The sequence below is a fragment of the Paracraurococcus lichenis genome, from assembly GCF_030657435.1.
GTDB classification, from domain to species: Bacteria; Pseudomonadota; Alphaproteobacteria; order Acetobacterales; family Acetobacteraceae; genus Paracraurococcus; species Paracraurococcus lichenis.
This window is the reverse complement of sequence record NZ_JAUTWS010000010.1, coordinates 53,886-109,309: the sequence shown is the minus strand read 5'-3', so window position 1 is coordinate 109,309 and position 55,424 is coordinate 53,886. Positions and strand designations below refer to the sequence as shown.

Annotated in this window: 51 protein-coding genes (2 of these 51 cut by a window edge); 28 read left to right on the top strand and 23 right to left on the bottom strand. The window is 74.2% G+C overall.

What is annotated here, in order from left to right; all coding sequences use genetic code 11:
* From Q7A36_RS12660 to Q7A36_RS12650, 3 genes are all read right to left on the bottom strand, one after another.
* On the bottom strand, positions 1-698 hold the 5' portion of the coding sequence (locus Q7A36_RS12660; protein WP_305104061.1) for an SDR family oxidoreductase. The gene continues 325 nt to the left of window position 1, outside the view; only the first 698 of its 1,023 coding nucleotides appear in the window; its start codon is at positions 696-698; its stop codon lies beyond the left edge, outside the window.
* Positions 699-779: 81 nt separating this feature from the next.
* Positions 780-1,880 (bottom strand): murein transglycosylase A, encoded by a 1,101-nt coding sequence (gene mltA, locus Q7A36_RS12655; RefSeq protein WP_305104060.1) that lies wholly within the window; start codon positions 1,878-1,880, stop codon positions 780-782.
* 14 nt (positions 1,881-1,894) lie between these two features.
* On the bottom strand, positions 1,895-2,575 hold the full coding sequence (locus Q7A36_RS12650; RefSeq protein WP_305104059.1) for a Tim44/TimA family putative adaptor protein: 681 nt from the start codon (positions 2,573-2,575) through the stop codon (positions 1,895-1,897).
* Between the two features lie 131 nt (positions 2,576-2,706).
* Between Q7A36_RS12650 and Q7A36_RS12645 the strand changes: the two genes are divergently transcribed.
* The 13 genes from Q7A36_RS12645 to Q7A36_RS12585 all read left to right on the top strand — a co-directional run bounded on the left by Q7A36_RS12645 (position 2,707) and on the right by Q7A36_RS12585 (position 14,580).
* Positions 2,707-3,282: a histidine phosphatase family protein gene (locus Q7A36_RS12645; protein WP_305104058.1), complete on the top strand. Its 576-nt coding sequence runs from the start codon at positions 2,707-2,709 to the stop codon at positions 3,280-3,282.
* A gap of 257 nt (positions 3,283-3,539) precedes the next feature.
* Positions 3,540-4,013: a protein-export chaperone SecB gene (gene secB, locus Q7A36_RS12640; RefSeq protein WP_305104057.1), complete on the top strand. Its 474-nt coding sequence runs from the start codon at positions 3,540-3,542 to the stop codon at positions 4,011-4,013.
* 135 nt (positions 4,014-4,148) lie between these two features.
* On the top strand, positions 4,149-5,303 hold the full coding sequence (locus Q7A36_RS12635; protein WP_305104056.1) for a DegT/DnrJ/EryC1/StrS family aminotransferase: 1,155 nt from the start codon (positions 4,149-4,151) through the stop codon (positions 5,301-5,303).
* Positions 5,303-6,547 (top strand): glycosyltransferase family 4 protein, encoded by a 1,245-nt coding sequence (locus Q7A36_RS12630; RefSeq protein ID WP_305104055.1) that lies wholly within the window; start codon positions 5,303-5,305, stop codon positions 6,545-6,547. The genes Q7A36_RS12635 and Q7A36_RS12630 overlap by 1 nt, the downstream gene beginning before the upstream one ends.
* A gap of 169 nt (positions 6,548-6,716) precedes the next feature.
* Positions 6,717-7,799, top strand: a complete 1,083-nt coding sequence (locus Q7A36_RS12625) for a UDP-N-acetyl glucosamine 2-epimerase (RefSeq protein WP_305104054.1) — start codon at positions 6,717-6,719, stop codon at positions 7,797-7,799.
* Between the two features lie 86 nt (positions 7,800-7,885).
* A complete protein-coding gene (locus Q7A36_RS12620) occupies positions 7,886-9,022 on the top strand; it encodes a glycosyltransferase (RefSeq protein WP_305104053.1) in 1,137 nt (378 codons plus the stop codon).
* Between the two features lie 7 nt (positions 9,023-9,029).
* Positions 9,030-11,003 carry a polysaccharide biosynthesis protein gene (locus Q7A36_RS12615; protein ID WP_305104052.1) on the top strand — a complete coding sequence of 658 codons (1,974 nt, stop codon included), beginning with the start codon at positions 9,030-9,032 and terminating at the stop codon, positions 11,001-11,003.
* A gap of 202 nt (positions 11,004-11,205) precedes the next feature.
* On the top strand, positions 11,206-11,502 hold the full coding sequence (locus tag Q7A36_RS12610) for a peptidoglycan-binding domain-containing protein (RefSeq protein ID WP_305104051.1): 297 nt from the start codon (positions 11,206-11,208) through the stop codon (positions 11,500-11,502).
* Positions 11,499-11,915 (top strand): hypothetical protein, encoded by a 417-nt coding sequence (locus tag Q7A36_RS12605; protein WP_305104050.1) that lies wholly within the window; start codon positions 11,499-11,501, stop codon positions 11,913-11,915. The genes Q7A36_RS12610 and Q7A36_RS12605 overlap by 4 nt, the downstream gene beginning before the upstream one ends.
* Positions 11,912-12,241 (top strand): hypothetical protein, encoded by a 330-nt coding sequence (locus tag Q7A36_RS12600; protein ID WP_305104049.1) that lies wholly within the window; start codon positions 11,912-11,914, stop codon positions 12,239-12,241. The genes Q7A36_RS12605 and Q7A36_RS12600 overlap by 4 nt, the downstream gene beginning before the upstream one ends.
* Positions 12,242-12,399: 158 nt before the next feature.
* Positions 12,400-12,744 carry a hypothetical protein gene (locus Q7A36_RS12595; RefSeq protein ID WP_305104048.1) on the top strand — a complete coding sequence of 115 codons (345 nt, stop codon included), beginning with the start codon at positions 12,400-12,402 and terminating at the stop codon, positions 12,742-12,744.
* A gap of 321 nt (positions 12,745-13,065) precedes the next feature.
* Entirely contained in the window at positions 13,066-13,479 is a 414-nt protein-coding gene (locus tag Q7A36_RS12590) for a hypothetical protein (protein WP_305104047.1), read from the top strand.
* 87 nt (positions 13,480-13,566) lie between these two features.
* Entirely contained in the window at positions 13,567-14,580 is a 1,014-nt protein-coding gene (locus Q7A36_RS12585; protein WP_305104046.1) for a TauD/TfdA dioxygenase family protein, read from the top strand.
* 3 nt (positions 14,581-14,583) lie between these two features.
* On the opposite strand, the gene Q7A36_RS12580 is transcribed toward Q7A36_RS12585, so the two are convergent.
* The 3 genes from Q7A36_RS12580 to Q7A36_RS12570 are packed head-to-tail and all read right to left on the bottom strand — an operon-like array spanning position 14,584 to position 16,723.
* Positions 14,584-14,976: a hypothetical protein gene (locus Q7A36_RS12580; protein ID WP_305104045.1), complete on the bottom strand. Its 393-nt coding sequence runs from the start codon at positions 14,974-14,976 to the stop codon at positions 14,584-14,586.
* Positions 14,977-14,981: 5 nt separating this feature from the next.
* Positions 14,982-15,482 carry a YdcF family protein gene (locus Q7A36_RS12575; RefSeq protein ID WP_305104044.1) on the bottom strand — a complete coding sequence of 167 codons (501 nt, stop codon included), beginning with the start codon at positions 15,480-15,482 and terminating at the stop codon, positions 14,982-14,984.
* Positions 15,479-16,723 (bottom strand): methyltransferase, encoded by a 1,245-nt coding sequence (locus tag Q7A36_RS12570; protein ID WP_305104043.1) that lies wholly within the window; start codon positions 16,721-16,723, stop codon positions 15,479-15,481. Before Q7A36_RS12570 ends, Q7A36_RS12575 begins: the two co-directional genes overlap by 4 nt.
* Before the next feature lie 84 nt (positions 16,724-16,807).
* Here Q7A36_RS12570 and Q7A36_RS12565 point away from each other — a divergent pair, with 84 nt between their 5' ends.
* Together Q7A36_RS12565 and rlmN are read left to right on the top strand one after the other, a co-directional pair.
* Positions 16,808-17,311: an invasion associated locus B family protein gene (locus Q7A36_RS12565; protein WP_305104042.1), complete on the top strand. Its 504-nt coding sequence runs from the start codon at positions 16,808-16,810 to the stop codon at positions 17,309-17,311.
* The gene (rlmN, locus tag Q7A36_RS12560) at positions 17,308-18,495 is read left to right on the top strand and encodes a 23S rRNA (adenine(2503)-C(2))-methyltransferase RlmN (protein ID WP_305104041.1); all 1,188 of its coding nucleotides are present in this window, start codon (positions 17,308-17,310) and stop codon (positions 18,493-18,495) included. The genes Q7A36_RS12565 and rlmN overlap by 4 nt, the downstream gene beginning before the upstream one ends.
* Positions 18,496-18,526: 31 nt before the next feature.
* Here the strand turns inward: rlmN and Q7A36_RS12555 are convergent, their stop codons facing one another.
* From Q7A36_RS12555 to Q7A36_RS12540, 4 genes are all read right to left on the bottom strand, one after another.
* Positions 18,527-19,879: a tetratricopeptide repeat protein gene (locus Q7A36_RS12555; RefSeq protein WP_305104040.1), complete on the bottom strand. Its 1,353-nt coding sequence runs from the start codon at positions 19,877-19,879 to the stop codon at positions 18,527-18,529.
* A 12-nt stretch (positions 19,880-19,891) separates the two neighbouring features.
* Positions 19,892-21,160 carry a hydantoinase/carbamoylase family amidase gene (locus Q7A36_RS12550; RefSeq protein WP_305104039.1) on the bottom strand — a complete coding sequence of 423 codons (1,269 nt, stop codon included), beginning with the start codon at positions 21,158-21,160 and terminating at the stop codon, positions 19,892-19,894.
* A gap of 124 nt (positions 21,161-21,284) precedes the next feature.
* Positions 21,285-22,256, bottom strand: coding sequence for a tripartite tricarboxylate transporter substrate-binding protein (locus Q7A36_RS12545; protein WP_305104038.1), 972 nt, complete (start codon positions 22,254-22,256; stop codon positions 21,285-21,287).
* Positions 22,257-22,512: 256 nt separating this feature from the next.
* Positions 22,513-23,643 carry a CaiB/BaiF CoA transferase family protein gene (locus Q7A36_RS12540; protein WP_305104037.1) on the bottom strand — a complete coding sequence of 377 codons (1,131 nt, stop codon included), beginning with the start codon at positions 23,641-23,643 and terminating at the stop codon, positions 22,513-22,515.
* A gap of 80 nt (positions 23,644-23,723) precedes the next feature.
* On the opposite strand from Q7A36_RS12540, the gene Q7A36_RS12535 reads away from it, so the two are divergent.
* The 3 genes from Q7A36_RS12535 to Q7A36_RS12525 all read left to right on the top strand — a co-directional run bounded on the left by Q7A36_RS12535 (position 23,724) and on the right by Q7A36_RS12525 (position 27,355).
* On the top strand, positions 23,724-24,692 hold the full coding sequence (locus Q7A36_RS12535; RefSeq protein WP_305104036.1) for a tripartite tricarboxylate transporter substrate binding protein: 969 nt from the start codon (positions 23,724-23,726) through the stop codon (positions 24,690-24,692).
* A 26-nt stretch (positions 24,693-24,718) separates the two neighbouring features.
* Entirely contained in the window at positions 24,719-25,726 is a 1,008-nt protein-coding gene (locus Q7A36_RS12530) for an NADPH:quinone oxidoreductase family protein (protein ID WP_305104035.1), read from the top strand.
* 162 nt (positions 25,727-25,888) lie between these two features.
* Positions 25,889-27,355 carry an MDR family MFS transporter gene (locus Q7A36_RS12525; protein WP_305104034.1) on the top strand — a complete coding sequence of 489 codons (1,467 nt, stop codon included), beginning with the start codon at positions 25,889-25,891 and terminating at the stop codon, positions 27,353-27,355.
* Here the strand turns inward: Q7A36_RS12525 and Q7A36_RS12520 are convergent.
* Genes Q7A36_RS12520 through Q7A36_RS12500 form a run of 5 tightly spaced genes read right to left on the bottom strand, consistent with a single transcriptional unit; the run spans position 27,321 to position 32,657 of the window.
* Complete coding sequence (locus Q7A36_RS12520; protein WP_305104033.1) at positions 27,321-27,767, bottom strand: type II toxin-antitoxin system VapC family toxin; 447 nt, start codon at positions 27,765-27,767, stop codon at positions 27,321-27,323. The genes Q7A36_RS12525 and Q7A36_RS12520 overlap by 35 nt on opposite strands.
* Complete coding sequence (locus Q7A36_RS12515; RefSeq protein WP_305104032.1) at positions 27,764-28,027, bottom strand: FitA-like ribbon-helix-helix domain-containing protein; 264 nt, start codon at positions 28,025-28,027, stop codon at positions 27,764-27,766. Before Q7A36_RS12515 ends, Q7A36_RS12520 begins: the two co-directional genes overlap by 4 nt.
* Positions 28,028-28,064: 37 nt before the next feature.
* Complete coding sequence (locus Q7A36_RS12510; RefSeq protein WP_305104031.1) at positions 28,065-28,397, bottom strand: DHCW motif cupin fold protein; 333 nt, start codon at positions 28,395-28,397, stop codon at positions 28,065-28,067.
* Entirely contained in the window at positions 28,394-31,501 is a 3,108-nt protein-coding gene (locus Q7A36_RS12505; protein WP_305104030.1) for an efflux RND transporter permease subunit, read from the bottom strand. The genes Q7A36_RS12510 and Q7A36_RS12505 overlap by 4 nt, the downstream gene beginning before the upstream one ends.
* A 25-nt stretch (positions 31,502-31,526) precedes the next feature.
* A complete protein-coding gene (locus tag Q7A36_RS12500; protein WP_305104029.1) occupies positions 31,527-32,657 on the bottom strand; it encodes an efflux RND transporter periplasmic adaptor subunit in 1,131 nt (376 codons plus the stop codon).
* A 259-nt stretch (positions 32,658-32,916) separates the two neighbouring features.
* Between Q7A36_RS12500 and Q7A36_RS12495 the strand changes: the two genes are divergently transcribed.
* From Q7A36_RS12495 to Q7A36_RS12485, 3 genes are all read left to right on the top strand, one after another.
* Positions 32,917-38,022 carry an MG2 domain-containing protein gene (locus Q7A36_RS12495; protein WP_305104028.1) on the top strand — a complete coding sequence of 1,702 codons (5,106 nt, stop codon included), beginning with the start codon at positions 32,917-32,919 and terminating at the stop codon, positions 38,020-38,022.
* 139 nt (positions 38,023-38,161) lie between these two features.
* Positions 38,162-40,186: a penicillin-binding protein 1C gene (gene pbpC / locus Q7A36_RS12490; protein WP_305104027.1), complete on the top strand. Its 2,025-nt coding sequence runs from the start codon at positions 38,162-38,164 to the stop codon at positions 40,184-40,186.
* Between the two features lie 74 nt (positions 40,187-40,260).
* Positions 40,261-40,749, top strand: a complete 489-nt coding sequence (locus tag Q7A36_RS12485; protein ID WP_305104026.1) for a YaiI/YqxD family protein — start codon at positions 40,261-40,263, stop codon at positions 40,747-40,749.
* Between the two features lie 24 nt (positions 40,750-40,773).
* Here the strand turns inward: Q7A36_RS12485 and Q7A36_RS12480 are convergent, their stop codons facing one another.
* From Q7A36_RS12480 to secA, 4 genes are all read right to left on the bottom strand, one after another.
* Positions 40,774-41,145 carry a hypothetical protein gene (locus Q7A36_RS12480; protein WP_305104025.1) on the bottom strand — a complete coding sequence of 124 codons (372 nt, stop codon included), beginning with the start codon at positions 41,143-41,145 and terminating at the stop codon, positions 40,774-40,776.
* Positions 41,142-41,873, bottom strand: a complete 732-nt coding sequence (locus tag Q7A36_RS12475) for an RluA family pseudouridine synthase (protein WP_305104024.1) — start codon at positions 41,871-41,873, stop codon at positions 41,142-41,144. Before Q7A36_RS12475 ends, Q7A36_RS12480 begins: the two co-directional genes overlap by 4 nt.
* 26 nt (positions 41,874-41,899) lie before the next feature.
* Positions 41,900-42,460 (bottom strand): hypothetical protein, encoded by a 561-nt coding sequence (locus Q7A36_RS12470; RefSeq protein WP_305104023.1) that lies wholly within the window; start codon positions 42,458-42,460, stop codon positions 41,900-41,902.
* Between the two features lie 87 nt (positions 42,461-42,547).
* Positions 42,548-45,280, bottom strand: coding sequence for a preprotein translocase subunit SecA (secA, locus tag Q7A36_RS12465; protein ID WP_305104022.1), 2,733 nt, complete (start codon positions 45,278-45,280; stop codon positions 42,548-42,550).
* Between the two features lie 259 nt (positions 45,281-45,539).
* Here secA and Q7A36_RS12460 point away from each other — a divergent pair, with 259 nt between their 5' ends.
* The 6 genes from Q7A36_RS12460 to Q7A36_RS12435 all read left to right on the top strand — a co-directional run bounded on the left by Q7A36_RS12460 (position 45,540) and on the right by Q7A36_RS12435 (position 50,408).
* On the top strand, positions 45,540-46,526 hold the full coding sequence (locus tag Q7A36_RS12460; RefSeq protein WP_305104021.1) for a peptidylprolyl isomerase: 987 nt from the start codon (positions 45,540-45,542) through the stop codon (positions 46,524-46,526).
* A gap of 76 nt (positions 46,527-46,602) precedes the next feature.
* Positions 46,603-47,841: a bifunctional glutamate N-acetyltransferase/amino-acid acetyltransferase ArgJ gene (argJ, locus tag Q7A36_RS12455; protein ID WP_305104020.1), complete on the top strand. Its 1,239-nt coding sequence runs from the start codon at positions 46,603-46,605 to the stop codon at positions 47,839-47,841.
* A 73-nt stretch (positions 47,842-47,914) separates the two neighbouring features.
* On the top strand, positions 47,915-48,922 hold the full coding sequence (locus tag Q7A36_RS12450; RefSeq protein ID WP_305104019.1) for a bifunctional GNAT family N-acetyltransferase/(deoxy)nucleoside triphosphate pyrophosphohydrolase: 1,008 nt from the start codon (positions 47,915-47,917) through the stop codon (positions 48,920-48,922).
* 45 nt (positions 48,923-48,967) lie between these two features.
* The gene (locus Q7A36_RS12445; RefSeq protein ID WP_305104018.1) at positions 48,968-49,210 is read left to right on the top strand and encodes a FitA-like ribbon-helix-helix domain-containing protein; all 243 of its coding nucleotides are present in this window, start codon (positions 48,968-48,970) and stop codon (positions 49,208-49,210) included.
* A complete protein-coding gene (locus Q7A36_RS12440; protein ID WP_305104017.1) occupies positions 49,210-49,629 on the top strand; it encodes a type II toxin-antitoxin system VapC family toxin in 420 nt (139 codons plus the stop codon). Before Q7A36_RS12445 ends, Q7A36_RS12440 begins: the two co-directional genes overlap by 1 nt.
* The gene (locus Q7A36_RS12435) at positions 49,626-50,408 is read left to right on the top strand and encodes a competence/damage-inducible protein A (protein WP_305104016.1); all 783 of its coding nucleotides are present in this window, start codon (positions 49,626-49,628) and stop codon (positions 50,406-50,408) included. Before Q7A36_RS12440 ends, Q7A36_RS12435 begins: the two co-directional genes overlap by 4 nt.
* On the opposite strand, the gene Q7A36_RS12430 is transcribed toward Q7A36_RS12435, so the two are convergent.
* Together Q7A36_RS12430 and argE are read right to left on the bottom strand one after the other, a co-directional pair.
* Positions 50,393-51,406, bottom strand: a complete 1,014-nt coding sequence (locus tag Q7A36_RS12430; RefSeq protein WP_305104015.1) for a M14 family metallopeptidase — start codon at positions 51,404-51,406, stop codon at positions 50,393-50,395. The two genes, Q7A36_RS12435 and Q7A36_RS12430, sit on opposite strands and share 16 nt — an antisense overlap.
* The gene (argE, locus tag Q7A36_RS12425; RefSeq protein ID WP_305104014.1) at positions 51,406-52,563 is read right to left on the bottom strand and encodes an acetylornithine deacetylase; all 1,158 of its coding nucleotides are present in this window, start codon (positions 52,561-52,563) and stop codon (positions 51,406-51,408) included. The genes Q7A36_RS12430 and argE overlap by 1 nt, the downstream gene beginning before the upstream one ends.
* Positions 52,564-52,629: 66 nt before the next feature.
* Here argE and Q7A36_RS12420 point away from each other — a divergent pair, with 66 nt between their 5' ends.
* The gene (locus Q7A36_RS12420; RefSeq protein WP_305104013.1) at positions 52,630-54,216 is read left to right on the top strand and encodes a M81 family metallopeptidase; all 1,587 of its coding nucleotides are present in this window, start codon (positions 52,630-52,632) and stop codon (positions 54,214-54,216) included.
* On the opposite strand, the gene Q7A36_RS12415 is transcribed toward Q7A36_RS12420, so the two are convergent.
* Both Q7A36_RS12415 and Q7A36_RS12410 read right to left on the bottom strand, forming a co-directional pair.
* Positions 54,180-54,998 carry an MBL fold metallo-hydrolase gene (locus Q7A36_RS12415; RefSeq protein WP_305104012.1) on the bottom strand — a complete coding sequence of 273 codons (819 nt, stop codon included), beginning with the start codon at positions 54,996-54,998 and terminating at the stop codon, positions 54,180-54,182. The genes Q7A36_RS12420 and Q7A36_RS12415 overlap by 37 nt on opposite strands.
* Positions 54,999-55,001: 3 nt before the next feature.
* A protein-coding gene (locus tag Q7A36_RS12410; RefSeq protein ID WP_305104011.1) for a DsbA family protein crosses the window boundary here: on the bottom strand, positions 55,002-55,424 show its 3' portion. It continues 342 nt past the right edge of the window; only the last 423 of its 765 coding nucleotides appear in the window; its start codon lies beyond the right edge, outside the window; it ends in the stop codon at positions 55,002-55,004.

Sequence of the window (55,424 nt, the reverse complement as noted above, 5' to 3'; positions counted from 1 at the left end):
TCGGAGGTCGTGCCGATGATCGCCGAACCCGGCGGCAGGTGCGGCAGCGCCGCCTTGATGATCCAGAAGGGCGCGTAGATGTTGGTCTTCATCGTCGCGTCGAAATCCTCGTCCGAGACATCGAGGATCGAGGCGCGGGTCTGCTGCCGCGCGGCGTTGCTGACCAGGATGTCGAGCCCGCCGAGCTCGCGCACCGTCCGCTCCACCAGGCTGCGGCAGAAGCCGGGGTCGCGCAGGTCGCCGGGGATGGCCACGGCCTTCCGGCCGGCCTCCTGGATCAGCGCGACCACCTCGCGCGCATCCGGCTCCTCCGTCGGGAAGTAGTTGATGGCGACGTCGGCGCCTTCCCGCGCGAAGGCGATGGCGGCGGCGCGGCCCATGCCGGAATCGCCGCCGGTGACCAGCGCGCGGCGGCCGGCGAGGCGGTTGGAGCCGCGATAGCTGTGCTCGCCATGGTCGGGCTTCGGGTCCATCTGGCCGGCGAGGCCGGGCCAGGGCTGCTCCTGCCGCTTGAAGGGCGGCTTCGGGTACTTGCTGTCGGGGTTCTGCAGCACCGCCGCCCCCTGCCGGGTGGCCGCCGGCGCGGCGCCCGCTGCGGTGCCCTGGGCCAGGGCCGGCCCGGTGGCCGCGGCCGCGACGGCGAGGCCGGTGCCGCCGACGACCTGGCGGCGGGAAGACGTCTTGTCGGTCTGGGTCATGCGCGAAGAACCGGCCGCGGCGACGGGGGTTGCCTGCGGCGCGCGCCCGGCAGGGGGCGGTCCGGCGCATGGCGCGGGGGCTCAGGGCGCGGGCAGCGGCAGCAGCACCGTCATCTCCACCGGCTCGCGCATCGGCCCGGCGCGCTCGGCCGCCGCCTCGCCCCAGCCCCAGAACAGGTCGCCCCGTGCCGGGCCGCGGATCGCGCCGCCGGTGTCCTGCGCATGCACCAGCTGCCGGATCGGGCGGCCGTCCAGCGGGTCGCGCGTTACGATCCAGACCGGCGCACCGAGCGGCACCTGCGCCGGATCGACGGCCAGCGACCGTCCCGGCGCCAGCGGCACGCCGAGCGTCCCGGGCGGCCCCTCGTCCGGCCGCAGCGCCTCGTCGCGGCGGAAGAAGACATAGCTCGGGTTCTCCCGCAGCAGCGCCGCGGCCCGGTCCGGCGGCGCGGCGGCCAGCCAGGCGCGGATCGCCTGCATCGACATGGCCTCGCGCGGGATCTCGCCGCGCTCGATCAGCACCCGGCCGATGGCGCGATAGGGATGCCCGTTCTTGCCGGCATAGAGCAGCCGCAGCAGCCCGCCATCCGGCAGGACCACCCGGCCGGAGCCCTGGATCTGCAGGAAGAAGGCCTCGACCGGATCGACATAGGCGAGGGTCGGGGCGAGCCCGTCCAGCGCCCCGGCCTCGATGGCGGCGCGGTCGGGCAGCCGCGCGCCCTCGGGCGGGGGCGGCGGCGAGCCGCGCAGCGGCACCGGATGCGCCGCATCGGGCGCGAGCCGGCCGGACAGCACGGGTTCGTAGTAGCCGGTCAGCAGCCCGGTCCCGAGGGGGACCGGCGCGAAGCGGCGCTCGAGGAAGGCCCGTTCGGCCCCCGGCGGCAGCGCCGCCGCCTCGGCGCAGGTGAGCGCCCAATCGGCGGCCCGCCCGGCGCGTCCGGCCAGGGTGCCGGCCCCGCCCAGCGGCGCCGCCGGATCGCGCGCCGCCAGCGCCCGGCAGGTGCCGAGGAAGGGGGCGAGGGCGGCGGCAGCATCCTCCTCCGCCCAGCCCGGCAAATCGGCGACGCTGCCGGGCGCGGGCGCTGCGACTTCCTGCGCCGCGGCGGGGACGGCCAGCAGCAGGGCCGAGACATGCCACCAGACATGGCAAAGGCGCCGCCATGCCGGACGGCGCCTCCGCATCCTCGCCACCCCGCTCAGGCGTGGGTGGTGTCGGTCAGCCGCCAGGTCGGGTCGGCGGCGGTGACGTCGCGCTGGAAGGTCCAGATATCCGTCAGCTCGGTGATCGCGTCGCTGCCGGTCACCACCTCGCCGTCGCGGCCGGTGGTCATGTTCACCTGGTCGGTCACGAAGCGGACCACGACCTCGGCGGTATTGCCGCGCAGGTCTGCCCGCTCGATCGCCAGTTCCTGCACGGCGCGGATCTCGGTCCGCTGCTGCTCGCCGGCCTGCTCGCGGGCGGTGATCGCCTGCTCGAAGCCGGCATAGGGGGCATCGGCCAGCAGGGCGCGCAGCGTCTGCCGGTCGCCGGCGGCGAAGGCACCGACGATCATGCGGAAGGCGCCCTCGGCGCCGTCGAGGAAGCGCTCCGGGTCGAAGCTGCGGTCCGCCGCGGCGATCCGGCCGAGCGCCTGGCCCGGCGGCGTGCGCGGGTCGGGCAGCACGCGGCGGGTGCCGTTGCGGGCGGGGGCGGGGCGCACTTCCTCGGCCGCGCCGTCGATGGTGCGGCCGCGCGGGTCGAAGCCGGCCGCGCGCGGCTCCGGCGCCGGCGGGCGCTCGAAGCCGGTGCGGCGGCCGAGCACGCTCCGCAGGCGCAGGACCAGGAAGGCCGCGACCATGGCAAACAGGATCAGATCGACCGGAAAACCGCCCGTCATTATGAACTCCTTTTCACCTATCTAAGGTCGCGGCGGGCCCGCCGCAATGCCGGGCGGGGCCTCCGGCCCGGGCTTGCCGCCCTCTTCCGCCCCCGCTAACGCGCTTCCGCCCCGGAGGGAACCGCGCCGCGATGATCCTGCTGCGACACGGCCAGAGCGAGTTCAACCTGCATTTCACCGCGACCAAGAAGGACCCCGGCATCCCCGACCCGCCGCTGACCGAGCTCGGCCGGCAGCAGGCCGAGGCGGCGGCCGAGGCCCTGGCCGGGGAGGGGCTGCGGCGCATCATCGCCTCCCCCTATACCCGGGCGCTGCAGACCGCGGCGCCGGTCGCCCGCCGCCTCGGCATCCCCGTCCATGTGATACCGACGGTGCGGGAGCGCTACGCCTTCTCCTGCGACATCGGCTCGCCACGCACCCAGCTTGCCCTGGCCTGGCCGGAGCTCGACCTCGCCCACCTCGAAGAGGTGTGGTGGCCGGTGATCGAGGAGCCGGACCACCAGGTGGAGGCCCGGGCCGCGCTGTTCCGTGCCGAGATGGCCGCGCTGCCGGACTGGCGCGACACGCTGGTGGTCTCGCATTGGGGGTTCATCCTGGCGATGACCGGTGAGCGGGTGATGAACGGCGAGTGGCGGCGCTGCGACCCGACGGGGCCGGCGCCGCGGGAGATCGTCTGGCGGCTCTACCAGGCGCCGGCCAAGCCCTGAGGCGCGCCGATGACCGAAGGGCCGGACGGCCTGGAGGTCTGAATCGGCTCGCCCAACATATTGGGCATGCCGATGACCGGAGCGGCGCGAGGCGCGAAAGCCTGAACCGGCCCGCCCAGGGTCCAAGGCCGCGCCTGGCTTTCCCTGCCGCGGCGGCGGCGCCCCCGGCCCCGGCGATGCGGGCGCCCGGGGCCCGACCCGTTCCCCGCGCCGCTGTCGCGTGCTAGCCCCGCCGCACTTTCCAGCGGAACACGCCCATGTCCGACAGCTCCTCCCTCCCGCAGGCCCCGCAGGGTCCGCTCGTGCTGAACATGCAGTACACCAAGGACCTCTCCTTCGAGGTCCCGGGCGCCCCCGAGATCTTCGCCACCCTGCGGGAGCAGCCGCGCGTCGACCTGCAGCTCGACGTCCAGGCCCGGCCGATCCAGGAGGGCCAGAACGTCTACGAGGTCTCGCTGCAGATCCGCGCCGATGCCAAGGCGCAGGAGCAGACCTGCTTCATCGCCGAGCTGGTCTATTGCGGCATTTTCACCGTCAGCGTGGACGCCGAGGTGCTGGAGCCGGTGCTGCTGGTCGAGTGCCCGCGCCTGCTCTTCCCCTTCGCGCGCAACATCCTGGCCGATGTCACCCGCGACGGCGGCTTCCCGCCCGTCATGCTGACGCCGATCGACTTCGTCGCCCTCTGGCAGTCCCGCCGGGGCGAGCAGCAGGGCCAGGTCGGCACCGCCTGACCGGCCCGAGGCGGAAGGGGGCGCCGCGCCCCTTTCAACCGATTAGCGTTGTCAGTTTGTATATCGTATCGAAAAATGGTTGCAGTCTCCGGCCGATCCGCCATTTGCTAGGGCGGAACAAGCCGGAGTCCTGCCATGCCGCTCGGCAAGGCCGCGCCGCGACCGGGTCCGGTCCTGCCCTTCCCGCGCCCGCCCCGCCCGGAGCCGGCGGCGGATGAGGCCGGCGAGCGCATCCTCCTCTCCCCGCCGGAACTGACCGGGCAGGAACTCGCGGCGCTGGAGGCGACCTTGGCGAGCGGCTGGGTCGCCCCGGCCGGCCCGGTGCCGGCGGCCTTCGAGCAGGCCGTCGCCGCGGCGACCGGCTTCCCGCATGTCCTCGCCACCGCCTCCGGCACCGCCGCCCTGCATCTCGGCTACCGCCTGCTCGGCGTGATGCCGGGGGACGAGGTCTGGACCAGCACCCTGACCTTCGTCGCGACCATCGCCCCGGCGGTGCAGATGGGCGCCGTGCCGCGCTTCCTCGACGTCGCGCCGGAGAGCTGGACCCTCGACCCCGACCTGCTCGAGCGCGAACTGACGCGGGCCGCCCGCCGCGGCCGGCTGCCGCGCGCGGTGGTGCCGGTCGACCTCTTCGGCCAGTGCTGCGACCTGCCCGCCATCCTCGCGCGCTGCGAGCGCTGGGGGGTGCCGGTGCTCTGCGACAGCGCCGCCGCGCTCGGCTCCACCCAGCACGGGCGGCATGCCGGGCGGGGCGCGCTGGCCTCGGAGGACCCCGCGCTCATCGCCGCGGCGCGGCACCTGGCGAGCCAGGCGAAGGAGCCGGCGGCGCATTACCAGCACGAGACGACGGGCTTCACCTATGCGCTCTCCTCCGTGCTGGCAGCGGTCGGGCTCGCCCAGCTTCCGGCCCTGCCCGGCCGCGTCGCCGCGCGCCGCGCGGTCTTCGAGCGCTACCGGGCCGGCCTCGGCGACCTCTGCGGCCTCTCCCTGATGCCCGAGGCGCGCTGGGGCCGCAGCAATCGCTGGCTCAGCGTCGCGCTGTTCGAGGCGCGGGCGGGCGCACCGGACCGCGACGCGGTGCGCCGGGCGCTGGAAGCGGCGGGGATCGAGAGCCGGCCGGTCTGGAAGCCGCTGCACCTGCAGCCGGCCTTCCGCCACGCGCCGCGGGCCGGCGGCGCGGTCGCCGCACGGCTGTTCGAGGCCGGGCTCTGCCTGCCCTCCGGCAACGGGCTGACGGCGGCGCAGCAGGACCGGGTGGTGGCGGCGGTCCGCGCCGCGGCGGGGCGCTGATGCGCATCCTCTACCTGCACCAGCATTTCTCGACGCCGGAGGGCTCGACCGGCACCCGCAGCTTCGCCATGGCGCGGGCGCTGGCGGCGCGCGGCCATGCCGTGACCATGGCCTGCGGCCGCTATGCCGGATCGGTCACCGGCCTCACGGACCCCTTCCGGGCCGGCCGGCGGGAGGGCGAGGTGGCCGGCTTCCGCGTGGTGGAGTTCGCCATCCCCTGCGGCAATGCCATGGGGCTGGCGGCCCGCGGCCTGGCCTTCCTCCGCTTCGCGGTGCGGGCCACGGCGCTGGCGCTCGGCGAGCCCTGGGACGTGATCCTCGCCAGCTCCACCCCGCCGACGGTGGCGCTGCCGGCGCTGGCGGCGCGGCGGCTGCGCGGCATCCCCTTCGTCTTCGAGATCCGCGACCCCTGGCCGGAGCTGCCGCGGGCCATGGGCCTGGGATCGCCGCCGCTCTGGGCGGGGATGGGCGCGCTGGCGGATGCCGCCTGCAGCGGCGCGGCGGCGGTGATCGCGCTGTCGGAGGGCATGGCGGAAACCGCCCGGGCGCGCGGCGCGGCCGCGGTCGCCGTGCTGCCGAATGGCTGCGACCTCGACCTCTTCGGCCCCGGGGTGCGGTCCTGGCGGCCGGAGGGGCTGCCAGTGCCGACGCTGCTGGCGACCTATGCCGGCGCGCATGGGCCGGCCAATGGCCTGGGCGAGCTGCTCCGCGCCGCCTCCCGCCTGCAGGCGGAGGAGGCGCCGGTGACGCTGCTGCTGGTGGGGGATGGGGCGGAGAAGCCGGCGATCATGGCGCAGGCCGCGGCGCTCGGGCTGCGGAACCTGGTCTCCCTGGACCCGCTGCCGAAGCCGCTGCTCGCGGGGCTGCTGGCCGGCAGCGATGTCGGCCTGCAGTGCCTGGCGCCGGTGCCCGAATTCGCCGAGCTGACCTCGCCTAACAAGCTGATGGACTATCTCGCCGCCGGCCTGCCGGTGGTGGCGAATCTGGGCGGCGCGGCGGCGCGGCTGCTGGCGGGCGAGGGTGGGGCGCCCTGCGGCATCGCCACGCCGCCCGGCGATGCCGAGGCGCTGGCGGCGGCGCTGGCGACACTGGCGGCCGATCCGGCGCGGCGGGCCGCGATGGGGCGGGCGGCGCGGGCGCAGGCGGAGCAGTGCTGGGACCGTCGGCTGCTGGCGGCGCGCTTCTGCGAGGTGGTGGAGGCCGCGGGGATGCGCCCGGCGGCGCAGCGCCTGGCAGTGGCATGAGGGCGACGCGCGGCCGGCCGATCCGCCGGCCCGGTGCGGCCGCAAGCCTCTTGCCGGGAAGGCCGGGCCTGCCGCGATCAGGGGAAGGGGGGGCGGGGTGGGGTGCCGGTGCCGGCCGCTGGGGGGCGGCGGGCATGGGCACCCCGCCAGGGCATCGTCGTCTCTCCGGATGAGCGCGGGCGAACTGCACCTGGTCGCGGCGGCGCGGCCCAACCTGCCGAAGCTGTCCGCGCTCTGGCACGCGCTGCCGGGGGCGGGCCTGCCGCTGCGTCCCGTGCTGCTGCACACAGGCCAGCATGCGGATCCCGCCATGTTCGGCGACCACCTGGCGCCGCTCGGCCTGCCGGCGCCGGACATTGCCCTCGGCATCCAGGGGCGAAGCCATGCCGAGACCACCGGCCGCAGCATGATGGCGCTGGAGGCGGCCTGGCGCGCCCGCCGGCCGGCCTGGGTGGTGGTGGCGGGCGACGTGGACGGCGCGCTCGCCGCGGCGCTGGCGGCGCGCAAGCTCGGCCTGCCCGTCGCGCATCTCGAGGCCGGGCTGCGCGGCGAGGAAACTGACATGCCGGAGGAGATCAACCGGCGCGCCATCGACGCGGTCTCCACCCTGCTCTGGGCGCCGGAGGCAGGCAGCGCCGCCCGGCTGCTGGCCGAGGGCCATTCGCCCGGCGCGGTGCGGGCGGTGGGCAATGCGATGGTGGACACGCTGCTGCGGAGCCTGCCGGCGGCGCGCGCCCGGCCATTGCCGGAGGGGTTGGAGCCCGGCGGCTATGGCGTGGTGACGCTGCACCGGGCGGCCAATGTGGACGATGCGGGTGCCTTCGGCGCGCTGCTGGCGGGGCTGGCCGGCGCGGCGGCGCGGCTGCCGCTGGCCTGGCCGGTGCATCCGCGGGCGCTGGCGCGCCTCGCGGCGTATGGTCTGGCGCTGCCGCCGGGGGTGCGGGCCTTGCCGCCGCTGCCCTATCTCGACTTCCTCGGCCTGCTGGCGCGGGCGCGACTGGTCGCCACCGACAGCGGCGGGGTGACGGAGGAGGCGGCGGTGCTCGACCTGCCCTGCCTCGTGCTCCGCCGCGGGACCGAGCGGCCGGTCACGCTGACGCATGGCACGAGTCGGCTGGTGACGCCCGGAGGTTTGGGTGACGTGGTGGCGGCGGTCCTGGCCGGCGACTGGCCGCGGTCCCGCCCGATCCCGCTCTGGGACGGCCATGCCGGGGCGCGGATGGCGGCGCATCTGGCCGAGATGCTGGGGTGATGCGGGCTCAGGCTTCGAGGGGGGTCTCGAAGGGGGGCTTCGCCCCCTTCGCGGGGTCCGGGGCAGCGCCCCGGGATGCCCCGCTGGTGTTGCTCCTGTCGGCCGCCCACCCTCCCGACGACATCCGCGTCGTCCGCAAGGAGGGCGCCGCCCTGGCCGCCGCCGGCTGGCGTGTGCGGCACCTGGCCCCGGGCGGGGCAGCGCCGGCGCCGGTCGCGGGTGTCGCCCTCGAGACCTTCCCCCGCCCGCGCGGCTGGCGCGGCAGGCTGCGTGCCCTGCCGGCCCTCACCCGCCGGGCGGCGGCGAGCGGCGCCGCGGTGATCCATGCCAGCGAGCCGGATGCCTGGCTCGCCGCGCTGCTCGCCGGGCGGCGCTGCGGCGCCCGCGTGGTGATCGACGTGCACGAGCATTACCCGAGCCGGCTCGACGCCAGGCTGCCGGCGCCGCTGCGGTCGCTGGCGCGGGCCGGGCTGCGGCTGCTCTGCCGCCTCGCCGGGCGGGCGGCGGATGCGGTCGTCGTGGCGAAGGACGGGCTCGCGGCGGATTTCGGCGGGCCGGCCCGCACCGTCGCGGTGCGCAACTACGCCGCGCCGGCCGCGGTGGCGCCGCGCCGGCACGGCCCCGGCCCGCTGCGGCTGGTCCATGCCGGCGCGATGGGCCGGGCGCGCGGCTGGCCGCAGTTGCTGCAGGCGCTGACCATGCTGCCGGCGGAGGACCGGCTGCGCCTCATCGGCCGCTTCACCGACGGGTCGGAGCCCGATTTCCTCGCCCGCGCCGGCGCCCTTGGCCTCGCCGGTCGGATCGAGTGCCTCCCCTGGCTGCCGCACCCCGAGGCCATGGCGCGGCTGGCGGAGGGCGACATCGCCCTGGTGCTGTTCCAGCCGGGGGAGGAGAACCACCGCCTCGCCCTGCCGCACAAGCTGTTCGACGCCATGCAGGCCGGGCTGCCGGTGATCGCGCCGGCCTTCGCCGAGGAGGTGGCGGCGGTGGTGCGGGAGGCCGGCTGCGGCGAGCTGGTGGACAGCGCCGACCCGCTGGCGATCGCCGAGGCGGTGCAGCGGCTGCGGGACCCCGCCCGCCGCGCTGCCCTGGGGGAGGCCGGCCGGTCCGCCGCGGCGGACCGCTTCGGCTGGGCGGGGGAGGCGGCGCGGCTGGTCGCGCTGTACCGGCGGCTGGCGCCGCTGCCGGCCGCCGGTGGCGCCGGCGGCGATACCGGCCTATAGCCGCCGCATGGCTCGCCGCGCGCCGCACCGAATCCTGCTGAACCTCCTGCTGGACTCGCTCATCGCCTGCCTGGCCTTGCCGGCGGCGCTGCTGCTGGACGCACCGGGGACCTGGCCCTCCGAGGCCTGGTGGGTGGCCGCGGTGCCCGGGGCGATGCTGGCCCTGCTGGCCGCCGGCCTGCCGGTGCGGCTGCCGCAGCAATACTGGCGCTATGCCGGCCTGCCGGACCTGCTCGGGATCGTCGCCGCGGCGGTCGGGTCGGCGCTGCTCTTCTGGGCCGGGCTGCACCTGCTGGATGCCTGGATCCCGCCCAATCCGGCCTTCCCGGCCATCCATGCCCTGACGCTCGGCCTGCTGCTGGGGGCACCACGCATCGCGGGGCGCCTGCACCATGCCCGCCGCTCGCCCGAGACCACGCTGGCGCCGCAACCGGTGCTGCTGGTCGGCGCCGGCGACGGGGCGGACATCTTCATCCGGGCGCTGGCGGCCGAGCGGCAGCCGGCCTTCCGGGTGGTCGGCATCCTCTCCATGCGCTCCCGCCAGGCCGGCCGACGCATCCAGGGGCACCCGATCCTCGGCACGGCGGACGAGATCGCCGCGGTGCTCGACACCATGGCCGGCGAGAGCCGGCTGCCCGCGCTGATCGTGCTGACCACCCACCATGTGCAGGGCCTGGCGCTGGAGCGGCTGCTGGATGCGGCCGACCGGCACGGCATCCCGGTGCGGCGCTCGCCCTCCGTCACCTCGCTCGACCCCGCGGCGCGGCGGATCGCTGCCATGGAGGAGAAGGCGGGCCAAGGGGGAGGCAACCGGCTGAAGCTCGACCCCGTCGCCATCGAGGACCTGCTGGACCGGCCGCAGGTGCCGCTGGACCGGGAGGGCATGGCGCGGCTGATCCAGGGCCGGCGCGTGCTGGTGACCGGCGCGGGCGGGACCATCGGCGGGGAGCTGGCGCGGCAGGTGGCGGCGCTCGGGCCCGCGGCGCTGACGCTGCTCGACCATGGCGAGTTCGCGCTCTACGAGATCGACCTCGAGTTGCGGGAGCGGCATCCGGACGTGCCGCGCCGCGCCGTGCTGGCCGATATCCGCGACGAGATGCGGATGCGCCGGCTGCTCGAGGAGCTGCGGCCGGAGCTGGTCTTCCACGCCGCGGCGCTGAAGCACGTGCCGATGGTCGAGAACAACCCGCTGGAAGGGCTGCTGACCAATGCGCTCGGCACCCGCGTGGTGGCCGATGCGGCGGCCGCGGTCGGCTGCCTGGCGATGGTGTTCATCAGCACCGACAAGGCCGTCAATCCGACGAGCGTGATGGGGGCAAGCAAGCGCCTGGCCGAGATGTACTGCCAGGCGCTGGACGTGCAGGCGCGCGTCGCGGGGCGGGGGATGCGCTGCGTCACCGTGCGCTTCGGCAATGTGCTGGGCTCGACGGGCAGCGTGGTGCCGCTGTTCCGCCGGCAGCTCGAGCGCGGCGGGCCGCTGACCGTGACCCACCCTGACATGCGCCGCTACTTCATGACGGTGCGCGAGGCGGTGGGGCTGGTGCTGCAGGCCAGCGTGATCGGCGCCGAGGATTCCTCCGCCCCTGGGCACGCCCAGCCTCCGGAGCTGGCCGAGGGTGGGATCTTCGTCCTCGACATGGGCAAGCCGGTGAAGATCGTCGACCTGGCGCGGCGGATGATCCGCCTCGCCGGCCTCCGGCCGGAGGAGGATGTGGAGATCCGCTTCACCGGCCTGCGCCCCGGCGAGAAGCTCTACGAGGAGCTGTTCCACGGCCAGGAGCCGCCGCGGCCGACGGAGTTCAAGGGGCTGCTGGTGGCGACGCCGCGCACCGCCGACCCGGCGTTGGTCGGGCGGGCGATCGACGAGATCGCGGCGGCGGCGCGCGGCGGCAATCCGCGCGCGGCGTTGGCGCAACTCGGCCGGCTGGTGCCGGAGTTCGACCACAATGCCGAGGGCGAGGCGGCGACTGCCGCGCGGTAGGGCGGGGCGCCGCGGGCCGCGACGAAGCGACGCAACCTGGATCTCCCCGCCCGAAGGTCCCCGGCCCTGCGTCACGACCCGGGCCTGACGACAAGGGGGCACGGTCCTGCCGTCGACGGACCGGGGACGGTACGGCACTGGAAGGAAAACGTTGCTATTTCGTTTGATTTGGGGTGATTTTCCTAAATCGCTGCGAAGGAGCATGTCCGTATCCGTCCCACCTGCCGAGCCGCCGCCCCGCATTGCCGAGAAGGTCGGCAATGGCTGTCTCAACAATCCGCAGGACGTGCTCTGGGCGAAGCTCGCCCTCGCCTGCCTCGGCCGCTACCCGGCCAGCGCGATGGCGCATGGATACATCGACCGCGCGCTCGACACGGCAATTCGGAACTATCAGCGCGACCGCGGACTGCGCTGCAACGGCATGATCCGGCCAGGTGGGGAGACGGAGCGAAACCTGCGCACCGACCTGCTCCATGTTGCTGAGGTTGTGGCGCCGTGAGCGACCTGGCCGATGGCACCGGCACGGCCACGATCGGGGATCGGTTGCTGATCGGCGCGGGCAACCTGTTCTTCGACCTGGTGGGGACGGAGTTTCGTTGGCTTGGATGGGACACCGCGGATCAGAACCTGGACCGGTACCGCAGCGTACAGGGCGGCACCGCGCAATTCCCCGACGACGTTGCGGAGCGGCATCCTGCCTTCGCGGCAGCGGAACAGGCGAATCGTCTGCGCTTCGAGAGCCTGACCTTCCCGGGAAGAACATCGGCCCCTCGCGTCAATAGCCAGCTTCGGAACTGGGCGATGGCGACACAACCGTGTTCGACGATAGGTGGGAGAAATCGATCAATTCCCTGGAAGAAGTTGGGAGATACATTTGGGGCAGCAATCCCGACGAGGGCGCGCCCATCGTGAGTGGGCCATCCACCTACTTCGCCTTCGGCCAGACCGGCACCCGCTCCCGCGGCAGCTTCACCGCTGCACGAAATGGCGACGACGTCACCATCACCGGCACCGTGACGCATGGACTCTACAGTCCCAACAACAGGTCGGACGAGGAGAGCTTCGACTTCAATCCCGGCCAGCCCGGAAGCTTTTGGGGTGGCGTCCTGGAGAGCGCCGGGCAAGCGAAGCCATTCGGCATGCGCTATTCCCGCGACCAGGACGTCACTGCCACATTGCATCGTGCGCCGGACGGCACCCTCACTCTCCGGAGCGCCACCTGGGGACCGATCCGGTGAGGCTATTCACACGCTCGCTGCTCATTGCCTTGACTTTGGCGCTGGGTACGCTGGCTCTGGCATGGATCGCCTTGTGGATTTGCTTTGGGCTTCCAATAGCGCCCTATCATCCTTCCTGCCCCGCGGGAGCCATTGCCGCACCGCTGCGACACAACGCTGTGGATGTGATCGAGGGCATCATGGTGCAGCAGAAGATCATCCACCGGCGGCGCGATGACAGCATCTATGTGCCGTTGATGGGTGCAGACGCGGACTTCGTTGGCAACTTCGAGTGGCGGGTCGCGCATGCCATCGCGCAAGGCTACCGACGCGACGGGCTTGACTTCCCGCCGCCGCCGGCGGTGCTGCGCCTGATTGCCCGGTGGGAGGCGGAGCATGGCCCTCTCCGCCGCACCGCCAAGGGCGAACCGGTCGATCTCTTCAGCCTGCCCGAGTGCGCCCTCAAGCGCGCCGCGCTGACCACGGCGGACGACCTGGCGGGCGACGAGGCGCAGCTTCGCTGATGCCGGGCGCGGCCCCTCCGGGCCGCCGATCGCGCGCACAACGGCGCCGCCGCGGCAGCAGGCGTTCCGGACGCAGGGCAGGGCCGAACCATCCGGCGGCATGGCAAGCTGCGCGCCGGCGCCGGTCCGCCCCGCACCCCGGCCACCTTGTCCGGCCTGCCGCCCCGGCCCCTCCGCATGGCGCCGCACGCCGACGGCAACGGACAGGCCGTGACGGCCGCTTCTGTCGCAACGGGTTGACCGCGCAGGGGTGATGGTCCGCATCACGGTTGATGCCGCCCTGCGCCCGAACCGCGGCCGCGCGCGCCGGTTGGGGCGGGCATGTCCCAGATCCCGTTGCAGCGCAGACAGGCCCGCGCCGTCGCGGTCCCCGTCCGTCATGCGGCCTCCGCCGGCCTCGTCGCCGCGGCGGCCGCCTTCCCCTCGCTCGCCGTCATCCCCGTGGTGCCGGAGGGCGAGCCCTTCCTCCTCGTCGCGGCCATCGGCCTCGCGCTCTGGCTCTTCGGCCGCGCGGCGGCGATGAGCGCGAGCGTGCTCGCCATCGGCCTCGGCGCCTGGCTGCTGCCGGCCGAGGGCGCCGGCGCGCAGGCCATGCTGCCGCTGCTGCCCCTGCCCATGGTCGCGCTCGGCATGGCCGGCGCGGGCCGGTCCTTCGCCGACATCTTCCGCCTGATGGAGCGGGCGGATGCGCGGCGGTCGGCCGAGGCCCGCGCGGCGGCGCCGCCCGAGGGCTGACCCGCAGGGCCGCCGGCGTTTGACCGCGGCGCGCGCCGCTGGATAGGCTTCCCGGCCGGTGATGGCGCCGGCCGGGAGACGATTCGGATGAGTGGCGGCTTCGACCTCGTCAGGCCCCTGCCCGGGGCGGGCTTCGGCGGCATCCTCCGCCTGCAGGACGCGGCGGGCGCGGCGGCGATGGTGGCGGCGGCCGAGCGCGCACCGGAGGACCTGCCCCGCGCGCTCGCCGCCTGCGGCGGGGTGCTGCTGCTGCCGGGCATGCAGGCGATGGCGGAGCGGCCGGAGCTGCTGCTGCGCCTCAGCCGGCTCTTCGGCCCGGAGGTGGAGAACTACCGCGAGACCGGGATGGCGCCGAACATGGTGCATCCGGAGGTGCCGGAGATTTTCGTCGTCTCCAACATCCCGCCGGTGCTGCGCGCCCCGCCGCCGCTGCCCGAGCCGCCGCTGACCGCGGAGGGCAGGCTGCCGGTGCAGTACCCGCACCGCCGCGGCTGGCACACCGACCAGAGCTACCGCCGCCCGCCGCCCGACGTCTCGCTCTTCCTCGGGGTGGAGCCGGTGCCGCAGGGCCAGGGCCAGACGCTCTTCGCCGACGCGACCGCGGCCTATGCGGCGCTGCCCGAGGCGACGAAGCGCCGCATCGAGGGGCTGGAGGGGCTGCATGTCGGCTCGAGCGCGAAGCGCCGCCGGCAGGACGTGCTGGCCGGCGAGACGCCGCGGCCCCTGCGGCCGCATGAGCGGCCGCAGCGCCAGCCGGTGGTGCGGCTGCACCCGGTGACCGGCCGGCCTGCGCTCTACCTCTGCGAATACGGCCAGATGGACTGGCTGGAGGGGCCCTTCCTCGGGCTCGAGCCCGGCCCGACCGGCGAGGGCGCGGCGCTGCTCGACGAGCTGATGGCGCATGTCACCCGGCCCGAGTTCGTCTATGTCCACGAATGGACCCCGGGCGACCTGGTGATCTGGGACAACCGCTGCACCCTCCACGCCGCCACCTGGTTCGACGCGGAGAGGCTGCGCCGGGTGATGTGGCGCACGACGGTCAGCGGCAATCCCGGCCCCGCCTATGCCGGCGAGGCCAGGAGCTGGCTGGCCGTCGCCTGAGGCTCAGGCCTCGATCCCGTAATCGGCGAGCTCCGGGCGCATCGCCTCGATGACGAAGTCCACGAAGGTGGCCGGCAGGTCGAGCCAGAACTCGCGGTCGGAATAGGCGCCGACCGCGGCCTCCAGCCCTCGGTCGCGTGCCCAGGCGGCCAGCGCCTCCAGCGCCTCCCGCGGCGTGTCGCTGAGGAAGGAGACCTGCGAGCGCGGCTTGTCCTCGTCCCGATGCGCCGTGTCGCTGCGGCTGAACTGCAGGTCCACGTTGCTTCCGGGCTGGCGCAGCCAGATCGCGCGCTCCGTCCGCCGCAGCTCGACGAAGCCGAGCTGGGTACGGAGCATCTCCACCACCGTCTCGAAATGCCGGGCATCCAGCCGGTTGGCGACGTGGTTGAAGCGCATGCGGCCTATCCCTCTCCCCGGGCCCGGTGCCAGGCCATGAGCAGGGCATCGTAGGGGATCGCCGGTACTTCCCGCAGCCGCCAATACCAGCGGCGCAGCGGGCTCTCGGCATCCGACCACCCGATCGGCACCGGCCGCGCCGCGAGGCCCGCGATCCGCAGCAGCAGCACGCAGCGCGGCAGGTGGAAGCGGCTGGTCGCCGCCCAGACCGGCCCGGCATGGCCGCGCGCCCGCAGCAGCCGGGCGCAGGCGCGGACGGAGGAGAGCGTGTCGGTCCCGGTCGGCTCCTCCTCGATCGCCCCCGGCGCCACGCCGAACGAGTGCAGGAGCGCGGCCATGACGCTGCTCTCGGCCTCGCCGTGGCGGCCCTTGGCCCCGGTCGGGATGTAGTGGGCATCCGGCCGCGTGCTGCCGAAGCGCGCCGCGGCGGCCACCCGACGGTGCAGCGCGGGGCTCGGCGAGCCGTCCGGCCGCACCGCCGCGCCGAAGATGAGGATGGGGGTCAAGCCGGCGCGGCGATCAGCAGGCGGTTCATGGCCTCCATCGCCCGCCGCAACGCCGGCAGGTCGCGGGCGAATTGCTCGCGCGAGACGCCGCCCGCCGCCAGCTCGTCCGCGATGGCGCCGAGGCTGCGGCGCCCGTCCACCCGCTGCAGGATCGCCTGGGCGAGGCGCGGCAGCGGCAGGTTCACCCGGAGCCCGTCGAAGGTGACCGGCAGCGTGCCGTCCTTCGGCAGGCCCTTGGCCAGCGTCGGCCCGTCCATCTCCCGCAGCACCGGCACGGAAGCCAGGTCGTCCCAGGGCGGTTCCATCGCGGGCGCATCGGCGCGCAGGCAATAGACGATGTGGATGCCCATGTTGCCCGTGACCGCCTCCGCCAGCGCCGCCCGCTGCACCGGGTCCAGCAACGCGGTGCGCGCGCGGAGTTTCGGGTCGGGGAGGTAGGCATCCGGGTCGTAGCGCACCGGCTCCACCCAGCAGGCGATGCGCAGGCCCGCGGCGCGGACCAGCGCGTCCAGCGCCGGGACGGTGAAGGCCTGGTCGCGCGGGTTCAGCAGCAGGTCATAGAGGCCCGCATCGCCGCCCGAGAGGTGGTCGGTCAGCCAGGGATTGCGTCGCAGCCAGGCGGTCTCGGGCGCCTGCCTCCAGAGCCGCCGCGCGGCGTCCACCCGGGCGGCGGGCGGCTCATCGGTCGGGGCGAGCAGCCGCAGCGCGTCCTGCAGCATGTAGACCCCGGTCCGCCCATGCGGCGCATAGACCATCAGCCCGAGGCCGCCGCCCGGCGCCAGCACCGAGACCAGCGCCTTGAGGCCTTCCAGCGGGTCGGGCAGGTGGTGCAGGACGCCGCAGCAATCGATGTAGTCGAAGGGGCCGAGGCCCGAGCCCGGCAGCTCGAGGATCGAGCCTTCCTCGAACTGGATGTTCTCCAGGCCCCGCGTCCTGGCCCTCGCCTCGGCGATCCGCCGGGCGGCGCCGCTGCGGTCCAGCCAGGTGACGCTGCCGGGCCGCCCGGCCCAGGCCATCTGCTGCGCCAGCATGATGGTCCCGTCCCCGGTCCCGCCGCCGGCCAGCAGGGCGTTCAGCGGCCGGCCCGCCGGCCGGCGGCTGGCGAAGACCCAGTGGTCCACCTCGCGCAGGTGGCTCGGGCTGCCGACGATCAGCCGCTTTGCCTCCTCCCGCGGGTCGCGGGCGGGGTAGGGATAGGCCTCGTACTGGGCGGCGAGCTGGCGGTCGGCGGCGTCGGTCATGGCTGGGGTGCATAGGGCGCGCCCGGTCGGGCGACCAGACCGGTTGCTGGCGGCCTGCCGCGCCCGTATCTAGCGGCCATGCGCATGCGAATCCGTTCCTTGCTGATGCTGGCCCTGCTGCTCGGCCCGGCGGCCGCATCAGCCCAGCCACGGCCGCAGAAGATCGGCGACTTCCAGTCCTGGACCGCGGCCAGCTTCACCGAAGGCGGCCAGAAGACCTGCTACGCCTTCACCCGGCCGAGCAAGGCGGAGGGCAATCGCCAGGGCGTGATGCTCACGGTGACGCACCGGCACACTGCCCGCGACACCGTGACGATCTCCGCCGGCTACACCTTTCCGCGCAATGCCGAGGCGAATGTCACCGTCAGCGCCAACGACCTGAACTTCTACACCGTCGGCGCGACCGCGGCGGCGCGCGACGGGGCGACGGCGGTGCGCTACTTCCGCACGGGCAAGGAGGCTGTCATGCGCGCCCCGGGCGCCAACGGCAAGGGGACGGTGACCGACACCTTCCCGCTGGCCGGCTTCGGCGCGGCCTATGACGCCATCAGCAAGGAATGCCCGGCGGCGGGCGGAGGCAAGCATTGAACGCCATCCCGCCCCTCGCCGCGGCCGAGCTGACGGTCGCCGAGCGCGACCGCATCCTCGCCAAGACCGCGCTCTTCAACCCGCCGCCGATCACCACGGCGGACGGGCGGCGGGAGCTGGTCGGGCTCTCGCGCGAGGAGCTGGCCGAGGAGATGGCGGCGATGGGCGAGAAGCCCTTCCGCGCCAAGCAGCTCTGGCACTGGATCTACCACCAGGGCGAGACCGATTTTTCCAGGTTCACCAGCATCGCCGGGCCGCTGCGGGCGAAGCTGGCGGAGCGCTTCGTCGTCTCGCGGCCCGAGGCGGCGACGGTGCAGACCAGCCGCGACGAGACGCGGAAATTCCTCTTCCGCTTCCGCGACGGGCAGCAGGTCGAGACGGTCTACATCCCCGACACGGCGGAGGATCGCGGCGCCGTCTGCATCTCGACCCAGGTGGGCTGCACCCTGTCCTGCCGCTTCTGCCACACCGGCACGCAGAAGCTGGTGCGCAACCTCGGCGCCGCCGAGATCGTCGGGCAGTTCATGGCAGCGCGCGACAGCTACGGCGAGTGGCCGAGCCCGAAGGACGACAAGCCGCGGCTGCTGTCCACCATCGTCGTGATGGGGATGGGCGAGCCGCTCTACAACTACGAGAACACCGCCAAGGCGCTGAAGATCATCATGGACCATGAGGGCATCGGGCTCTCGCGGCGCCGGATCACGCTCAGCACTTCGGGCGTCGTGCCGATGATGGACCGCTGCGGCGAGGAGCTCGGCGTCAACCTCGCGGTCTCCCTGCATGCGGTGACGGACGCGCTGCGCGACGAGATCGTGCCGCTGAACCGCAAGTATCCGATTGCCGAGCTGATGGCGGCCTGCCGGCGCTACCCCGGCGCCTCCAACGCGCGGCGCATCACCTTCGAATACGTCATGCTGCGCGGGGTCAACGACTCCGAGGCCGAGGCGCGCGAGCTGGTGCGGCTGCTGCACGGGCTGCCGGCGAAGGTGAACCTGATCCCCTTCAATCCCTGGCCGGGCAGTCCCTACCAGACCTCGACCTACGAGCAGACGGCGAAATTCGCCGCCATCCTCAACGAGGCCGGCTATTCCAGCCCGATCCGCCGGCCGCGCGGGCGGGACATCCTCGCGGCCTGCGGGCAGTTGAAGACGGAAAGCGAGCGGGCGAGGAAGGCAACCGCCTGACCCCGGGCCGGCCAGTGCCGGGTCGGCCCGGTCAGTGCGCCACCGCCCGCGCCGCCTCGGCATAGCCGACGCGCCGCTCCGGCGGCACCGCGTGCCGGCCCGCGACGCGTTCCAGCAGCATCCGCGCATCCGCGGCCAGCCCCGCCCGCATGGCGCTGTGCAGGAACAACTGCTCCAGCACGTCCTGCTGCGCGTGGCTGCCGCCGAGCCGGTACATCCCCTGCAGCGCCGGCCGCATGACGGCGACCGCGCCGGCGAAGTCGCCCTGCGCATGCCGCAGCACCGCCTCGCTGACCGGCAGGGCATGGCGCGCGATCAGCGGCGGGTTGGTGCCGGCATTGCCGCGCGCCGCCTCCCGCAGCGCCGCCAGCAGCCGCTCCGCCGCCGCGAAGCGCCCGGCGCCGCAGAGCGCCATCATCCAGTGCGGCAGGGTGAAGGCCGAGAGCGTGTCGCCGATCCGCGCCTCCGCCTTGTCGGCCAGTTCCTCCCAGCGCCCGCCGGCGGGCACACCCTGCAGCGAGAGGCGGAACAGCATGGAGGCGGCGTTCTGCACGTCGATGTAGAGGTCGGGCTGCGCCTGCGTCACCGGGCTGTCGAGGTTGCGGAAGCGCGTGTCGTAGAGCGCGAGCACCGCGTCGAAGTCGCGGTGCTCCAGGTGGTACATCGCGCGGTGCCACCAGAGGTGGTGCATGATGTTGTTGCCGCCCTGCCAGTTCGGTTCCAGCGCCTCGATCCAGGCGATGCCCTCGCTGCGGCGGCCCTGCATTTCCAGCACATGCGCGACGGCATGCGCGGCCCAGAGGTCGCCGGGGTCGAGCGCGATGGCGTCGCGCCCGGCAGCCTCGGCCACCGTGTAGTTCCCGCATTCCTCGTTGGCGAAGCTGCGGCAGGCGAGAATGCTGGCATGGCCCGGCAGGCCGCGGCTCCAGCGCGGCAGCACGCCCTCCACCTGCGCCAGCATCGCCTCCGGCCGGCCGAGCCAGAAGGCGCAGAAATGGTGCAGCCGGAAGGCCAGGATGTCGCGGGGATGGTCGGCGAGGATCTGCTCCCAGACCGCGAGCGCCTGGTCCATCTCGTTCGCCGCCCAGGCGGAGAGGGCGGCGACATGCGCCTTCTCCCGGGCCGTGCCCTTCGCGGTCAGCCGCTCCGCGGCGGCGATCGCCTCCCGCGCCAGGGGGATGGTGGCCTGTTTGTAGCCGAGCAGCAGGAAGGCCGCCTGCAGCACCCGCGCCATCCCGAATTCCGGGTCCGTCGCCAGCAGCGCCTTCAGCCGCTGCGGGGCGTCGAAGCGGTAGCGGAGATAGCCCTCGACCGCATGGTCGAAGGCGCGCGCGGCCTCGGCGCTGTCGGTACCGATCGCGTTGCCCTGGGCGTCCTGCTGCATGGCCATGCTCCCTCAGGCGGTCCGCGCCGCCAGCCAATGGACCAGGACCGCAATGGCGGCCATCAGGTCCCCGGTCTCCATGGCTTCGTCCGGGTTGTGGCTGCCGTTACGGTTCCTGACGAGCAGCATGCCCGTCGGCACGCCGGAGGCGGCGAAATTGTTCGCGTCATGGCTGCCCGGGCTGTTCAGCCGCTGACCCGGCAGCCCGGCCTGCGCCGCGGCGGCGGCCAGGCCCTCGATGATCGCGGGATCCATGGGGCCGGGCGCGGCGGCGCTGCGCTCGCCGAGGTCGATCCGCACGCCGCGGCGCGCCGCGACCTCGGCCACGATCGCGGCCAGCCGCGCCTCCAGCGCCGCCAGGTGGTCGGCCGAATAGGCCCTGAGGTCGAGGCTGAGCTCGAAACGGCCGGATACCATGGTCAGGCTGTGCCGCTCCGCCGGGGTATGGAAGCGGCCGATGGTGACGACCATGGGGCGGCCCGCCGCTTCCTCCTCCAGCCAGAGCCGCTCCAACGCCAGCATCAGGTCGGCACCGGCCAGGGCGGCGTCGCGGCGGAAGCGGTGCGGCAGGCCGGTATGCGCGTCCTCCCCGGCGATGCGGATGAAGGGGTGCCGGACATTGCCGGGATTGGCGAGGCAGATGGCGACGGGCGCCCCGGCCTCGACGAGCTGCGGCGCCTGCTCGATATGCACTTCCAGATAGGCGCCGAGCCGGGCGGGGTCGCGCAGTGGCGTGCCCTGCCGGAGCCGCGTCGGATCGCCGCCACGCGCGGAAATGCTCTCGGCCAGCGTCTTGCCGCTGCGGGCATGGCGGAGATCGAGCGCGCCCGGCGGCAGCCGCGCCGGCAGGCAGCGGGAGCCGATGAGGCCGAGGCCGAACCACACTGCCTCCTCGCAGCGCAGCGCCAGCACCTCGATGTCGCAGCGCGGCCTGAGGCCCGCCGCCTGCAGCGCGGCGATGGCGGCGAGGCCGGCGACGACCCCCGCGGCGCCGTCGAAATTCCCGCCCTGCACCACGCTGTCGAGATGCGAGCCGATCAGTACCGGCGGCGCCGCCGGATCGCGCCCGGCCCAGCGCAGGGAGAGGTTGGCGCCGGCGTCCGTCGTGGCGGCCAGGCCCAGCGCCGCCCCGGCGGCGGCGGCCAGCGCCTGCGCCTCGTTCTCGCCGCGGCCATAGGCCTCGCGCGTGATGCCCGGCGGGTCGGCGCCGATGGCGGCGAGGCCGTCCAGCAGGCGCTGCACCAGCGGGGCCTGGGCGGCGACGGGCTCGGCGAGGGTCAAGGGCGGGTCTCCTTCCCCCGCGTCCTGCCGCGGCGAAGGCCGGCGGCCCGCGGGACCGCGGCAAGCCTGCGCAGCTTTCCGCCCAGGCGCAAACCCCGGACGCAAACCCTCGGCGGCGGCCGCGCTACTCGTCCACCGTGTAGCCCGTGGCGGCGACGATCGGCGCCCAGCGCGCGCGCTCGGCGCGGATGCGCGCGGCGAATTCCGCCGGCGTGCTGCCGAGCGGCGTCTGCTCCATGCGGTCCAGCGCCTCCCGCATGTCGGGCCGCGCGAGTGCGGCGAGGATGGCGGCATGCAGCCCGGCGACCAGGGCGGGCGGCGTGCCGGCGGGGGCGAGGACGCCGAACTGCTCGGTCGCCACCAGCTCCGCATGGCCGAGGCTGCGCATCGCCGGCACCTCCGGCGCCTTGGGCGAGGGCTCAGGCATGGAGACGGCGAGGAGGCGCAGATGCCCGCCCTTCCGCTGCTCCAGCAGGTCGCCGAAGACCGTCACGCCGGCCTGCAGCCGTCCGGCATAAAGGTCCGGATAGGCCGGCGCCATGCCGCGATAGGCGACATGGCCCAGCCGGATGCCGTAGGCGCGGGCGCATTGCTCGGCCCAGAAATGCGGCGTGCTGCCGGCCGCCGGCGTCGCATAGGGGATGGGCTCGGCCTGCTGCCGGGCCCAGGCGACGAAGTCGGGCCAGGTCCGGGCGGGATGCGCGGCCGGCACGGCGAAGGCGAAGCCGAATTCCGTCACGCCGGAGACCGGGATGAAGTCCTCCGCCGCGTAGCGCAGGGTCTTGCGGTAGATATGCGGGTAGATGCCGAACATGCTCTCGGGCGAGAAGAGCAGCGTCGCGCCGTCCGGCGCCGCGATCTTCACCGCCTCGATAGCCAGCCGCGCGGCAGCGCCCGGGCGGTTCTCCACGATCACCTGCGGCGCATAGGCGCCGAGGCGCTCGGCCAGCAGGCGGGCGACGATGTCGGAGGCGCCGCCCGGTGGGAAGCCGAGCAGGAAGCGCGCCGTGCGGTCGAGGCTGGCGGCGCGGGCGCGGTGCGCCAGCAGCAGGGCGGTGCCCGCGAAGGCCGCGCGGCGGCCGATCCGGCAGGTCATCTGGCGTTCCTCCTCCGCCTGCCGCGCCGCGGGTCGGGCCCTGCGGCGGGAGGCTTTCGCGGCCAGAATGGAGCGGCGCCGCGTCGGCATGCAACCGGCGGGCGGCTGCCCGCCCGCCGCGCGGCCGCATGCCGGCCAGCCCGGATGCGCGTCCGGGCACGATTCCCTGTTCGGCGCCGCCAACCGGGCCGCGGCGCCGCGCGCCGGCCTGCGCGCCGTGCTGCCCGGCAGAGGTCACGCCTTCTGCCCGGCGGCATCAGTCCTCCAGCTCCCGCAGCACCGCCTCGGTATGCTCGCCGAGGGCCGGGGCCGGGACGCTCCAGGGGCCGAGGCCGGGAAGCCGCGGGAAGGGCAGGGCGCCGAGCCCCGGCTGGTCCAGCGGCAGGGCCGCCTGCACCGCCTGCACATGCGGGTCGGCCAGCCAGTCCAGCGGCGAGTTCACGAGGTCGCAGAGCATGCGCGCGGCCTTGAAGCGCTCCGCCCAGTCCGTCGCGGGGCGCTGCGCGAAGGTCTCCCGCAGGATGGGCAGCAGGATGTCGCGGTGCTCGGCGCGCTTCGGAAAGCCCTGGAAGCGCGGGTCCTCCGCCAGCTCCGGCCGCCCGGCCACCGCGCAGAACTGCACCCATTCGGGCTCGCGCAGGAAGGCGACCATGAACCAGCGGCCGTCGCTGCCCTGATAGGTCCCGGCCGGGACGTTGGAGAGGGGCGGGACGCGGCCGAGCAGCCCGGCCTCGGCGATGTTGAAGGCCATAAGCGCCGCCGCGCTCTGCATCAGCGACACGTCCAGCACCCGCCGCCGCGGCGGCGCGCCCGCGGCGCGGTCGGCCGCCTGCTCGGCCAGCGCCGCCTGCACCGCGATCATCGCCGACAACCCCGTCGTCATGTCCACCGCCATCAACTGCCCGGTGCGGTGCGGCACGCCATCCGCGCCGATATTGAGCGAGACGAGGCCGGTGAAGGCCTGCGCCACGCCGTCGGTGCAGGGGCGCTCGGCATTCGGCCCCTGCTGGCCGAAGCCGGAGATGGAGAGGAAGACGACATCGGCCTTCCCCGCCTCCGGCACCAGGCCGAGACGCTTGGCGACGCCGGGCCGGAAAGCCTCCAGCATCACGTCGGCCCTCTCCGCCAGCTTCGCCATGGCGGCGCGGCCAGCATCGGTCTGCAGGTCCAGCATGACGCTGCGCTTGCCGCGGTTGAAGGCGACATGCATGACGCTCTGCGTGCCCTCCCGCGTCGAGAGGCCGCGCGACCAGTCGCCGGCCGGCGGCTCGATCTTCACCACCGTGGCGCCGCAGGCGGCCAGCAGGCTGGCGCAATAGGGCCCGGCGATGCCCTGGCTGGCATCCAGGACGAAGAGGCCCCGATAGGGCTGCGGCCGGTCGGCCATGGCGTTTCCCTTCCCGTATCCGGTCCCTATCCTGCCCGGAACGGGGGAAACGGGAAGGCCAGGGGGAAAGGATGACGCGCATGAGGATGACGCGGCGGCTCGCGATCGGGGCCATGCTGGCCGCGCCGGCCGCGGCGCGCGGGCAGGGGATGGACTGGCCTTCCCGCCCCGTACGCTTCGTCGTGCCCTATCCGCCGGGCGGGCCGACCGACATCCTCGGCCGCGTCGTCGCCGCCCGCCTGGCGCAGGACCTGAAACAGCCCATGGTGGTGGAGAACCGCCCGGGCGCCTCCGGCACCATCGGGGCGGAGCAGGTCGCGCGGGCGGCGCCGGACGGGCAGGCCTTCCTGATGAACGCCTCCATCCATGTCATCATCCCGCACCTCAACCGCAGCCTGCCCTTCGACGCGCTCACCGACTTCACGCCGGTGACCAACATGGCGAGCGTCCCGCTGGTCGCGGTGGTGAACCCGCAGCTTCCCGTCCGCAGCATCCCGGAGCTGGTCGCGTATCTGAAGGCCAATCCCGGGCGCGTCTCCTATGCCTCCTCCGGCAATGCCTCCGCGTTGCACCTGGCGGGTGAGATGTTCAAGCTGATGACGGGGACCGAGATGCTGCACGTGCCCTATCGCGGCGCCGGGCCGGCGGTGCAGGACCTGATCTCGGGCAGCATCCAGCTCATGTTCGACAGCATCCCCTCCAGCGCCGCGGCGGTGCGCGCCGGGCTGCTGCGGCCGCTGGCGGTGACGACGGCGACCCGCGTCGCCGCCTATCCGGACCTGCCGACCATCGCCGAGGCCGGCGTGCCGGGCTTCGAGATCGCCACCTGGTACGGCATCTGGGCGCCGCCGCGGACGCCCATGCCGGTCGCGCAGCGCCTGCACCAGGCGGTCGCCGCCGCCGTCGCGGCACCGGAGGTGCGGGAGCGCCTCGCCACCCTCGGCGCCGAGCCGGTGGCGGACACCCCCGAGGATTTTTCCAGGTTTTGCGCACGGGAGTACGAGCGCTGGGGCCGCCTCGTGCGCGAGGCCCGCGTGACCCTCGATTGAACACCGACGACGATAGGACCCACTGCATGCGTGCCCTGGTCTGCGAGAGCTGGCGCGAGTTCGACGAACTCGAGCTGAAGGACATCCCGCCGCCGCCGCTGCGGCCGGGCGGCGTCGCCATCCGGGTGGAGGCGGCGGGGGTCTCCTTCGCCACCCAGCTCGTCGTGCAGGGCAAGTACCAGCGGAAGCCGCCGCTGCCCTTCACCCCGGGGACCGAGATCGCCGGCACGGTGCTGGAGAGCGCGCCTGATGTGCCGGACCCGCTGCCGCCCGGCACCCGCGTCTTCGCCGTGCTGGACTGGGGCGGCATGGCGGAGCAGGCGGTGGCGGACGCCATCCATGTGGTGCCGATCCCGGACGGGCTGCCGCTCCCGGCCGCCGTCGCCATGCCGATCAGCTACCCGACCGCTGCCTCCGCCCTGATCTGGCGGGCGCGACTGGAGCCGGGCCAATGGGTGCTGGTGCATGGCGCCGCGGCCGGCGTCGGGCTGGCGGGGGTGGAGATCGCCAAGGCGCTCGGCGCCCGGGTCATCGCCCGCTGCGGCGCGGCCAAGCGGCAGGTGCCGGAATCGCGCGGCGCCGATGTGGTGCTGGACAGCGCCCAGCCCTTCCGGGACGCGGTGCGGGAGGCGACGGGCGGCGCCGGCGTCTCCGCCATCCTGGACACCCTCGGCGGGCCGGTCTTCGACGAGAACCTCCGCTGCCTCGGCGACGGCGGCACGCTGGTGACCATCGGCTTCGCCGCCGGCGGCATCCCGACCCTGCCCATCAACCTGCTGCTGCTGAAGAACATCGCGGTCGCCGGGCTGAACTGGGGCACCTATGTCGGCTGGTCGCCGGGGGACAACCGGCACCTGCATGCCCCGCGCGCCCGGGCGCTCTGGCAGCAACTGGTGGAGTGGTGGGCGGCGGGGAAGCTCAGGCCGGAGGTGCATGCCAGCCACCCGCTCGAGCGCTTCCGGGAGGCGATGGCCGAGGTCCGCGGCCGCAGCGCCGTCGGCCGGGTGGTGCTGCGCCCCGGCGAGACGGCGTGAGCCGGGGCCGCGGATAGCCCGGCGCGGTGCGCCGGTGGCGCGGCGCCTGCGCGCCGGGATCGCCCCATACCGGTCGGCCTTCTGACTGACAGGCATGATGTGCAGGCCAGGATCACGCCCCTGGCCGTTCCCGGCCGGGGAGATCCGCAGTAACTTGGTCGCATGACCAAGACCGGCGGCGCCGAGTCCGCCCCCCTGACCCCATCCGAGCGGAAGGCCGACCCGCGGCTCATCGCCGCCATCGTCGCCAGCGCCCTCTTCATGCAGAACCTGGACAGCAGCGCGGTCACCACCGCCCTGCCGGCCATGGCGCGGGACCTGGCGGTGGAGCCGGCGCGGCTGGGGGCCGCCATCACCTCCTACCTCGTGGCGCTGACGGTCTTCATCCCGGTCTCCGGCTGGGTGGCGGACCGCTTCGGCGCCAAGCGGGTCTTCATGGCGGCGATCGTGGTCTTCACCGCCGCCTCGGTCCTCTGCGGCCGGGCGACCGGGGTGCCGGAACTGATCGCGGCGCGCGTGCTGCAGGGTCTCGGCGGCGCCATGATGGTGCCGGTCGCCCGCCTGCTGCTGCTGCGCCAGATCCGCAAGGAGGAAATGCTGAGCGCCATGGCCTGGCTGACCATGCCGGCCATGATCGGGCCGATCAGCGGCCCGCCGCTGGGCGGCTTCCTGACGGATGCCTTCGGCTGGCGCAGCGTCTTCCTCATCAACGTGCCGATCGGCGCGCTCGGCCTGCTGCTGGTCGCCTGGAAGATCCCCCGCGTGCCGCCCGGTAATCCCGGGCCGCCGGACCGGGTGGGGCTGGCCCTCATCGGCACCGCGCTCGCGCTCTTCATGTTCGGGGTGGAGACGATCGGCCGCGGCGTGGTGCCGCAGGACATGCCGCAGGCGGGGCTGGTGCTCGGGCTGATGTTCGGCTGGGCGGCGATGCGGCATTGCCGGCGGGCGGCGCGGCCGGCCCTCGACCTCAGCCTGCTGCGGATCCCGACCTTCAACCAGTCGACGCTGGCGGGCAGCCTGTTCCGCATCGGCGCCGGCACCTCGCCCTTCCTGGTGCCGATGCTGCTGCAGGTGGGCTTCGGCAAGACGGCCTCGGAGGCCGGCATGGTCTCCTTCGCCACCGCGCTCGGGGCGCTGGCGATGAAGCCGCTGGCGCGGCCGATCCTCAAGCGCTTCGGCTTCCGCACCGCGCTGATCGGCGCCTCGCTGATCGCGGCGGTGGGGGTGGCGCTGCCGGCGGCCTTCACCCCGGCCTGGCCGCTGCCGGTGATCTTCGCGGTCCTGGCGCTGGGCGGCCTGTTCCGCAGCCTGCAATTCACCGCGCTGAACACGCTGGCCTTCGCCGACGTGCCCTCCGCCCGGCTCTCGGCCGCGACCAGCTTCGCCGGCACGGCGCAGCAGCTCACCCAGGCGCTCGGCGTCGTGCTGGCGACGACGACGCTGGAGGCGAGCGCACTGGTCGCCGGCCGGCATGCGCTGGCGGTGCACGACTTCACCCTGGCCTTCCTGGTGGCCGGGGTGGTGGTCGCCGCCTCGGCCCCCTTCTTCGCCCGGCTGGCGCCGGAGGCGGGGGAGGCGGTCAGCGGGCACCGGGTCACGCCGGCGGCGAAGCGGCTTCCGGCGGAGTGAGGACCAGCCTGTCCGGCAGCGCGTCGGCGCGGCGGATGGCACGGGCGAAGCGGGTATCGGCGGTGGCCAGGGCCGCGCCGCGGGCAAGGGCAAGAGCGAGGTAGAGGCAGTCGTAGACCGGGTGGTCGAGGCGGGTGGCGAGGGCGAGGCTGGCGGCGTGGAGGGGGTGTTCCAAGACAAGGAACTGCAGGTTGAAGTCCGATAGCCGGTCATAGAGTTCGAAATGTTGCCGCTCGCTCAACAGACCCTTGCGCCTGATGCGCCAGAGAGCATTGGCAACTTCGGAATGCAGCAGATCCGGCGCGATCAGGACGTAGCTACTGGTCGCGACACGCCTTGCCCAGGCGACATCCGGTTCATCCACCAACCATTTGAGCACGACCGAGGCATCGACGACCAACTCGCCCGTCAATGGCTGTCCCGGTCCTCGCGGAGCAATTCCAGCGTGCTGGGCGCGCCGGGAGGCATTTTGATCGCCATGGCGAACAGCGCCTCCCATTTCGCCTTCCGCGCCGCGTCGTCGAGCGGGGGCGTCGGCGGTACCTCGTGGGATTTCTGTGCGCGGAGGATCGCCCGCACCTCCTCGGCCAGGCTCACCCCATGCGCCGAGGCCCGGCGGGACAGCCAGTCCTGCAGGTCGGGCTCGAGCTCGGGCAGGCTGATCGCGTTCATGCCCGGAATCTCGGCACCCCTCCGGATCGGGTCAAGCTCAATCCACGATGAAGAGCTTCGCCCCCGTCCGGGTCGAGGAGCGGTGCGCCGCATCGCCGAAGTCGGAGACCCGGTAGCTCATCCCCGGCCGCAGCGTGAAGCGGCGCCCGTCCCGCAGCTCCGTCTCCAGCTCCCCCTCCAGCACCAGCAGCACATGGCCGCGGTCGCACCAGTGGTCGGCGAGGTAGCCGGGCGAGTACTCCACCATCCGCACGCGCAGATCGCCCACCTCCAGCGTGCGCCACAGCGCCTCGCCGGTCTCGCCGGGGTGCCGCGTCGCGGGCACCCCGGACCAGTCGGTGACGGTGAAGGGAAGCGGCGGGATCTTCATTCAGCCGGCGCCGGGGTCGGCGCCTCGGGCACCCGGCCGCGGCCGAAGCTCAGCCGCCGCGCCAGGCTGTCGAAGCCGAGATAGAGCACCGGCGTGACGAAGAGCGTCAGCACCTGGCTCACCGCCAGGCCGCCGACCACCGCGAGGCCGAGCGGCTGCCGCAGCTCCGCCGCCGCGCCCCAGCCCATGGCGATCGGCACCGCGCCGGCGCCGGCGGCGAGCGTCGTCATCAGGATCGGCCGGAAGCGCAGCAGGCAGGCCTCCCGCACCGCCGTGAAGGGCGGCGAGCCCGCGCGCTGCCGCTGCAGCGCGACGTCGACGATCATGATGGCGTTCTTCTTGACCAGGCCGATCAGCAGCAGCACGCCGATGACGGCGATGACCGAGAGGTCGAGGCCGAAATAGTTGAGCGTGAGGAAGGCGCCGAGCGCCGCCGCGGGCAGGCCCGAGAGGATGGTCAGCGGGTGGATCAGGCTCTCGTAGAGCACGCCGAGCACGACATACATGATCAGCACGGCGGCGATGACGAGCTGGCCCTGGCCGGCCAGCGCCTGCTGGAAGACCTGCGCCGCGCCGGAGAAGCCGGTGACGATGCTGGGCGGCAGGCCCATCTCCCGCTCCACCTCCCGGATCGCGTTCACCGCATCGCCGAGCGCGACGCCCGGCGGCGTGTTGAAGCCGATGACCACGGCCGGGAGCTGCCCCTGGTGGGAGACGTTGAGCGGGCCCGAGCGCCGCTCGATGGAGGCGACCGCCGAGAGCGGCACGAGCTTGCCGGTGACCGAGCGCAGGTAGAGCTTGGCCAGCCCCGTCTCGTCCCGCTGGTCCTCCGGCAGCGCCTCGAGGATCACCGGATAGGCATTGGCCTGCCCGTAGATCGTGCTGATCTGCCGGGCGCCGAAGGCGGAGAAGAGCGCCTGCCGGACCTGGTCGACCGTGACGCCGAGCGTCGTCGCCCGGTCGCGGTCCACGTTCACCAGCACCACCGGGCTGTCGAGCTGCAGGTCGGTGTTCACGTCCTGCAGTTGCGGCAGCTTCTGCAGCCGCTCCTCCAGCCGCGGCGCCCAGTCATAGAGCTCGTCGAGCTTCAGGCCTTGCAGCGTGTAGAGGTACTGGGTCCGGGTCTGCCGCGCGCCGAAATTGATGTTCTGGATCGGCTGCATGAAGACGCGCAGGCCCGGGAAGGAGTTCGCCGTCCGCCGCAGGTCCTGGATCACGTGCTCGACCGCCGGCCGCTCGGCCCGGGGCTTGAGCTCGACGAAGAGCCGGCCCTGGTTGATGGAGATGCTGCCGCCGACCGCGCCGAGGTTGGAGACGACGTTGACCACATGCGGCGAGCGCCGCAGCACCTCCGTCAGGCGGCCCTGCATGTCCGCCATGGCGGCCATGGAGGCGCCGCGCGGGCCCTCGGTGTTGATCAGCAGGAAGCCGGTATCCTCGACCGGGAAGAAGCCCTTCGGGATCTTCACCGCCATCCAGCCCGCCGCGAGGAGCGAGGCGAGGAAGATCGCCCAGACCACGAGGCGGAAGCGCAGCGCCCGGTCCAGCAGCCAGGCATAGGAGCGCTCGATCCCGACGAAGCCGCGCTCCAGGGCCCGGTCCCAGAGCGGCACCTTGCGGTGGGCGTGGTGCCCCTTCAGCCGGCTCGCCATCAGCGGCGTCAGCGTCAGCGACACGATGCAGGAGGCGATGACCGAGAGCGAGACGGTGGCGGCGAAGGCGTTGAAGACGCGGCCCACGACGCCGCCCATCAGCAGGATCGGCAGGAAGACCGCGATCAGCGAGAGGGTGATGGAGAGGACGGTGAAGCCGATCTCGCGCGAGCCGCGGATGGCCGCCTGGATGGGCGGCATCCCCTCCTCGATATGGCGGACGATCGCCTCCAGCACCACGATGGCGTCGTCCACCACCAGCCCGACCGCGATGGTCATTCCGAGCAGCGTCACGTTGTCGATGCCATAGCCCAGCGCATACATCAGCGCGAAGGCGACGCAGAGGCTGATCGGCACCGCGACCGTCGGGATCAGCGTCGCGGTCAGCCGGCGGAGGAAGAGGAAGCAGACCAGCACCACCAGCCCGATGGCGATCAGCAGGCTCTCCTGCACGTCGTGCACCGCATCCCGGATCGAGAGCGAGCGGTCGAGCATGACGTTGATCTCGGCCCCCGGCGGCAGGGCCGATTGCAGGGCGGGCAGGCTGGACTTGACGCCATCCACCACCTCCACGGTGTTGGCGTCGGGCTGGCGCAGCACTGCCAGCACCAGGGCGCGCTTGTCGTTCCGCCAGGCGGCGACGCGCTCGTTCTGCACGCCGTCGGCGACCTCGGCGATCTCGGCAAGCCGCACCGGCGCCTGGGCGCGGCCGGCGACGACCAGCCTGCCGAACTCCTCGGCGCTCTGCGGCTGGTCGTTGGCGCGGAGCGTCAGTTGCTGCCGCTGGCCGTTCAGCAGGCCGACCGGGGTATTCGAATTGGCCGCCGCCACGCTCTGCTGCAGCGTGTCGAAGGCGAGGCCCATGGCGGCGATGCGGTCGGGGTCGAGCCGCACGCGCACGGAATAGAGCTGCTCGCCGAAGGTCTGCACCTGCGCGACACCGGGGACGCGCGAGAGCGCCGGGCCGATGATGGTGCTGGCGATGTCGTTCAGCCGGTAGAGCGGCGTGTCGCCGCCCGAGAGGGTCAGCAGCACCACCGGGGCATCCGCCGGGTTCACCTTGCGGTAGCTCGGCGGGATGGTCATGTCGATCGGCAGCCGGCGCTGCGCGCGCGTCATCGCCGCCTGCACGTCCTGCGCCGCGGCGTCGATGTTCCGCCCCAGCACGAACTGCACCGTGATCTGCGTGGTGTCCTGGCCGTTGATCGAGGACATGGTGTCCACGCCGGCGATGGTGGACAGCTCGCGCTCGAGCGGCAGGGCGACGCTGGTCGCCATGGTCTCCGGGCTGGCGCCGGGGAAATTGGCGAAGATGGTGATGACCGGGAAGTCGACGCGCGGCACGGCCGCGACCGGCAGCCGCAGATAGGCGAAGACGCCGATGACCACCGCCGCGATCGACAGCAGCGAGGTCATCACCGGCCGGCGGATGCAGAGTTCCGAGATGTTCATCGCCCCGCCCCTTCGCTGTGGCCGCTCACTGCACGCTCGAGACGCGCTGCGGCGCCGGCGCGGCACCGCGCTCCATCGCCCGCGTGCCCTCGGTCACCCGCTGGGCGCCGTCCACGATCACCTTCTCGCCCGCCGCGAGCTCGCCCTTGACCACCGCGCGGTCGCCGGCGGTGCGGAGGAACTCGACCGGGCGGCGCCGCGCGGTGCCGTCGGGCGCGAGCACGAAGACGTAGCGGCCCTGCTGTCCCGTCTGCACCGCCGGACCGGCGACCGTGATCGCCTCGGGGTCCGTCCGCGGTGCCAGCGTCACCTGCACGTATTGCCCGGGCCAGAGCTTGTTGTCGGCGTTCTGGAAGCGGGCCTTCAGCAGGATGGTGCCGGTGGTCGTGTCCACCGCGCTGTCGACGAAGACCAGCCGCCCCTCCGCCCAGGGGCCGCGGTCGCCCTCGGCATGGGCACGCACCGTCGGGGCCTCGCCCTGCATGGCGGTGCGGACCGCCGGCAGCCAGCGCTCCGGCACCGCGAAGGAGACCAGGATCGGGTCCATCTGCGTCAGGGTGGTGATGGCGGTGTTCTCGGCCTGGCGGACGAAATTGCCGGCGCGCAGCGGAATGGCGCCGAGCTGGCCGTCGATCTCGGCGGTGATGGTGGCGAACTCGATGTTGAGCCGGGTCTGGGCGATCAGCGCCTCGGTCGCGCGGACATTGGCGGCGCCCGCGAGGGAGTCGGCCTGGGCCTGCTCGAAGCGCTGCTGGGAAGCGAAGCTCTCGCCGCGCAGCGACTGGTAGCGCTGGGCATCGGCCTGGGCGCGGGCGGCCTGCGCCTTGTCGCGCGCCAGTTGTGCCTCCTGCTGCGCCAGCAATGCCTGGTTCATGCGGCTGTCAAGGATGAAGAGCGGCTGGCCGCGCCGGACCATCTGGCCCTCCGCGACCAGGACCCGCTCGATCTGCCCGTCCACCCGGGTGCGGATGGTGACGACGGATTCCGAGGAGACGAGGCCATTCGCCAGGATCTCAACCGGCACCGGGCCGATGCGGACGGGATCGGTCGTCACCGGCACGCCGCCGCCCTGTGCCAGCGCGCCGCCGAGCGGGACGAAGGCGAGCAGGGCGGCGCCGAGGGTGCGCCGCAGCGCGGGCGGCAGGCTTCGCATCATCCGTTCCGTTCCCAAAAGGCCGATCGCCGGCCTGCCCCCCGCATCGGGGACCACAATCCCACCCTATACGGAAGAACCCGCTGCACCCCACGCGGTCGGTCGAACGTCCGAAACGTGGGCCGCTGGAGAAAGCAACCGCCATGCCATTTTGAGCCTTCGGCCCGGCCCTGCAAGGGTCGTGGCGCCTCGATCGTCATCCTCCGGCGCCCGCGGCTGTGGCATGCTGGCCGGCCAGTCCGTCACGAGGCCATTCCCGCCCATGCGCCTGATCCTGCTGCTCCTCGCCCTGCTGCTGGCCCAGCCCGCGGCAAGGGCGCAGGAGTTCGACCTGCCGGGCCTCTCGGGCGAGGCGGCCGGCTACCAGCGCGACCTCGCCCGCCGCGCCCCCGCCGGCGCCACCCCGCAGCAGCGCGCCGCGGCCGAGGCGCGGGCCGTCGCGGCGGAGCGGGCGCAGAATTGGGCCGCCGCCGCCCAGGCCTGGGAGGAACGGGTCGGCGGCGGGGAAGCGCGGCCGGAGCACTGGCTGGCCCTCGCCCGCGCCCAGTTGCAGAAGGTGCCGCCGGAGGCGACCCGCGCCCTGCAGGCGGCCTGGCAGGCCTTCCAGCAGGTCTCCTCCGGCCCGCCCGAGATCCCGGCGCTGCTGGTCATGGCCGATGCCCTGCAGCGGCTGGACCGCCCGGCGCAGCAGTTGAAGGCGCTGCAGGCCGTGGTGGAGCGGGCGCCCGACAATGCCCGCTACCGCCAGGCGCTCACCGAGGCTCGCCGCGCCGCCGGCCTGCTGGTCGCCGGCATCAATACCGAGCCGGAGGCCGAGCCCGCCCGCGCCTGCCTGCGCTTCACCGTCCCGCCCGCCCGCCGGACCGACTGGCAGCCAGGGGACTGGATCCGCGCCGAGCCGCCGGTGCCTGGCATGGCGGTGCTGCGGGAGGGCGAGCAGCTCTGTGTCGCCGGCCTGCCGCATGGCCGGACCACGCAGCTCCTCCTCCGCGCCGGCCTGCCCGGCGAGGACGGGCTGCGGCTGAACAGGGACACCACGCTCCGCGTCGCCATGCCGGACCGCGCGGCGCGGATCGTCTTCGATGCCAGCCGCTTCCTGCTGCCGCGCGGCCAGGCGCAGCAGGTGGGCGTCGCCACGGTCAACCTCTCGGCCCTCTCGCTGCGCGTAGTGCGGGTGACGGAGCGGAACCTCGTCCCCCTGAGCCGCAATGCCTGGACGCCGGGCGAGGCGCTCGGCGGCTGGGCGGCCGAGGAATTGCCGGAGAATTGGGGCCGCACGGTCTGGGAAGGCCGGGCGGAGCTGCCGCGGCTCGAGCCCAACCGCCTGCAGCGCACGGTGCTGCCCCTGCCGGAGGCGCTGCGCACCGCCGGCCCCGGCCTCTATGCCCTGGTGGCCAAGCCCGGCGACGGCGCGCGGGGCGAGGCGGCGGCGCTGCCCATCATCGTCACCGATCTGGGCCTCACCGCCTGGCGCGGGCCGCAGGGGCTGGCGGTGCAGGCGCGCGGCCTCGCGGCCGGGCGGCCGCTGGCCGGCGTGCAGGTCCGGCTGCTGGCGACCGGCAACGACATCCTGGCCGAGGCCGCGACGGATGCGGCCGGCGTCGTGCGCTTCGCCGCGCCGCTGCTGCGCGGCCAGGGGCCGATGGCGCCGCGCGCCCTGCACGCGGTGCTGGGCGACGACCTGGTGGCGCTCGACCTCGATGCCGCCGCCTTCGACCTCTCCGACCGCGGCGCCACCGGCCAGCCGCATCCCGGGCCGATGGATGCCTTCGCCTGGCTCGACCGCGGCATCTACCGCCCGGGTGAGACGGTGCAGGCCGCCGTGCTGCTGCGCGACGGCGGCGGCGCGCCGCTCGACATCCCGGCGCGGCTGCGGGTGCGGCGGCCGAACGGCAGCGTCTTCGCCGAGCGCGTGCCGGCGCGGGAGCGGGGCGCGGCGGCGCTCTGGCCCATCCCGCTGCCGGCCGGCGCGCCCACCGGGGTCTGGACCCTGGAGGTGCTGGCCGATCCCGACGCGCCGCCGATCGGCAAGGCGGAGTTCCGGGTGGACGCCTTCGTGCCGGAGCGGCTGGAGGTGACCGCCGGCCCGGCGCCCGGCCCGCTGGTGCCGGGCCAGCCGCTGGACCTGCCGATCGCCGCCCGCTTCCTCTACGGCGCGCCCGGCGCGGGGCTGACCGGCAGCGCGGAATTGCGCCTCTCGGCCGAGCGCTCGCCCTTCCCGCAGTACAAGGACTTCCTCTTCGGCCTGCAGGACGAGGAATTCGCCCCCGACCTGCTGACCTTCGAGGTCGAGGCGCTGGACGCCCAGGGCAAGGGCAGCCTGACGCTCGCCCTGCCCAAGGCGCCCGACACCACGCGGCCGCTGCGCGCCGAGGTCGCCATCGCCATCGACGAGCCGGGCGGGCGGGCCTCGCGCACCACGCTCGACCTGCCGGTGCGGGCGGCGAGCCGCCTGATCGGGGTGAAGCCGCTCTTCGCCGACCTCGCCGTGGATGCCGGGGCGGAGGCGGGGTTCGAGGTCGTCGCCCTCGACGGCGACGGCAAGCCGGTCGCCGCGAAGCTGCGGGCGCGGCTGGTCCGCGAGCGGCCGAACTGGCGCATCGTGCTCCGCGGCGGCCAGGCGCGCTACGAGACGGTCTGGCGCGACGAGGCGGTGGACAGCGCCGACCTCGACGTGCCCGCCGGCGCCCCCGCCCGCTTCGCCCGCAGCCTGCCCTTCGGCCGCTACCGGCTGGAGGTCTCGGAGCCGGCCGGCCTCGCCGTGACCTCCGTCCGCTTCCGCTCGGGCTGGGCGGGCGCGGAGACGGCCGAGGTGCCGGACAAGGTGGACGTCGCCGCCGACCGCCGCGCCTATGCGCCGGGGGCGGTGGCGAAGCTCCGCATCACCCCGCCCTTCTCGGGGCATGCGAGCCTCGCGGTGCTGACGGACCGGCTGGTCTCGGTGCGGGAGATCGAGGTGGCCGAGGGCGGCACCGAGGTCGAGGTGCCGGTCGAGGCCGGCTGGGGCCCGGGCGCCTATGTCGCCGTCACCGCCTTCCGCCCGGGCGAGGCTCGGCAAGGGCATCCCGGCAGGGCGCTCGGCCTCGCCTGGCTGCAGCTCGACCCGGCCTCCCGCCGGATCGAGGTGGCGATCGGCACGCCCGAGCGGGTGCGCCCGTCGCGGCGGCTCGAGGTGCCGCTGCGCCTCTCGAATGCCGGCGGCGAGGCGACCGTGACGCTCGCCGCCGTCGACGAGGGCATCCTGCGGCTGACGCGCTTCGCCTCGCCCGATCCGGTCGGGCATTTCATGGGCAAGCGGCGCCTCGGCGTCGATATCCGCGACGACTATGGCCGCCTGATCCCGCAGCCGGAGGGCGAGGCGGCGGCGCTGCGCCAGGGCGGCGACGAGATGGCGATGGCCGCCATCGACATCCCGCAGAGGACGGTCGCCTTGTTCAGCGGCCCAGTCGCGGTCGGGCCGGACGGGACGGCGACCATCGCCCTCGACATCCCCGACTTCGCCGGCGAGCTTCGCCTGATGGCGGTGGCTTGGGCCGGCGACCGGATCGGCGCCGCCAGCAAGCCGCTGACGGTGCGCGACCCGGTGGTGGCGGAGGCGCTGCTGCCGCGCTTCCTCGCCCCGGGCGACGAGGCGCGGCTGCCGGTCTTGCTGCACAACCTCGACCTGCCGGAAGGCGAGGTCGCCGCGACCCTCTCGGCCGAGGGCGCCATCGCGCTCGCCGGGCCGGAGCGCGTGGCGGCGCGCCTCGCCCCCAATGCCCGCGCGCTGCCGGCCACCACGCTGCGGGCGGCCGGGGCGGGGGAGGGGGTGCTGCGCCTCGCCGTCAGCGGGCCGGATGGGTTCAGCGCCACGCGGGAGGCGCGGATCACCATCCGCTCCCCCCGCCCCGTCACCACCGAGACCGCGGCGCAGGAGATCCCGCCGGGCGCCGAGCGGCCGCTCGCCCTCGACCCCTCGCGCTGGGTGCCCGGCACCTGGGCGGCGCGCGCGGGCTTCGGCGGGCCGGTGCGGTATGACGCCGCGGGCATGCTGCGGCAGCTCGAAACCTATCCCTTCGGCTGCCTGGAGCAGTCCGCCTCGCTGCTCCTCGCCTTCGCCCTCAATCCCGGCTTCGGCGAGGCGGCGGAGGCGCGGGCGACGCGGGTGCAGCGGCTGGTCGAGGCGGTGCTGAACAAGCAGCGCTTCGACGGCAGCTTCGGCCTGTGGTCGGCGCAGGGCGAGCCGCAATACTGGACCGGCGCCTATGCCGCCGAGGCGCTGCTGCGGGCGAAGGCGGCCGGCGCCGCCGTGCCGGATGCGGCGCTCGAGGCGGCGCTGCAGGCCATCGCCGGGCAGGCCGAGGACGTGTCCCCCGATACCCCCGAGGAATATGCCGCCCAGGCCTACCGCGTGTATGTGCAGTCGCTGGCCGGCCGGCCGCGGCTGGGCGCGGCGCGGCGGCTGCTGGAGCGGGTGGAGCGCCTGCCGACGCCGCTCGCGAAGGCCCAGCTCGGCGCCGCCTTCGCCCGCGCCGGCGACCGGGCGAGGGCGGAGCAGGCCTTCGCCGCGGCCCTCGCGGCCCCGGCAAGGCAGCCCTGGCTCTACGACTACGGCAGCGCGGCGCGGGATGCGCTGGCCGTCGCCCTGCTGCTGAAGGAGGGCGGCGTGCTGGCGGACCGGCTGCCCGAGGCGCTCGGCCGGCTGCCGGGGCCGGAGCTGACGCCGGCGCTGGCCAATACGCAGGAGCAGGCCTGGGCGGTCGCGGCGGCCGCGGTGCTCGGGCGGGACGGGCGGCCGGTGCGGGTCGCGGTGAATGGCCGCGACGAGCCGCCGGCGCCGCAACTGGCGGTCACGCTGACGGCGGCCGGGACGGCGCGCAACCTCGGCGAGGCGCCGCTCTGGTCCGCCGTCTCGGTCACCGGCATCCCGGCCCAGCCGCTGCCGGCGGGGCGGGCGGGGATGCGCATCAGCCGCAAATTCCTCGACCTCTCGGGCCAGCCGCTGAACCTCGACCAGCTCAGGCAGAACCGGGTTTTCGTGCTGCTGCTGGAGGGCAAGGCCGAGAGCGGCCAGGCGCAGCGCGCCCTGGTGCAGCAGGGGCTGCCGGCGGGCTGGGAGATCGTCGGCAGGCTGGCGGCCGGCGAGGTGGCGGGCATGCCCTGGCTCGGCACCCTGACCGAGACCGTCGCCACCCCGGCGCTCGACGACCGCTTCGCCGCGGCGCTGGACCTGACGCCGGAGGCGCCGGAGTTCCGCCTGGCGGTGCGGCTGCGCGCGGTGACGGCCGGCCGCTTCGAGCTGCCGGGAGCGCAGGTGGAGGACATGTACCGCCCGGCGCTCTTCGCGCGGCAGAACGGCGGCCGCATCACCATCCTGCCGCCGGAGTAGCGGTGTCCGCCCCCATCTCCCCATCCGGCCGAAGGCGCCCTCGTGCGCCTTCGACACCGTCGAAGGCGACCATTGCCCCAGGCCGTGGCTCCGGCGGAGGGTCAAGGGTCGGCCGCAGGCCGACGGCGCGGAGCGCCGCTTGCCCTTGACGCTCCGCCGGGGCCATGGCCGGCGCGCGCGGCGCGCCCTCCTCGCCGGCGCTGCCGTCCTGGCGGCGGTCGTCGCCCTCGACCGCCTGAACCCGCCCGACCTCTCCCGCCTCAACACCCTGGGCACGGAGGTGCTGGACCGCGAGGGCCGCATCCTCTCGGTCCTGCCCGCCCCCGGCGGCACCTGGCGGCTCGCCACCACCACTGCCGAGGTCCCGCCGCACCTGCTCGACATGCTCGTCGCCGCCGAGGACCGGCGCTTCCGCCGGCATCCCGGCGTCGATCCGCTCGCCCTCGGCCGGGCCGCGCTGCAATGGGCCCGCGCCGGCCGCATCGTCTCCGGCGGCTCGACGCTCACCATGCAGGCGGCGCGGCTGCTGGAGCCCCGCCCGCGCACGCTCCGCAGCAAGGCGATCGAGATCCTGCGCGCCCTGCAGCTCGAGGCGCGCTTCTCCAAGGAGGAGATCCTCGGCATCTGGCTCACCCTCGCCCCCATGGGCGGCAATCTGGAGGGGGTGCGGGCCGGCTCGCTCGCCTGGTTCGGCCGGCCGGCTGCGGGGCTCGATCCGGCAGAGGCGGCGCTGCTGGTCGCCATCCCCCGCCGGCCGGAGGCGCTGCGGCCCGATCGCCACCCGGAGGCCGCCCGCGCCGCGCGGGATGCGGTGCTGGCCCGCCGCGCCGCCGGGGCGCCGGGGATCGGGCCGCTGGACCTCGCATCCGCGGCGCCGGTGCCGGCCGCGCGGCGGCCGATGCCGCGCCTCGCGCCGCATCTCGCGCGCGAGCTTGCCGGCCTCCCGCCTCCCGCCCGCGAGGAGCCGGACGCGCGCGCCGGTCGCGGCGGCGGCGGAGCGCGGATCGCCACCACCATCGACCTCGCACTGCAGCGCGCCGCCGAGGACATCGCGGCCATGGCCCTGCGCGACCTGCCCGACCGCGCCTCGCTCGCCCTCCTCCTCGCCGATCTCCGCACGCGGGAGGTCCGGGCGCTCGTCGGCGGCGCCTTCGGCGATCTGGGCCGCGCCGGCGCGCTCGACCTGACGCGCGCGGTGCGCTCGCCCGGCTCCGCCCTGAAGCCGGCGCTCTATGCCCTCGCCTTCGAGGCCGGGCTGGCCGCGCCCGAGACGCTGCTCGCCGACCTGCCGCGGCGCTTCGGCAGCTACGCGCCGGAGAATTTCGACCGCGGCTTCGCCGGCCGGATCACCGTCGCCGATGCGCTGCGGCAATCGCTGAACCTGCCGGCCGTCGCGCTGCTGCAGGAGCTCGGCCCGATCCGCTTCGCCGCGGCGCTGAAGGCGGCCGGCGCGCCGCCGCGCCTGCCGCCCGGCGCCGACCCCTCCCTGCCGCTGGCGCTCGGCGGGATGGGGACGACGCTGCGGGAGATAGCGGCGCTCTATGCCGCGCTCGGCGATGGCGGGCTGGCGGCGCCGCTGCGGCTGCAGCCCGGCCCGGCGGCGCCGCGGCGCCCAGCCTTCGAGCCGCGCGCCGCCGGCCGCGCCACGGCCATCCTGGTGCAGCCCTTCCCCACCGGCGGGCCGCCCGGCATCGCCTGGAAGACCGGGACGAGCTGGGGCGGGCGGGATGCCTGGGCCATGGGCTTCGACGCGCGTCATGTCGCCGGCGTCTGGGTCGGCCGGCCGGACGGCACGCCGCTGCCCGGGGCGACCGGCGCCCGCACCGCCCTGCCGATCCTGGCGCGGCTCTTCGAGCGCCTGCCGCCTGCCCCGCGCGAGCCGCTGCCGGTCCGCGCCGCCGCCCCGCCCATGGCCGAGGCGATCGATAGGCTGCGCCTGACCTTCCCGCCGCCCGGCGCGGTGCTGGCCGAGGCGGTCGGCCCGGTCACCCTGCGCGCCGCCGGCGGCCGCCGGCCGCTGACCTTCCTGGTGGATGGCGCGCCGGTGTCGGGCGAGCCGGCGCGGCGCGAGGCGGCCTGGACGCCGCCCGGGCCCGGCTTCTACCGGGTCACCGTGCTGGACGCGCAGGGTGCCGCGGCGCGGGCCGAGGTCGCGGTGCGCTGAGCCGCCCGGCGCTGCCACGGGCCCGATCGGGCGCCCAGCTTGCCGCCCCGGCGCCGACGCCCCATACCCGGGCGATGATCTATGTGGACGGCGATGCCTGCCCGGTGCGGGAGGAGGTGTTCCGCGTCGCCACGCGCCTCGGCCTGCCGGTGCGGGTGGTCAGCAACGGCAGCCGCCCGGTGCGGCCACCCGGCCTGCCGAATGTCGAGATGGTGCTGGTGCCGGAAGGCGCCGATGCCGCCGACGACTGGATCGCCGAGCGCATCGCGCGCGGCGATGTCTGCGTGACGGCCGACATCCCGCTGGCCTCGCGCTGCCTGGCGAAAGGCGCGCGGGCGCTGGGCTTCAAGGGGCGGCCCTGGACGCCCGAGAATATCGGCGGCGCGCTGGCCGGCCGCGCGGTGTCGCAGGAGATGCGCGAGCGCGGGCTGCAGACGGGCGGGCCGGCGCCGCTGACCCGGGCCGACCGCTCGCGCTTCCTCGCGGCGCTCGATGCCGAGCTTGCGGCGGCGCAGCGCGACCTGGCGGCGCCGCCCCCGCGGCCCTGGGTCAGCTTCGAATAGCGGCGGCCCCACGGCCCCGCCGGATCAGGAGCAGCCGCGCCGCTCCAGCCTCTCGCGCGCCAGGCCGAGCGAGAAGCGCGCCCGGTCCAGCGCGCGGGCGATCCGCTCCGGCACGGCCTCCGACCGGGCCTGCTCCGCCAGGCCCTGGGCCTCCCGCGCGAAGCCGGCGGCCTGGGCGCAGCCGCAGCCGCCGAGGCGGGTGGCGGCCTCCTCCAGCGACGCGGCGGCGGCCTCGGCGGCCGCGCGGCCGGCCGGCAGGTCCCCGGCGGCGAGGCCCGCCTGCACCTGGCGCTCGGCGCCGCGCAGCGCCTCGAGCCCGAGGCCGAAGCCGCAGCGCGGGGCCTGCGCGGCGGCCGGCAGGGCGAGCAGCAGCGCGGCCAGCAGGGCGGGGATCATGCCGCCTCCCGCCAGCCGCAGGCGGCGAGCGCCGCCCGCATGTGCGGCGGCGGCGGCGCGGTGGCCGCGACCGGCGGATCGAGCGGCAGCGCGATGGTGCGGGCCAGCAGATGCAGCGGGCCCGCGCCGCCGCCGCGACCCGCCGCCTCGCCGGGCGGGGTGCCGTAGCGCGGGTCGCCCAGGATCGGGCAGCCGAGATGGGCGCAGTGCACCCGGATCTGGTGGGTCCGCCCGGTCGCGGGATGCAGTTCCAGCCAGGTCAGGCCATCGCCGCGGCCGAGCACCTTCCAGGCGGTCCGAGCGGGCTGGCCGGACGGGTCCACCGCCATCCACCAGCCCTGCCGGGCCGTGCTGCGCTTGAGCAGGGGCGCGTCGAGCATGCCCTCCGCCTCCGGCGGCGCGCCGCGGACGACCGCCCAATAGGTCTTCGCCGCCCGGCCGGCCGCGAAGAGGGCGCCGAGTTCGGCCAGGGCCGGCTTCGTCCGCCCCAGCACCAGGCAACCGGCGGTATCCGTGTCCAGCCGGTGCGCCGGCTGCGGCAGCCGCCGCTTGCCGAAGGCGAGCGCCGGCAGCCAGTCCTCGATCGAGGGGCCGCCGCGCGGGCCGCGATGCACCGGCAGGCCGGCCGGCTTGTCGAGGACGAGGACGCGGTCGTCGCGGTGGAGCAGCCGGGCGGCCGGATCGAGGGCAGGGGCCGGGCGGGGCGGCGATGGGCGGCGCGGGGTCACGCCGCCCCTATAGCGGACCGTGGGGCTCAGGCGATCTCGAGGACGCTGCCGTCGAGCGCCATGATGCCGGTGACGACCTGGAGCGCCGGCTTGCGCCTGGCCACCTCGGCACGGAAGGCCCGCAGCACCTCGGCATGGCCGGCCGTCTCGGTCTCGGTAGTCGCCACCGCGGCCTCGCCCAGCGCCAGCTTCGCCGCGCCGCAATCGCGGTGGGTGAGCGCCACCACGGCGTGGATGTTGTGCAGCGCGACGGTGATGTCGAGGTTGTCCCAGAAGGCCTGGTGCCAGGCGGCGAAGCGCGCATGCACCGCGCCGATCGGGCCGCCGGCGATGACGAACTGGCTGTAGCGGTCCCGCATGTGGTGCTCGCCCATATAGGCGTAGCTGCCGGTGGTGAAGCGCGGGTCGATGCAGTTCACCAGCATCGCCTCGTAGTTGCCGCTCGCGGCGCGGGCGGAGCGCGGCAGGGCGGCGAGCGCCGTCAGGGCACCGAGGCTGCCGAGCAGCCCGCGGCGGGCGAGGGGCAGGGCGCAGCCGCAGCCGGCATGGTGGAGGGCGTGCGGGACGACGGCGGTGCAATCGGGCATGGACGTTCCCTCAAGGGTGCGCCCAGCCATACACTGAAACTTGAAATCTTACACGGCAAAGTGCGGCAACCCGGCCGCCGGTCGGGCTCACGCCCGGCCGTGGCAATGCTTGTACTTCCGGCCGCTGCCGCAGGGGCAGGGGGCGTTGCGCGGCGTGCGGGACCAGGTGGTGGGATCGTTCGGATCGACGGCCTCCGCCCGGCGCGGCGCGTCCGGCGTGCCCATCGGCACCGGCTCGTAGCCCGGCCCGCCGGCGCCGGCCATCTCCATCTCGGCCATGGCGGGCTCCGGATGGCGCATGTCCATCACCCGCACCGGCTCCGGCATGGGCGGCGGCGATTCGGGGCGCAGCTCGATGCGCATCAGCACGCTCGTCACCCGCTCCCGCAGCTCGCCGAGCATGGCGTTGAACAGGCCGAAGGCCTCGGACTTGTACTCGTTCAGCGGGTCGCGCTGACCATAGGCGCGGAGCCCGATGCCCTGCCGCAGGTGGTCGAGCGCGAGCAGGTGCTCCTTCCACACGGCGTCGAAGATCTGCAGCAGCAGCGACTTCTCGACCATGCGCATGAGGTCGGGGCCGAGATTGGCGGCCTTGGCGGCGTAGTGCTGCTCGGCCGCGGCCTCGATGCGCTCGCGCACCGCCGTCTCGTCGATCCCCTCCTCCTTCGCCCAGCCCGCGACCGGCAGGTCGAGGCCGAGGAGGTCGTGCACCTTCTGCTGCAGCCCCTCCAGGTCCCATTGCTCGGGATAGGCGTTCTCGGGGATGGCGCGGTCCACCAGGCCGCCAATGCATTCGCGGCGCATCTCGGCGACCGTCTCGGCGACGTCCTCGGCCTTCATGAAGGCCTTGCGCTGGGCATAAACCTCCCGCCGCTGGTCGTTCATGACGTCGTCGTATTTCAGCAGGTTCTTGCGCGTGTCGAAGTTCCGCGCCTCGACCTTCTTCTGCGCCTTCTCCAGCGCCTTGTTGATCCAGGGATGGATGATGGCCTCGCCTTCCTTGAGGCCGAGGCGCTCCAGCATGCCGCCCATGCGGTCGCTGCCGAAGATGCGCATCAGGTCGTCTTCCAGCGAGAGGAAGAACCGCGAGGCGCCCGGGTCGCCCTGGCGGCCGGAGCGGCCGCGGAGCTGGTTGTCGATGCGCCGGCTCTCGTGCCGCTCGGTGCCGATGACGAAGAGGCCACCGGCCTCCTTCGCCCTGGTACGGCCCGTCTCGACCTCCGCCTTGTGCCGGGCCAGCGCCGCCTCGTAGTCCGGCCCTTCGCCCTGGCCGGTCTCCTGCCGCGCCAGCATCTCGACATTGCCGCCGAGCTGGATGTCGGTGCCGCGCCCGGCCATGTTGGTGGCGATGGTGACCGCGCCGGGCCGGCCGGCCTGCGCCACGATCACCGCCTCCTGCTCATGGTAGCGGGCGTTCAGCACGTTGTGCGGGATGCCGCGCTTCTTCATCAGCTCGGAGATCAGCTCCGACTTCTCGATGCTGGTGGTGCCGACCAGCACCGGCTGGCCGCGGGTCCGCGCCTCGTCGATCAGGGTGATGACCGCGTCGTACTTCTCGCGGGCGGAGCGGTAGACCTCGTCGTCGCTGTCCTTGCGGGCGACCGGGACGTTGGTCGGGATCTCGACCACTTCCAGCTTGTAGATCTCGGCGAACTCGTCGGCCTCGGTCGAGGCCGTGCCGGTCATGCCGGCGAGCTTCGGGTAGAGCCGGAAGTAGTTCTGGAAGGTGATGGAGGCGAGGGTCTGGTTCTCCGGCTGGACGGTGACGTGCTCCTTCGCCTCGAGCGCCTGGTGCAGCCCGTCCGAATAGCGCCGGCCCTCCATCATGCGGCCGGTGAACTCGTCGATGATGACGACCTTGTCGTCGCGCACGATGTAATCGACGTCCCGCGCGAAGAGCACATGCGCCCGCAGCGACTGGTTGACGTGGTGGACCAGCGTGACGTTGTGGAAGTCGTAGAGGTTGCCTTCCTCGAGCAGCCCGGCCTCGCGCAGCATGTCCTCGACCCGCTCGGAGCCGTCCTCCGTCAGGTTGGCCGTCCGCTGCTTCTCGTCCTTGTCGTAGGTGGCCTTGTCCTGGACAAGCTCCTTCACCACCGCGTCGACGCGCCGGTAGAGGTCGGAGCTGTCCTCCGACGGGCCGGAGATGATGAGCGGCGTCCGCGCCTCGTCGATCAGGATGCTGTCGACCTCGTCCACGATGGCGTAGTTGAAGTCCCGCTGGACCATCTCCTCCAGCCGGTACTTCATATTGTCCCGCAGGTAGTCGAAGCCGAACTCGTTGTTCGTGCCGTAGGTGACGTCGGCGGCATAGGCAGCGCGCCGCTCCTCATCCGTCAGCCCGTGGACGATGACGCCGGTGGTCAGGCCGAGGAAGCGGTAGAGGCGGCCCATCCATTCCGCGTCGCGCCGGGCCAGGTAGTCGTTGACCGTGACGACGTGCACCCCCTTGCCGCTCAGGGCATTGAGGTAGACCGGCAGGGTGGCGACCAGGGTCTTGCCCTCGCCGGTCTTCATCTCGGCGATCTTGCCGGAATGCAGGACCATGCCGCCGATCATCTGCACGTCGAAATGGCGGAGGCCGAGGACGCGCCTGGCCGCCTCCCGCACCGTGGCGAAGGCCTCCGGCAGCAGGTCGTCCAGGCTCTCGCCCCGGGCGATGCGGTCCTTGAACTGGGCGGTGCGGCCCTGCAGCGCCTCGTCCGACAGCGCGGCGAGGGTCGGCTCCAGCGCGTTGATCTGCGGCACGCGCGCCTGCAGGCCCTTGAGGACCCGGTCGTTGGCGGTGCCGAAGATGGCGCGGGCGATGCGTCCGAACATGCGGGCCTTGTGACTCCGGGAGGGCGCCGGCCGGTGGGCGCGGGCCACGGCCAAACCGGCGCCGCAGGCGAGGCGGGGTGAGGACGGGAGGGGGAGAGAGGGCCAAGCCGGGCCCCAGCCCCTTCCGGGCGGCGGGTGCTGCGCGACCCCGGCGCGTGGCGACAGATAGGCAAGCGGCGCGCCGAGGTCAACGCCGGCCGCTTGTCCCCACCGGCCGCATCCGCCATTGTCCCGCGCCGTCCGAAGGGACTCGTTCCGTATGCCTTTCCGTTCCATGACGCTGGCCGCCGCCCTGTTGCTGCCGCTGGCCCCCTTCGGCGCCCTGGCCCAGGGGCAGGGGCCGGCGACCGGCCAGCCGCCGGCGACCGGCCAGCCGCCGGCGGCCCAGCCGGCCGAGGATCCCGTGGTCGCCCGGGTGGATGGCCAGGATGTCCGCCTCTCCGACGTGCTGGCGACGGCGCAGGACGTGCTGCCGGCCAACCTGCGGGAGATGCCGCCGCAGATGCTGCTGCAGGTCCTGCCGCCCGATGTCCGGCGCCAGTTGACGGAGCGCACGATCACCGAGCGCGCGATCACCGAGGCCGCGCGCGCCGCCGGCCTCGACAAGGACGCGGGGGTGCAGCGCCGCATCCGCCGCGCCGAGGACCAGGAGCTGCAGCAGGCCTACCTCGCGCGGGAGGTCTCGGCGCAGGTGACGGATGCGACGCTTCGCGCCCGCTACGAGCAGGAGAGCGGCAAGCGCCAGGGCGAGGAGGAGGTGCATGCCCGCCACATCCTGCTGCGCTCGGAGGCCGATGCGGGCCAGGCGCTGGCGGCCGTCAAGGGCGGCGAGGACTTCGCCGCGGTCGCCAAGCGCATGTCGACCGATCCCGGCTCGCGCGACGGCGGCGACCTCGGCTTCTTCAAGCGCGGCGACATGGTGCCGGAATTCGCCGAGGCCGCCTTCGCCATGAAGCCGGGCGAGGTGAGCGCGACGCCGGTGAAGAGCCCCTTCGGCTGGCACGTCATCAAGGTCGAGGAGCGCCGCGCCGCCGAGGTGCCGAGCTTCGAGCAGAGCCGCGACGAGCTCCGCCAGCGCATGCTGCAGGAGCAGGTGGACGCCGTGGTGCAGCGCATCCGCGCGACGGCGAAGATCGAGCGGCTGGACCAGGCGCCGGCCGGGGGCTCGCTGCTCGACACGGCCGCGCCGCCGGCCCAGTCGGGGGCGCCCCAGCCGGGCGCGCGCCCGGCGCCGCAGCGCCGCTGACGCGCCGCAGGATCGAGGGCGGGGCCCGCTGGCATCGACCGGCGGGCGCCCGCCGGTTGCCCGAGAGGAACATGCCATGGCCGGCAAGGATCTGCCCGTCTCCCCGCTCGCCCTCCCGCTGCCCGAGATGCCGGCGATCGCCGGCATCCGCCTCGGCGTCATCGAGGCCGGCATCCGCTACAAGGGCCGCGCCGACCTGACGATGATGGAATTCGCCCCGGGCACGACCGTCGCGGGCGTCTTCACCCAGAACCGCTGCCCCGGCGCGCCGGTCGAGTGGTGCCGGCAGGTGCTGCCGGGCGGCACCGCCCGCGCGCTGGTGGTCAATGCCGGCAATGCCAATGTCTTCACGGGACGCGCGGGGCGGGAGGCGACGCGGGCGACCGCCGAGGCGGCGGCAAGGCTGGTCGGCTGCCGGCCGGAGGAGGTGTTCCTGGCCTCCACCGGCGTGATCGGCGAGACCCTGCCGCATGAGAAGCTGACCGCGGCGCTGCCCGCGCTGCATGCGGCGCTCGCGCCGGCGCGCTGGCCGGAGGCGGCGCGCGGCATCATGACCACCGACACCTTCCCCAAGGCGGCGGTGCGGACGGCCGAGATCGGCGGCACGCGCGTGACCATCGCCGGCATCGCCAAGGGCAGCGGCATGATCGCGCCGGACATGGCGACGATGCTGAGCTTCGTCGCCACCGATGCCGCCATCCCGGCGCCGGCGCTGCAGGCCATGCTCGCGGAAGGGACGGAAACCAGCTTCAACTGCGTTACCGTCGATTCCGACACCTCGACCAGCGACACACTGATGCTCTTCGCCACCGGCCAGGCGCAGCACCCGCCGGTGCCGGCCGGGGGCGGCGAGGTCCTGGCCGATTTCCGCCGCGCCCTGCAGGCGGTGCTGATGGACCTCGCCCTGATGGTCGCCCGCGACGGCGAGGGCGCGCAGAAGCTGATCGAGATCACCGTGACCGGCGCGGTCTCCGACGCCTCGGCCAAGCGGATCGCCATGAGCATCGCCAACTCGCCGCTGGTCAAGACCGCGGTGGCCGGCGAGGACGCGAATTGGGGCCGCATCGTCATGGCGGTCGGCAAGGCCGGCGAGCCGGCCGACCGCGATCGGCTCTCGATCGCCGTCGGCGGGACCTGGATGGCGCGCGAGGGCGGCGTGGTGCCGGGCTATGACGAGACGCCGGTGGTCGCCCACATGAAGGGGCGGGAGGTCGCGATCACGGTCGATATCGGCCTCGGCGAGGGCCGGGCCAGGGTCTGGACCTGCGACCTGACGCACGGCTACATCGACATCAACGGCTCCTACCGGAGCTGACCGCGGAGACGCCTTGACGGCGGGGCGGGGCTGGCCGTTCCTGGCAGGCCCCCGCAGTGAGTCGCCGCCCCCCGTGACGCCCCCCGATTTCGCCCCGCTCCGCACGGAGCGGCTGGTCCTGCGCCCCCTCCGCGCCGAGGACGCCGCCGCGCTCCATCGCCTCGTCAACGACTGGGAGGTGGCGAAGACCCTCGCCCGCGTGCCCTTTCCCTATCCGCGGGACCTCGCCGATACCTGGATCGCCTCCACCTGGGCGCAGATCGCGGCCGGGGAGGCCTGGCACCTGGCCATCGTGGGCGAGGAGAACGGCGAGGAGGTGCTGGTCGGCTGCGTCGGCCTCACCCTCTCGCGCGACCGAAGCGCGGCCGAGCTCGGCTACTGGGTCGGGCGGCGCTTCTGGGGCCATGGCGTGGCGCCCGAGGCGGCGGCGCGGCTCTGCCGCTGGGCGCTGGCCCATCTCGACATCGCCACCATCCGGGCGAGCGCCCTGAAGGACAACCCGCGCTCCCAGGCGGTGCTGCGGCGGATCGGGCTGCGGCCGGCAGGGGAGGGGCGGCGGACCTTCCTCTCGCGTGGCGGGCCGATGCCGGTGCTGCTCTTCGAGGGCGGGCGGGAGGCGATCACCGGCGATCCCGTGCCGGCGCCACCCCCGGCGGAGACGGCGGCGGCGCCGGCCGACGCGAAGCCCGTGCTGCTGGTCGCCGCCGTCGCGCTGGTCGATGCCGATGGCCGGGTGCTGCTGGCGCGGCGGCCGGAGGGCAAGCCGCTGGCCGGCCTCTGGGAGTTCCCTGGCGGCAAGGTGCAGCCGGGCGAGACGCCGGAGGCGGCGCTGATCCGCGAGCTGAAGGAGGAGCTGGACATCGACGTCTCGGCCGCCTGCCTCGCGCCCTTCACCTTCGCCTCGCATGGCTACGAGAGGTTCCACCTGCTGATGCCGCTCTATCTCTGCCGGCGCTGGAACGGGGCGGTGCGGGCGGTAGAGGGGCAGGCGCTCGCCTGGGTCCGGCCGCAGAAGCTTGGCGCCTATGCCATGCCGCCGGCTGACAAGCCGCTGGTGGCGATGCTGCGGGATTTTCTCTAGGGCGCCGGCTGTGCTATCATCGAGTGATAGCAGACGGAGGTCGCCATGGCCCAGGTGCTGGTGCGGCAACTGGACGATGCGGTGGTCGAGCGGCTGAAGCGCAAGGCGGCGGCGCGCGGTACCTCGCTCGAAGGCTATGTGCGCGATCTGATGAACCGCGACGCGGCTGAGGGTCGTGCCGCGCTCATCGAGGAATTGCGGGCGATGCGGGCGGCGCAGCCGCCGCAGACATCCGACTCCACCGAGTACATCCGGCGCTGGCGAGACGGGGACCGGGACGACGATTGATGGTGGTCGTCGATGCAAGCTGCGCCGTGAAGTGGTTCGTGCCCGAAGCCGGCTCGGACCTGGCCGAGCGGCTGCTGGATCCGGCGTGGTCGCTCATCGCGCCCGACCTGCTCGCGGTCGAGACGATGAATGCGCTGCTGCGGAAGCAGCGACGCGGAGAGGTCACGGAGGCGGTTCCGGCGCAGGCCCTGGGTCACCTGCAGTCGCTCGGTATCGCGGTCATGGCGCACGAGCCGCTGTTGCGGGAGGCCATCGGCCTGTCGCTGCGCCACCGCCACGGGATCTACGATTGCCTCTATTTGACCGTAGCGCGGCGGCGCGGCGCGGCCCTCGCCACCTTCGACCGCCGCCTCGCCGCCCTTGCGCAATCCCTCGCCATCCCCCTCTGGTCTCCCGACGACGTCCAGGAACACCCATGACAAGCAATCCCACCGCCTGCCTGCTGATCATCGGCAACGAGGTGCTCTCGGGCCGTACCCGCGACGCCAACCTGCAATTCCTGGCGACCCGCCTCGGCGAGATCGGCATCCCGCTGCGCGAGGCCCGCGTCATCCCGGATGTGGAGGCGACGATCATCGCCACGGTGAACGAGTGCCGGGCGAGGTTCACCCATGTCTTCACGACCGGCGGCATCGGCCCGACGCATGACGACATCACCAGCGAATGCGTGGCCAAGGCCTTCGGCGTGCCCTGGGAGGTGCACGAGCCCTCCCGCGCCGCCATGGCCGCGGACTATGCCCGCCGCGACCCGCCGGTGGAGATGAACGCCGCCCGCCTCCGCATGGCGACCCTGCCGCGCGGCGCCGTGCCGATCGTCTGCGCCGAGACCACGGCGCCCGGCTTCTCCATGGGCAATGTCCATGTGATGGCGGGCGTCCCGCGGATCATGCGCAGCATGTTCGAGGCGCTGGCGCCGAGCCTCGAGGGCGGGCAGCCGATCCGCTCCCACACCGTCTACGCGCACCAGGTCTATGAGGGCCAGATCGCCGAGGGCCTGTCGGCCATCCAGGCGAAGTACCCGGCCCTCGACCTCGGCAGCTATCCCTATTACCGCGGCCGGGGCGGCGGCGTGGCGCTGGTCTCGAAGGGGACGGATGCCGCGGCGGTCGAGGCGGCGGCGGCCGAGTGCTTCGCGCTGCTGTCGCGGTTCGGCGAGGCGCAGCAGGGCGAGCCGCCGGCGGATCAGGTCTCCACCTGATCCTCGACGAAGCGGGCCAGCCGCACCGCCGTCTGGCCCGGCAGGGCGCGCAGGCTCGGCATCACCAGCAGGCAGTCGTCATGCGGGGTGCGGATCTCCTCCTCCCCGTCCAGCGCGATCAGCGTGTTCCGGTGCGGCACCACATGCCCGCCGCGATAGGGCCGCAGGAAGGCGAAGCCCGGCGTGCGCGCGGTGACCGTGCGCGTGACCTCGGCCAGGCGCGGCGGGCCGGCCATGGCCGGCGATGCCGGCGCCGGGCCCTCCGCCGCCGGCAGCATCCCGGCGTGCCGCAGCAGCCGCGCCCCGGCGGCCTCCATGGTCTCGACCGTCGCGGTCTCCCAATGCGCGCCCGCCTCGAGCAGCAGCGCCACGCCCGGGCCGTCGGGCGCGCCGAAGCGGGCATAGTCGATGATCCGCAGGCCCGCGAGGTGCCCCTCATCCGCCACCACCAGCGGCGGCAGCCCGATATCGAGCGCGAGGCGCGCCGCGCGCCGCGGCTGCCCGGTCAGGACCAGCGGGTCGGAGGGCCAGAGCATCGAGTGCAGGTCGAGCAGCACGTCGACCGTGTCGAAGAGCGGCCTCAGCACCCGCGCGCGCCGGAGCTCGGAGGAGCGGCGGCCGCCCGAGAGCGTCTCCTCGTCCCAGACCCGGTTGAGGTCCTCGTCGATGAAGCGGCTCGCCGTCGGGTCCTCGGGATCGAAGCGGGACAGCGCGTCGAGATTGGCGAAGACCAGGGAGAGCCGTCCGCGCTGCGGCCGCAGCCCGGCGCGCAGCCAGCGGTCGAGCAGGATGGCGCCGCCGATCTCGTTGCCATGCGTCGCCGCCACGACCGCGACATGCGGGCCGGGCGCCTCGGCGCCGAAGCTCCAGACGCCCGGCAGGACATTGCCGCCGTACCAGGGCCGCAGGTCGGGCAGGGCGACCCGCACCGTCATGCGCGGCAGGCCGCCCGCGAGCAGGGCGGAGAGGTCGGGCGGCAGCGGCTCCGGCTCGGCCATCATCCGTCCGTCAGCGTCCGCCCGAGGCGGTCGAGGACGTCGAGGCACTCCGCGATCTGGTCCTCCGCCACCCATTCCTCCGGCTGGTGCGCCTGGGCGATATGCCCCGGCCCGCAGACGATGGTGGCAATTCCCGCGTCCTGGAAGAACCCGGCCTCGGTGCCGTAGCTGACGCGCCCGGCCTGGTTGCGGCCCGTCACCTGCTGCAGCAGCAGGGTGAGCGGCGCATCCTCCGGCAGGTCGAAGCCGGGCAGGAAGGAGCGCGGCCGCAGCTCCATCCGCGCCTCCGGCGCCACGCCGCGCAGCGGCGGCAGCACCGTGCCCTCCATGAAGGCCTGCAGGCCGGCCGTCACCGCCGCGGGATCGTCGCCGGGGATGGAACGCACCTCGAAGGCGAACTCGGCATGGTCGGGCACGATGTTCAGCGCGCTGCCGGCCTGGAAGGTGCCGACATGCACCGTGGTCCAGGGCGGCTCGAATCCCTCGATCCGCCGGCCCGTCGCGGCGATCTCCCGCGCCTTCGCCGAGAGCCAGGCGACGCCCTCGGCCGCCGCCTGCAGCGCATTCGCCGTCCCGGTCGTGCGGGAGGAATGGCCGGAGAGACCGGTGACGGTGGCGACCCAGCTCGCATAGCCCTTCTGCGCGATCACCGGCGCCATGCCGGTCGGCTCGCCGACGATGCAGGCGGCGGGCGGCGGCGCCTGCTCGCCCAGCAGCGGCACCAGGCGGCGCGCGCCCTCGGCCGTGGTCTCCTCGTCATGCGTCAGGCAGAGATGCACCGGCCGGGCCAGCGGCAGGGCGGCGAGCCGCGGCAGCATGGCGATGGCGCAGGCGGCGAAGCCCTTCATGTCGGCGGTGCCGCGGCCGATCAGCCGGCCCGCCTCCCGCCGCAGGGTGAAGGGATCGGCGCGCCAGGGCTGGCCGTCGACGGGCACGCAATCGACATGCGCCGAGAGGGCGAGGCCGCCCGCGACGCGCGGCCCGACCACCGCGTGCAGATTCGCCTTCTCGCCCGACCCGTCCAGCGTCACCCGGCTCTCGACGCCCCGCGCCGCCAGCCACGTCTCCACCCAGCGGATCAGGGGCAGGTTGCTGTTGCGGCTGGTCGTGTCGAAGGACACGAGCCGCGCCAGCACCGCGACCGATTCTTCATGCATCCCCTGTCTCCCGCCGCCAGTCTATACCCGGTGCGCGCAGGAGCAATCCGGCCCGGAGGAGGACGAATGGAGGAGGCGCCGGTGAAGGAGAGGCTGGCAGGCGGGCCGCGGATCGCCGTCCTCGGCCTGCATCTCGAGGCCAATGCCTTCGCGCCGCCGACGCGGCTCGAGGATTTCGCGCGGCAGTGCCTGGTCCGCGGCGCGGCGATGACCGCGCTGGCCCGTGGCGGGACCAGCCACATGCCGGCCGAGATCGCGGGCTTTTATCACCGCATGGACGCGACCGGCCCCTGGCAGCCGGTGCCCGTGCTGATCGCCGCCGCGCCGCCCGGCGGGCCGATCGAGCATGCGGTCTTCCTCGACCTGCTCGATGCCATGCGCCGCGGCCTCGCCGCCGCCCTGCCGCTGGATGGCGTCTATATCGCCAGCCATGGCGCGAGCGCCTCGACCGGCGACGAGGACAGCGACGGCACCCTCGCCGCCATGGTCCGCCAGGTGGTCGGGCCTGCCGTGCCTATCCTCTGCAGCCATGACCTTCACTGCAACGTGTCCGAGCGGCTCGTCGCGGCGGTGGACGCCCTGGTGGTCTACCGGACCAACCCGCATGTCGACATGGCGGCGCGCGCCGCCGACTGCGCCGACCTGCTGCGGGAGGTGCTGGCGGGCGAACGCCTGGCGCGGGCCTTCGTCCGGCTGCCGCTGACCCCGCCCTCCGTCACCCTGCTGACGGCTTCCGGCCCCTATGCCGAGCGGATCGCCGAGGCCGAGGCGCTGATGCGCGAGGATCCGCGCATCGCCAATGCCTCGGTCGCCGCCGGCTTCGTCTTCGGCGACCTGCCGAAATGCGGGATGACCGTGACCGTGACCGCGCGCGGCGGCGATGCCGCCCTGGCGCGGGAGGCGGCGCTCTGCCTCGCGCGGCATGCCTGGGCGGCGCGGCACCGGCACCTGCCGCGGCTGACCCCGCTGGCGGAGGCCGTCGCGGCGGCGGTTGCCGCCGGCCGTGGCGAGGCGCCGCCGGTGCTGCTGGCCGATGTCGCGGACAACCCGGGCGGCGGCGGCCGCGGCAGCACGGCCTATCTGCTGCGCGCGCTGCACGAGGCGGAGGCGCAGGGCGTCGTGCTTGGCGTCTTCGTCGATCCGGCGCTGGCGGCGGAAGCGCATGCGCGGGGCGAGGGCGCTGTCCTCGAGGCGGTGTTCAACCGCGAGGAGTCGGAGTTCTCCCGCCGCTTCGCCGCGCCCGCGCGGGTGCTGGCGCTGCGCGACGGGGAGGGGCTCGGCCGCCGCGGCACCATGGCCGGCCGCCGCTTCAGCCTCGGCCCCTCGGCGCTGCTGGAACTGGAAGGGTCGGGCCTGCGCGTCGTGGTCGGGTCGCTGCGGCGGCAGTTGCACGAGCCGGCGATGCTGGAGATGCACGGCATCGACATCGCGCAGGCGCGCTGCGTGGTGGTGAAGAGCCGCGGGCATTTCCGCGCCGGCTTCGACGAATTCTTCGGGGAGGACCGCATCCTCGAGGTGGACGCACCCGGCCTGACCAGCCCGGTGCTGGCGAATTTCGCCTGGAAGCGGCTGCCCCGGCCGGTCTTCCCGATCGACCCGGAGGCGGCCTGGGAGCCTCAGGGCTCCACCATCCCCGCCACCCAGGCGCAGTAGCGCTCGGCGCTGCGGGCCAGCGCCGCCCGTCCGCCCGTCACGATCTCCCGCTCGTGGAAGGCGCCGTAGATCGCCTCCCATTCCAGCGCCAGGCAGCGCGCCGCCATCCGCCGCACCTCGGCCGGGGGCAGCGGGATCAGGCAGGGATAGCTGCGCATGAAGCCGATGAACTTGCGGTCCGGCAGCACCTGCAGGATGTCGCCCGAGAGCAGCGCGCCTTTCCCGCCTGCGCCGCCCCGCCAGTGCGCCACCGCGCCGCCGGCGAAGTGGCCGCCCAGGCGGTGCAGGGTGATGTCCGGCAGGACCTCCGCCGTCTCGCCCTCCCAGAAGCGCAGGCAGGGATCGGGCCGCGTCACATGCCCGCGGTCCGCCGCATGCACCCAGACCGGCACGCCGAAGGCGCAGCCCCATTCCGCCATGGTCGAGTAGTAGTGCGGGTGGCTCAGCGCCACGCCCGCGATCCCGCCCAGGGCACGGATGATGGCGATGGTCGCCTCGTCCAGCAGCGCGATGCAGTCCCAGAGCAGGTTGCCCGCCGGCGTGCGCACCAGCAGCGCCCGCTGGTCGATGCCGAAGGCCGGCACGGTGCGGAGGGCCAGCAGGTCCGGCTCCAGCGCCCGCCAGGTATTGGCATGGCCGCCGCGGAGCGCCTCCAGCACCGTCCAGCGCTGGCCGCGCGCCGGGACGTATTGCCGCTCGTCCTCGCAGATCGGGCAGCGCACCGGCGGCTCCGCGCTCTCGGCGAACTGGATGCTGCAGGTCTCGCAGAGGAAATGCGGCACGCCCTAGCCCCCCTGCTTCGTGCGCGCCTCCGAGACCAGCCTCTCCAGCGTCGCCAGGTCCACCGCGCCCGGGACCAGGGTGTCGCCGATGACCAGCGCCGGCGTGCCCTCGATGCGCAGGGCGCCGGCGAGCCGGGTATTCGCCTCCAGCCGCCGCGCGATCGTCGGGTCGTCCATGTCCCGCCGCAGCCGCGCCCAGTCGAGGCCGAGCTTCTCCGCCTCCCGCTTCAGCACCGGCTCGGCCGGCTCCTCGCGCAGCCGCAGGAGGGCCTCGTGCAACTCGGCATACTTGCCCTGGCGCTGCGCGGCCAGCAGGGCGCGGCTCGCCAGCAGGCTGTTCGGCCCGAGGATCGGCAGGTCCTTCAGCACCAGCCGGACATCCTTCTGCCGGCGCAGCATCTGCTCCATCGCCGGCTCCATCTGCTT

Excerpts from the sequence above, each read along its gene's own strand:
- mltA (WP_305104060.1), bottom strand. The coding sequence starts at position 1,880 with ATGCGGAGGCGCCGTCCGGCATGGCGGCGCCTTTGCCATGTCTGGTGG.
- Q7A36_RS12650 (WP_305104059.1), bottom strand. The coding sequence starts at position 2,575 with ATGACGGGCGGTTTTCCGGTCGATCTGATCCTGTTTGCCATGGTCGCG.
- Q7A36_RS12645 (WP_305104058.1), top strand. The coding sequence starts at position 2,707 with ATGATCCTGCTGCGACACGGCCAGAGCGAGTTCAACCTGCATTTCACC.
- secB (WP_305104057.1), top strand. The coding sequence starts at position 3,540 with ATGTCCGACAGCTCCTCCCTCCCGCAGGCCCCGCAGGGTCCGCTCGTG.
- Q7A36_RS12635 (WP_305104056.1), top strand. The coding sequence starts at position 4,149 with ATGCCGCTCGGCAAGGCCGCGCCGCGACCGGGTCCGGTCCTGCCCTTC.
- Q7A36_RS12630 (WP_305104055.1), top strand. The coding sequence starts at position 5,303 with ATGCGCATCCTCTACCTGCACCAGCATTTCTCGACGCCGGAGGGCTCG.
- Q7A36_RS12625 (WP_305104054.1), top strand. The coding sequence starts at position 6,717 with ATGAGCGCGGGCGAACTGCACCTGGTCGCGGCGGCGCGGCCCAACCTG.
- Q7A36_RS12615 (WP_305104052.1), top strand. The coding sequence starts at position 9,030 with ATGGCTCGCCGCGCGCCGCACCGAATCCTGCTGAACCTCCTGCTGGAC.
- Q7A36_RS12610 (WP_305104051.1), top strand. The coding sequence starts at position 11,206 with ATGTCCGTATCCGTCCCACCTGCCGAGCCGCCGCCCCGCATTGCCGAG.
- Q7A36_RS12590 (WP_305104047.1), top strand. The coding sequence starts at position 13,066 with ATGTCCCAGATCCCGTTGCAGCGCAGACAGGCCCGCGCCGTCGCGGTC.
- Q7A36_RS12585 (WP_305104046.1), top strand. The coding sequence starts at position 13,567 with ATGAGTGGCGGCTTCGACCTCGTCAGGCCCCTGCCCGGGGCGGGCTTC.
- Q7A36_RS12580 (WP_305104045.1), bottom strand. The coding sequence starts at position 14,976 with ATGCGCTTCAACCACGTCGCCAACCGGCTGGATGCCCGGCATTTCGAG.
- Q7A36_RS12570 (WP_305104043.1), bottom strand. The coding sequence starts at position 16,723 with ATGACCGACGCCGCCGACCGCCAGCTCGCCGCCCAGTACGAGGCCTAT.
- Q7A36_RS12565 (WP_305104042.1), top strand. The coding sequence starts at position 16,808 with ATGCGAATCCGTTCCTTGCTGATGCTGGCCCTGCTGCTCGGCCCGGCG.
- Q7A36_RS12555 (WP_305104040.1), bottom strand. The coding sequence starts at position 19,879 with ATGCAGCAGGACGCCCAGGGCAACGCGATCGGTACCGACAGCGCCGAG.
- Q7A36_RS12545 (WP_305104038.1), bottom strand. The coding sequence starts at position 22,256 with ATGACCTGCCGGATCGGCCGCCGCGCGGCCTTCGCGGGCACCGCCCTG.
- Q7A36_RS12540 (WP_305104037.1), bottom strand. The coding sequence starts at position 23,643 with ATGGCCGACCGGCCGCAGCCCTATCGGGGCCTCTTCGTCCTGGATGCC.
- Q7A36_RS12535 (WP_305104036.1), top strand. The coding sequence starts at position 23,724 with ATGAGGATGACGCGGCGGCTCGCGATCGGGGCCATGCTGGCCGCGCCG.
- Q7A36_RS12530 (WP_305104035.1), top strand. The coding sequence starts at position 24,719 with ATGCGTGCCCTGGTCTGCGAGAGCTGGCGCGAGTTCGACGAACTCGAG.
- Q7A36_RS12525 (WP_305104034.1), top strand. The coding sequence starts at position 25,889 with ATGACCAAGACCGGCGGCGCCGAGTCCGCCCCCCTGACCCCATCCGAG.
- Q7A36_RS12515 (WP_305104032.1), bottom strand. The coding sequence starts at position 28,027 with ATGAACGCGATCAGCCTGCCCGAGCTCGAGCCCGACCTGCAGGACTGG.
- Q7A36_RS12510 (WP_305104031.1), bottom strand. The coding sequence starts at position 28,397 with ATGAAGATCCCGCCGCTTCCCTTCACCGTCACCGACTGGTCCGGGGTG.
- Q7A36_RS12505 (WP_305104030.1), bottom strand. The coding sequence starts at position 31,501 with ATGAACATCTCGGAACTCTGCATCCGCCGGCCGGTGATGACCTCGCTG.
- Q7A36_RS12500 (WP_305104029.1), bottom strand. The coding sequence starts at position 32,657 with ATGATGCGAAGCCTGCCGCCCGCGCTGCGGCGCACCCTCGGCGCCGCC.
- Q7A36_RS12495 (WP_305104028.1), top strand. The coding sequence starts at position 32,917 with ATGCGCCTGATCCTGCTGCTCCTCGCCCTGCTGCTGGCCCAGCCCGCG.
- Q7A36_RS12485 (WP_305104026.1), top strand. The coding sequence starts at position 40,261 with ATGATCTATGTGGACGGCGATGCCTGCCCGGTGCGGGAGGAGGTGTTC.
- Q7A36_RS12480 (WP_305104025.1), bottom strand. The coding sequence starts at position 41,145 with ATGATCCCCGCCCTGCTGGCCGCGCTGCTGCTCGCCCTGCCGGCCGCC.
- Q7A36_RS12470 (WP_305104023.1), bottom strand. The coding sequence starts at position 42,460 with ATGCCCGATTGCACCGCCGTCGTCCCGCACGCCCTCCACCATGCCGGC.
- secA (WP_305104022.1), bottom strand. The coding sequence starts at position 45,280 with ATGTTCGGACGCATCGCCCGCGCCATCTTCGGCACCGCCAACGACCGG.
- Q7A36_RS12460 (WP_305104021.1), top strand. The coding sequence starts at position 45,540 with ATGCCTTTCCGTTCCATGACGCTGGCCGCCGCCCTGTTGCTGCCGCTG.
- argJ (WP_305104020.1), top strand. The coding sequence starts at position 46,603 with ATGGCCGGCAAGGATCTGCCCGTCTCCCCGCTCGCCCTCCCGCTGCCC.
- Q7A36_RS12445 (WP_305104018.1), top strand. The coding sequence starts at position 48,968 with ATGGCCCAGGTGCTGGTGCGGCAACTGGACGATGCGGTGGTCGAGCGG.
- Q7A36_RS12440 (WP_305104017.1), top strand. The coding sequence starts at position 49,210 with ATGGTGGTCGTCGATGCAAGCTGCGCCGTGAAGTGGTTCGTGCCCGAA.
- Q7A36_RS12435 (WP_305104016.1), top strand. The coding sequence starts at position 49,626 with ATGACAAGCAATCCCACCGCCTGCCTGCTGATCATCGGCAACGAGGTG.
- Q7A36_RS12430 (WP_305104015.1), bottom strand. The coding sequence starts at position 51,406 with ATGGCCGAGCCGGAGCCGCTGCCGCCCGACCTCTCCGCCCTGCTCGCG.
- argE (WP_305104014.1), bottom strand. The coding sequence starts at position 52,563 with ATGCATGAAGAATCGGTCGCGGTGCTGGCGCGGCTCGTGTCCTTCGAC.
- Q7A36_RS12420 (WP_305104013.1), top strand. The coding sequence starts at position 52,630 with ATGGAGGAGGCGCCGGTGAAGGAGAGGCTGGCAGGCGGGCCGCGGATC.